Source organism: Luteibacter sp. NPDC104163 (assembly GCF_055584245.1).
In genome coordinates this window covers 576207-633877 of sequence record NZ_JBVJMK010000001.1, presented here as the reverse complement: position 1 = coordinate 633877, position 57671 = coordinate 576207, and the positions used below count along the sequence as shown (strand labels likewise).

The 57671-nt window shown below is 64.9% G+C and carries 39 protein-coding genes; 23 read left to right on the top strand and 16 right to left on the bottom strand.

Going from position 1 to position 57671, the window contains the following annotated elements:
- The first annotated feature begins 1719 nt into the window (after positions 1 to 1719).
- Positions 1720 to 1908 carry a DUF3606 domain-containing protein gene (locus ACZ6YI_RS02815; RefSeq protein ID WP_465777321.1) on the top strand — a complete coding sequence of 63 codons (189 nt, stop codon included), beginning with the start codon at positions 1720 to 1722 and terminating at the stop codon, positions 1906 to 1908.
- A 754-nt stretch (positions 1909 to 2662) separates the two neighbouring features.
- Here ACZ6YI_RS02815 and ACZ6YI_RS02810 read toward each other — a convergent pair.
- Entirely contained in the window at positions 2663 to 3454 is a 792-nt protein-coding gene (locus ACZ6YI_RS02810) for a M12 family metallopeptidase (RefSeq protein WP_465777320.1), read from the bottom strand.
- Positions 3455 to 3638: 184 nt separating this feature from the next.
- Here ACZ6YI_RS02810 and ACZ6YI_RS02805 point away from each other — a divergent pair, with 184 nt between their 5' ends.
- Complete coding sequence (locus ACZ6YI_RS02805) at positions 3639 to 9017, top strand: CHAT domain-containing protein (protein WP_465777319.1); 5379 nt, start codon at positions 3639 to 3641, stop codon at positions 9015 to 9017.
- 126 nt (positions 9018 to 9143) lie between these two features.
- Positions 9144 to 10259 (top strand): DUF2971 domain-containing protein, encoded by a 1116-nt coding sequence (locus tag ACZ6YI_RS02800; protein ID WP_465777318.1) that lies wholly within the window; start codon positions 9144 to 9146, stop codon positions 10257 to 10259.
- Positions 10260 to 10355: 96 nt separating this feature from the next.
- Here ACZ6YI_RS02800 and ACZ6YI_RS02795 read toward each other — a convergent pair whose 3' ends face one another.
- Positions 10356 to 11555 carry a lipase family protein gene (locus tag ACZ6YI_RS02795; RefSeq protein ID WP_465777317.1) on the bottom strand — a complete coding sequence of 400 codons (1200 nt, stop codon included), beginning with the start codon at positions 11553 to 11555 and terminating at the stop codon, positions 10356 to 10358.
- Positions 11556 to 11750: 195 nt separating this feature from the next.
- Between ACZ6YI_RS02795 and ACZ6YI_RS02790 the strand changes: the two genes are divergently transcribed.
- Positions 11751 to 13124, top strand: coding sequence for an epoxide hydrolase family protein (locus tag ACZ6YI_RS02790; RefSeq protein WP_465777316.1), 1374 nt, complete (start codon positions 11751 to 11753; stop codon positions 13122 to 13124).
- Here the strand turns inward: ACZ6YI_RS02790 and ACZ6YI_RS02785 are convergent.
- Positions 13105 to 14637, bottom strand: coding sequence for an FAD-dependent oxidoreductase (locus tag ACZ6YI_RS02785; RefSeq protein ID WP_465777315.1), 1533 nt, complete (start codon positions 14635 to 14637; stop codon positions 13105 to 13107). The two genes, ACZ6YI_RS02790 and ACZ6YI_RS02785, sit on opposite strands and share 20 nt — an antisense overlap.
- A gap of 113 nt (positions 14638 to 14750) precedes the next feature.
- Here ACZ6YI_RS02785 and ACZ6YI_RS02780 point away from each other — a divergent pair, with 113 nt between their 5' ends.
- From ACZ6YI_RS02780 to ku, 6 genes are all read left to right on the top strand, one after another.
- The gene (locus ACZ6YI_RS02780) at positions 14751 to 15191 is read left to right on the top strand and encodes a MarR family winged helix-turn-helix transcriptional regulator (RefSeq protein ID WP_465777314.1); all 441 of its coding nucleotides are present in this window, start codon (positions 14751 to 14753) and stop codon (positions 15189 to 15191) included.
- A 57-nt stretch (positions 15192 to 15248) separates the two neighbouring features.
- On the top strand, positions 15249 to 16124 hold the full coding sequence (locus ACZ6YI_RS02775; protein ID WP_465777313.1) for an aldo/keto reductase family oxidoreductase: 876 nt from the start codon (positions 15249 to 15251) through the stop codon (positions 16122 to 16124).
- A 38-nt stretch (positions 16125 to 16162) separates the two neighbouring features.
- Entirely contained in the window at positions 16163 to 17038 is an 876-nt protein-coding gene (locus ACZ6YI_RS02770; protein WP_465777312.1) for an EamA family transporter, read from the top strand.
- 515 nt (positions 17039 to 17553) lie between these two features.
- Positions 17554 to 17796 (top strand): hypothetical protein, encoded by a 243-nt coding sequence (locus ACZ6YI_RS02765; RefSeq protein WP_465777311.1) that lies wholly within the window; start codon positions 17554 to 17556, stop codon positions 17794 to 17796.
- A gap of 170 nt (positions 17797 to 17966) precedes the next feature.
- On the top strand, positions 17967 to 19874 hold the full coding sequence (locus ACZ6YI_RS02760; protein ID WP_465777310.1) for a CocE/NonD family hydrolase: 1908 nt from the start codon (positions 17967 to 17969) through the stop codon (positions 19872 to 19874).
- A gap of 162 nt (positions 19875 to 20036) precedes the next feature.
- Positions 20037 to 20972, top strand: coding sequence for a non-homologous end joining protein Ku (ku, locus tag ACZ6YI_RS02755; protein ID WP_465777309.1), 936 nt, complete (start codon positions 20037 to 20039; stop codon positions 20970 to 20972).
- A gap of 93 nt (positions 20973 to 21065) precedes the next feature.
- On the opposite strand, the gene ACZ6YI_RS02750 is transcribed toward ku, so the two are convergent.
- From ACZ6YI_RS02750 to ACZ6YI_RS02735, 4 genes are all read right to left on the bottom strand, one after another.
- Positions 21066 to 22283, bottom strand: coding sequence for an AGE family epimerase/isomerase (locus tag ACZ6YI_RS02750; RefSeq protein ID WP_465777308.1), 1218 nt, complete (start codon positions 22281 to 22283; stop codon positions 21066 to 21068).
- Positions 22280 to 23269: a carbohydrate kinase family protein gene (locus ACZ6YI_RS02745; protein WP_465777307.1), complete on the bottom strand. Its 990-nt coding sequence runs from the start codon at positions 23267 to 23269 to the stop codon at positions 22280 to 22282. The genes ACZ6YI_RS02750 and ACZ6YI_RS02745 overlap by 4 nt, the downstream gene beginning before the upstream one ends.
- A 73-nt stretch (positions 23270 to 23342) precedes the next feature.
- A complete protein-coding gene (gene fucP / locus ACZ6YI_RS02740) occupies positions 23343 to 24668 on the bottom strand; it encodes an L-fucose:H+ symporter permease (RefSeq protein WP_465777306.1) in 1326 nt (441 codons plus the stop codon).
- A gap of 20 nt (positions 24669 to 24688) precedes the next feature.
- The gene (locus tag ACZ6YI_RS02735) at positions 24689 to 25738 is read right to left on the bottom strand and encodes a LacI family DNA-binding transcriptional regulator (RefSeq protein ID WP_465777305.1); all 1050 of its coding nucleotides are present in this window, start codon (positions 25736 to 25738) and stop codon (positions 24689 to 24691) included.
- A 184-nt stretch (positions 25739 to 25922) separates the two neighbouring features.
- On the opposite strand from ACZ6YI_RS02735, the gene ACZ6YI_RS02730 reads away from it, so the two are divergent.
- The 5 genes from ACZ6YI_RS02730 (at position 25923) to ACZ6YI_RS02710 (ending at position 32924) form a co-directional block, all read left to right on the top strand.
- Positions 25923 to 28268 carry a GH92 family glycosyl hydrolase gene (locus tag ACZ6YI_RS02730; protein ID WP_465777304.1) on the top strand — a complete coding sequence of 782 codons (2346 nt, stop codon included), beginning with the start codon at positions 25923 to 25925 and terminating at the stop codon, positions 28266 to 28268.
- Positions 28269 to 28515: 247 nt separating this feature from the next.
- Positions 28516 to 30315 carry a sensor histidine kinase gene (locus tag ACZ6YI_RS02725; RefSeq protein WP_465777303.1) on the top strand — a complete coding sequence of 600 codons (1800 nt, stop codon included), beginning with the start codon at positions 28516 to 28518 and terminating at the stop codon, positions 30313 to 30315.
- Positions 30312 to 30758, top strand: a complete 447-nt coding sequence (locus ACZ6YI_RS02720) for a response regulator (RefSeq protein ID WP_440325080.1) — start codon at positions 30312 to 30314, stop codon at positions 30756 to 30758. Before ACZ6YI_RS02725 ends, ACZ6YI_RS02720 begins: the two co-directional genes overlap by 4 nt.
- 18 nt (positions 30759 to 30776) lie before the next feature.
- Entirely contained in the window at positions 30777 to 32339 is a 1563-nt protein-coding gene (locus tag ACZ6YI_RS02715) for an ATP-binding response regulator (protein WP_465777302.1), read from the top strand.
- Between the two features lie 204 nt (positions 32340 to 32543).
- Positions 32544 to 32924, top strand: a complete 381-nt coding sequence (locus ACZ6YI_RS02710; RefSeq protein WP_465777301.1) for a hypothetical protein — start codon at positions 32544 to 32546, stop codon at positions 32922 to 32924.
- 90 nt (positions 32925 to 33014) lie between these two features.
- Here the strand turns inward: ACZ6YI_RS02710 and ACZ6YI_RS02705 are convergent, their stop codons facing one another.
- Together ACZ6YI_RS02705 and ACZ6YI_RS02700 are read right to left on the bottom strand one after the other, a co-directional pair.
- Positions 33015 to 34439, bottom strand: coding sequence for a sigma-54-dependent transcriptional regulator (locus ACZ6YI_RS02705; protein WP_465777300.1), 1425 nt, complete (start codon positions 34437 to 34439; stop codon positions 33015 to 33017).
- A 67-nt stretch (positions 34440 to 34506) separates the two neighbouring features.
- Positions 34507 to 36129, bottom strand: coding sequence for a sensor histidine kinase (locus tag ACZ6YI_RS02700; protein ID WP_465777378.1), 1623 nt, complete (start codon positions 36127 to 36129; stop codon positions 34507 to 34509).
- Positions 36130 to 36361: 232 nt separating this feature from the next.
- Here ACZ6YI_RS02700 and sucC point away from each other — a divergent pair, with 232 nt between their 5' ends.
- Together sucC and sucD are read left to right on the top strand one after the other, a co-directional pair.
- The gene (sucC, locus tag ACZ6YI_RS02695) at positions 36362 to 37564 is read left to right on the top strand and encodes an ADP-forming succinate--CoA ligase subunit beta (protein ID WP_465777299.1); all 1203 of its coding nucleotides are present in this window, start codon (positions 36362 to 36364) and stop codon (positions 37562 to 37564) included.
- 13 nt (positions 37565 to 37577) lie between these two features.
- Positions 37578 to 38450 carry a succinate--CoA ligase subunit alpha gene (sucD, locus tag ACZ6YI_RS02690; protein ID WP_045830691.1) on the top strand — a complete coding sequence of 291 codons (873 nt, stop codon included), beginning with the start codon at positions 37578 to 37580 and terminating at the stop codon, positions 38448 to 38450.
- 79 nt (positions 38451 to 38529) lie between these two features.
- Here the strand turns inward: sucD and ACZ6YI_RS02685 are convergent, their stop codons facing one another.
- The 7 genes from ACZ6YI_RS02685 to ACZ6YI_RS02655 form a co-directional block, all read right to left on the bottom strand.
- Positions 38530 to 39576, bottom strand: a complete 1047-nt coding sequence (locus tag ACZ6YI_RS02685; protein ID WP_465777298.1) for a hypothetical protein — start codon at positions 39574 to 39576, stop codon at positions 38530 to 38532.
- A gap of 697 nt (positions 39577 to 40273) precedes the next feature.
- Entirely contained in the window at positions 40274 to 41380 is a 1107-nt protein-coding gene (locus ACZ6YI_RS02680; RefSeq protein ID WP_465777297.1) for an NAD(P)/FAD-dependent oxidoreductase, read from the bottom strand.
- Positions 41377 to 42129, bottom strand: coding sequence for a L,D-transpeptidase family protein (locus ACZ6YI_RS02675; protein ID WP_465777296.1), 753 nt, complete (start codon positions 42127 to 42129; stop codon positions 41377 to 41379). The genes ACZ6YI_RS02680 and ACZ6YI_RS02675 overlap by 4 nt, the downstream gene beginning before the upstream one ends.
- An 18-nt stretch (positions 42130 to 42147) precedes the next feature.
- Positions 42148 to 42981 (bottom strand): MurR/RpiR family transcriptional regulator, encoded by an 834-nt coding sequence (locus ACZ6YI_RS02670; protein ID WP_440328367.1) that lies wholly within the window; start codon positions 42979 to 42981, stop codon positions 42148 to 42150.
- A 14-nt stretch (positions 42982 to 42995) separates the two neighbouring features.
- A complete protein-coding gene (locus ACZ6YI_RS02665) occupies positions 42996 to 44087 on the bottom strand; it encodes a dipeptide epimerase (RefSeq protein ID WP_440328369.1) in 1092 nt (363 codons plus the stop codon).
- A 20-nt stretch (positions 44088 to 44107) separates the two neighbouring features.
- The gene (locus ACZ6YI_RS02660; protein WP_465777295.1) at positions 44108 to 45511 is read right to left on the bottom strand and encodes a C40 family peptidase; all 1404 of its coding nucleotides are present in this window, start codon (positions 45509 to 45511) and stop codon (positions 44108 to 44110) included.
- A 13-nt stretch (positions 45512 to 45524) separates the two neighbouring features.
- Positions 45525 to 46673: a DUF819 family protein gene (locus ACZ6YI_RS02655; RefSeq protein ID WP_465777294.1), complete on the bottom strand. Its 1149-nt coding sequence runs from the start codon at positions 46671 to 46673 to the stop codon at positions 45525 to 45527.
- A gap of 301 nt (positions 46674 to 46974) precedes the next feature.
- On the opposite strand from ACZ6YI_RS02655, the gene ACZ6YI_RS02650 reads away from it, so the two are divergent.
- The 6 genes from ACZ6YI_RS02650 to ACZ6YI_RS02625 all read left to right on the top strand — a co-directional run bounded on the left by ACZ6YI_RS02650 (position 46975) and on the right by ACZ6YI_RS02625 (position 57571).
- Positions 46975 to 48387 carry a transglutaminase-like domain-containing protein gene (locus tag ACZ6YI_RS02650; RefSeq protein ID WP_465777377.1) on the top strand — a complete coding sequence of 471 codons (1413 nt, stop codon included), beginning with the start codon at positions 46975 to 46977 and terminating at the stop codon, positions 48385 to 48387.
- Positions 48388 to 48429: 42 nt separating this feature from the next.
- On the top strand, positions 48430 to 51423 hold the full coding sequence (locus ACZ6YI_RS02645; protein ID WP_465777293.1) for a TonB-dependent receptor: 2994 nt from the start codon (positions 48430 to 48432) through the stop codon (positions 51421 to 51423).
- Between the two features lie 106 nt (positions 51424 to 51529).
- Positions 51530 to 54091, top strand: a complete 2562-nt coding sequence (locus tag ACZ6YI_RS02640; RefSeq protein ID WP_465777292.1) for a membrane dipeptidase — start codon at positions 51530 to 51532, stop codon at positions 54089 to 54091.
- Complete coding sequence (locus ACZ6YI_RS02635; RefSeq protein ID WP_465777291.1) at positions 54045 to 54749, top strand: M15 family metallopeptidase; 705 nt, start codon at positions 54045 to 54047, stop codon at positions 54747 to 54749. Before ACZ6YI_RS02640 ends, ACZ6YI_RS02635 begins: the two co-directional genes overlap by 47 nt.
- 2 nt (positions 54750 to 54751) lie before the next feature.
- Entirely contained in the window at positions 54752 to 55786 is a 1035-nt protein-coding gene (locus ACZ6YI_RS02630) for a serine hydrolase domain-containing protein (protein WP_465777290.1), read from the top strand.
- A gap of 168 nt (positions 55787 to 55954) precedes the next feature.
- Complete coding sequence (locus ACZ6YI_RS02625; RefSeq protein WP_465777289.1) at positions 55955 to 57571, top strand: NAD+ synthase; 1617 nt, start codon at positions 55955 to 55957, stop codon at positions 57569 to 57571.
- Positions 57572 to 57671: the final 100 nt, after the last annotated feature.

The window sequence follows — 57671 nt, the reverse complement described above, 5'->3', positions numbered from 1 at the left end:
GTCAGCGGCGGTCCGTCGGGCTGTCACGGTTGTCGGCACTAAAGCAATAGCTGTTCAAGCCGAAATTGAAGCTCACCCAGAACGGTATGGTCGCCGGAGCTGAGCTAGCGATCGCGGATTCCCCTTCCAGTCTTACTCTGCCGCGTTCTTCGCTTTTTCCCTCTCTACGGCTGCCCGGCCCTCCTCGAGCGCATACCTAAGGGCTGAGCCCGCGGGCGTGAATATCTCTGTACTCGCGAAGTCTTGGGGAACGCCTGATCTGAGCAGCGTCCGCCGCGCCTGAAACGTCTGCCCGCTCGGCTTCACCGACACCCGAAATGCGAGCATGGAATCCAAGGGAATATCCTCAAAGTGCCTGAGGGCACGCTCACGCCCTAGCACCAAAAGGTGGTGATTTTCGTTCGTGGCCGCTGCAGCCGTAGCACCCCGGGTCCTTGCAGCCTGGCACCCGATCTAGCTCTCGTCGGTTTCAAGCGCTCGAGTTGCAAAGGGGGCTGAGGCTTCGTGTGCCTCGCTCATCCAACCGCGCGGTCTAAATAGAACGTGCTCTACGTGGGCGGCAAATAGGGTGTCGATATGGCCACCATTTAACATAGACTGCAGGCGGCGCGCCGTCACGACGTCGCCGAAGAACTGCGCTTGCGCTTGCCGGGATACGAGGCCATCGTGCTCAAGCAGGTCGATGATGGCGCGTAGGTTAGCGACACGGGCGGCTTGGGTTGGCATAAGAAAACACGGATAGGTTGGCATTACCAACAGTACGTACAAGGCGCGGATATGGATGCATCGCCATCGAAAATTCCAGCTTGAGCCGTAGTCCCTCTCGCAGCGGTCTTCAGTTATGCCGCCAGATCTATATTCCTGGTATCGGACGGTGGGTGTGGTCGGCGTACCTAAACACGGCGAGCAGGGGCATGCCAAGAATTTCCGTTTACCCCCTCGCTTTGTAGGGGGGGGGGGGCTAAAGTTCTACGGCCCCCGCCAGCGGCCATTCATCCCCAAGGCCGCGCCAAACGGGTCGCCGCCATCCACTCGCGCTCCAGGGGGCGACTAAGCGCGACTACAAGGGCCAAGACCGTGGCCCTTGTAGTCGTGGTTTTCGAGTTGCCGGACCCACCGCCAGCGCTACCGCATCGACCACCAATGTACCGAGTGCTTGCCGGGCTACAAAAAGCCCCGATTCGTCCGGAGGCGCTGATGGCGTTCTACGGCCGAGGCGCCGCCCGGCGCGCCCGTGAAGTAAGCGGGATATAGAGAACACCTGGGAGGAGTGCCCGTTCCCTGGTCACGGCGGGTATAACCCGTGGCAGAAGACCCTGGGCGGCATGCACCGGGGTGTTTGCCCTAAATGCGCGGCAGCTCGATACGAGGCTGCCAAGCGTGGCTCATAGATTCCGCTCGAGCCAGCGCGAGGCCATCTTGATTGCGAAGGCCTCGTCGTTCGGGACGCGGCCTTCGATCGAGTGGTTGTGATCCCCGTCAGGGAACAGCGAGACCCTGTAGCCATCACGGGTCGCAAGCTCGCGGATGAACCCCACGCGCCGGCCGCAGGAATCCAGGGCATACCGGTGCGGGGACTCGCCGAAGAGTGTTCTATCGCGGGGAGGCCAGCCGCCGTCACTTTGGTGACGACGTAAGGTCGATTACCGCCCTTCCGCCCCGTCACAGCGTCGTAACCACGCGCCTGTCATACAAGGCATCGGCCAGAGGATCGTCCCCGTGATTGATGAATCGTACGTCGATGCCCCGGCGGACATATCTCGAGTCAACGTCTGCCTTCGCGCGGATTTGAGCTACTGGACGAGAGTCCTGAAGACGGACGAGCCTGCGTTGCGGCGGGCCGTCATGCGCGTCGGCGAAGGTTCCTGGCTGGTTCGCGCTGAAATTCGCAGGGGATTCGGAAAGTGAATCGGTGGCTGTCGGGTCAGATCTTCCGACGGGCGGCACGCGTGTAATGAAGCGACGGACGTCACCCACGAAGTCGGACGCGGGTCAGCTGTGGGTATGTAAGAAATGCGGCATGCCCGCCGCACAGCGTGTTCGCCTTATGGATGCACTCGGTGCCTACTTCCGATGCGGCGCATGTTGGCATCGCAATGCATTTCCACGAAACCCGTTGAACGTTCGGCCCCCATCTCGGTAGCCGAACTCCGGCTTGTACTGGGAAGCGATCGTTGCTAATCCTGATGCGCGATCGCGTTACGGCACGCCAGGCTGCATGCCGCTTTAGCCTTAAGTTCAAATTGCTATACCAGGCCGAATCGATCATTCGCCGCCAGGGACCCTTTAATGGGTCATCGGCTACAAACGTGTCCGAGCGCGATCAGATCGCGTTCGGAACCCTCGCCGTCCGCAATAAGCGCGGTTTGTAGCGTATCGGTCCTGTTTCTCTCAGTATCTCGACTATCTTCTCGCTCGGTGTTGAGTTAGGATTAGCTAAGTAACGGATTAGATTGGATTAAGTGCATTAAGTATGACTCTCAGGTGTGCACAACCGTTCTGATCGAATGGCGGAATAATGTCGTCTCCGGAAAGCCCCGCCTTGTGCGGGGCTTTTTCTTCGTGCGGAGGTGGAGATCAGGCCTCCTGGGCCGGCTCGGCAGATGGAACATCCATGGAGACTCCCCCGTAGGATCGCCGGGTATCTGTTCTCGGCGGGTCATCAAGCCGGATACATCTTCCCGATCATGCTCCGGTCCTTCGCTGAAAGCAGCGAATTCTCATTGGTGGCTCCCTTGCCATCCGAGAACAACTCGGCGGCGAAGGCGTAGAGCATGATTGAATCGGGATCGAAGACGGTGGCCTTGATGCCGCGTGGTGAGTACTTTTCGAGAACGTTGTTCTCGATGTCGTCCTTGTTCCAGAAGTTTGGCGCACCCTGGAAATAGCGCATGACCGCGGCCTTGTTCCATTTGCGGCTGAACGTTGGCGCCTGGTGCTCGTGGATGCATCCGAGCGCATGGCCGAACTCATGCAGGATCACCGCGCGGTCTTCCACGGCGTTCGAGTGATCGCGCACCCAGCCGAAGTTCATTGTTGGCTGGTGTGTGGGGAAGTAGGTGGTGTTCAGCGCATCGCGCCCGACTGCGGACCATGAGCCGTCGTCTGCATAGAACGAAATTCGAACTTCAGCCGCGCCGCGGCTAACGAAGCGAATTTTGACGTTTGCGTATTTCTCCCACTCCTTGCAGAGCGTTCGCACCTTTGCCTGCATCGCCGGGCTGCCATCGAGGAAGCGACAGAGAAGTACATGGCCCGGTGGCCAGCACTTGGACGCAACCAGCGCCATGCGCGTCACGTGCGCAACCTCGGATGCAGAAAGCTTTCGTCCCCGCGTCGATGCGCTCACCATCGCCGAGCTGAGCAGGCGGCGTACGTGTCTGTCGGTATCCTGCGCGTCTGGGATGATGCGTTCGAAACAAATGCGCGGTCGGCGCGCCGTGGCCTTATCCATTTCAGGGCTCCCGAAGCTCATCATGATTGCCTGCCAGCGTGGCGACACTAGGCTGGTATCGTCCGCTTCGCAATCGCCGGGGCATAAGCCGTTTGTTCTATTGAATGTGCGCGCGTCGCGGGTTGACGATGCCTGAAGGGGCCGCCCTGACTGCGGAACATATCGTCATGTCTCGGAGAAGATCATGGCTGAAGTCCTATTCAGAGGGGTCGCCGTAAGTCCCGGTACAAGGCCCAATCCGCTGATCGCAGGGTCGGGAAGGCTCCTGGCGGATACGCACCCGGGCGACACACTCTCATGGCGCGCTGCTGCGCGTGGCGGGACGGTCGATGCAATCAAGTCGATCGATACCGCTCTACCCGAGAACGCCTGTTGTGAAATCGAGCTTGAAGGCGGTGTTCTTCTGTGGATGCGTACCGCCGACCTTCCAACCTCCGGGCTCTTTCAGGCGCGACGTGACCGCGGCGATGGCGCGATTATCCTGGATCCCCTTGGGCCTTCTGAGCGCGGCGCATACGCTTCACTGGTGAAGGCGCTGAGGTTTTTTGGTTTCAGGCCGGACGCATTTCTGGCAAATGCCACACGAGGGAGCGTCGTAACGCGGATTGAAACAATTGAGCGTGAGCATGGGCTCTATGTGCTGGGACCAGAGAATGAGCCTGAATTCCGGCCGGCAAGCTTTCCTCCGGCTAATGCGTCCGACCGTGCCTATCTCTTGATGTTGCACGGCACGGCGTCGAGTGTATCGGGTAGTTTCGCCAACCTTTGGCAGCGGGGCGGCGGACGCCGCATGGCGGCATTGCGGACGTTCTATGGCGAGGGCCGAATTCTCGGATTCGAGCACCGCACGTTGAGCGAAAGTCCCATCGACAACGTCCTGGCGTTGGTAAAGCTGTTGCCGCCAGGGGCCAGACTGCACGTGTTGAGTCATTCGAGAGGTGGACTCGTAGGCGAGCTGCTCGCGCGTGGGGACACCGGCGCGGACGGTTTTCCTAGCGTCGGCGTCGAAGCGTTTCGACGCCTTGTAAAAGACGGTGGCAGTGATCCGGCTGCGAAACCGGCGGACGACGATGCTGACAAGCTTGACGAGCTCGTGCGCCGCCTGGCCGAGAAAAAATTGCACGTGGATCGCTTTGTTCGTGTTGCGTGCCCGGCACGAGGCACGACGATCGCCTCGGGCGACCTGAAGCGCTGGCTCTCGATCAGCCTGAATGTCATCGGTTATTGCGCTAAGCCTCTGGTCGACACCCTTGCACCGGCTTACAAGGTTCCGCTCAGCATGACGGGTGACCTGTTGAAGGCGGTCCTGCTTGATCTGGCCGATCTCGATGTACTACCGGGGCTGCGGGCGCAAAACCCGGCGTCGCCTTTTATCCGCGCTTTGATCAATGCCCCCGGCGCTACGACGCGCGACAGGTTGACGGTGATCTCTGGCGATACGGAGGAAACCGATCTGCTCGGGCGGCTCAAGATGCTGGCCATCGACGCATTCTTCAGTCACGACAACGACCTCGTCGTGGACACGCCATCGATGACGGGAGGCGCGACGCGCGCGCAGCGCGCTTATCGCTATTTCCAGAAGGGTAGTGGGATCAATCATTTCAATTACTTCAGCCATGAGATTACCGCTAACAGGGTGGTTGAAGGGTTGACGCTCGATAGCACCCGCTTAAACGACTTCGATGAACTGATCACCAACCAGGAGGCTCTCCGTTCCCCTGTGATCGATGCAACGCCCCGTAGTCGTTCGGGCCTGTCCAAACCGCCGATCGTTTATGTCGTGCCCGGCATCATGGGCAGCTACCTCACGGACCGCGGGAATCGCATCTGGCTCAACAAGCTCAAACTGGTCTTCGGCGGTTTCAGCAAAATGAAGGTTAGCGGGCCACCCCTCGATGTCGAGGTGATCGATGGCGATACGTACGGTTCGCTGGTCGACTACCTCGCGACGTCGCATGAGGTAAACCCATTTCCCTACGACTGGCGAGGATCGATTGAAGATGCGGGGCGACGGCTCAACGAGGCGCTGAAAGCGAAGCTGAAATCCATTGATGCCGACGTGCAACCGATACGCATCGTCGCCCATTCGATGGGTGGCCTGGTGCTTCGCGCGATGATGCTACAAAGCGATAGCGCCTGGCCCGAGGTGACGAAGCATGCCGGCGCGCGGGCGCTCATGCTCGGGACACCTAACGAGGGATCGCACGCCATTTCCCTGATTCTTACGGGCCAGGAAAAGCTGATAAGGTTGCTGGCTGATCTCGACGTTAGCCACAGTCGTGCAGAGATCGTCGCGATCGCGGCAGAGTTTCAGGGTGCGCTGGATATGCTCCCATCGCGCAGCGACCGCGACTACTACGATTCCGCCGTATGGTCGGATCTGTTGCACTACATCAAGCCTGACTGGCCCATCCCCACGCAGGCCGGGCTGGACAGGGCCAGGGCGTTTCGTGGCAAATTGAACAAGCAGATTCTCGACAGTAGCAGGGTCTTCTATGTGGCTGGCAAGAATGACCAGACGCCCATAGGAATCCAAATCGATAGTACGGGCTCCGCTCCCCGGCTCAAGTTCATGGCCACGCCGCGAGGCGATGGCAGGGTGCCATGGGAGGGCGGCATTCCTGCGGGAGTCACCTGCTGGTACGTTCCGGCTGTCCATGGCGATATTCCCGGATTCAAAGCGGGGCATGCGGGATACGTAGACATCCTCAACCGCGGTTCGACGAACCTGCTGTCACAGAGCCCGCCGTCTGTTCGCGGTGAGACAGTCGCCTACGAACTCAGGGGTGAGCAACTGGGCTACCTTCCCGATCAGAGGGATCTCGTCCGCGCCGCGATGGGTGCCGGAACGGCGCCGATATCAAGGCAGCGTCCTCCGCTGGCCCGCATTACGGTGCAGGTGGTGTGGGGCGATCTCCAGCATGCCAGTTACCCCGTCGTCGTTGGCCATTATGCCGGCGATTCCATCCTGAGCGCGGAGGGGGCACTCGATCGCGCGGTGAATGGCGCGCTCTCCGCCCGAAACGCCCTTGATCGCTACCCATCCGCCGTGGGTAGCGCGCTCGCGATATTGCCCGCGCACCGCGCGGGTTCGTTGGTCCAGGGGGCGATCGTGGTGGGGCTCGGCTTTGTTGCGGACGGCCTGGCGAGCGGCGACATTGCGGCCGCCGTACAGGCGGGCATCCTGGAGTGGGCTGCCTCGTATCTGGAGGTGCAAGATACGACGCCCGCCCATGGCAACGGGCTCTCCTTCATCCTCATCGGTACGGGCGCTGGCGGCACCGGAACGCGTGAATCGTGCAGTGCCATCCTGAATGGGGTGAAGGACGGCCTGGCACGACTTACCGACGTCCAGCGGGAAAAAATCCAACTCACCCATCTCGAAATCATCGAGATTTTCGAGGATCGTGTACACGGCGCATGGCGAGCAGTTAATGATTTGATCGGGGCGGGTGGGTTCGGCGCGCTCAAGGGCCAGTTCACGCTCGCCGATGGTGGCATACGGGCCGCCAGGGGCGGCCGTAAGCGCCTGATGATCGATGATGTCGGCGAATGGTGGCAGCCGCTTAAGATCACCATGACCGACGACACGTTGCTATACGAGAACGTCACCGACCGTGCGAGGGCTGAGCTGCGAAGCGTTGGGTTCCATCTCAGCCAGGTAAGCAAACTGGTCGCTGCAAGTATCGCGAATACGCGCCGCGACCCTGAACTGGAGATCGCGCTATTCGAGATGCTGTTGCCGAACGAACTGAAGGACTTTGCGCCCCGCCTCGATAAGCTCAGGCTCGTACTCGATACCCATACCGCAGGCTATCCGTGGGAAATGCTCGTGGATCGCGGTCACAGGCATGGCCGGGCGTCGGCTGGCGCGCCGTCCGACGAACCTCTCCTGCCCCAGGCCGTGAAGGCGGGCATGATTCGGCAACTGAGCCTGCCGAATTATCGCCCGAGGCCCAGCATGACCGAGGGAAACGATGCCCTGATCATTGCGAATCCTGTCAGTTCGATGACGGATCTGCCCGGCGCCGCCAGTGAAGGCGTGGAAGTCGCCAGGGTGCTCAGTGAGCGCGCGTTCCAGCCGACCTCGTTGGTCCACTCGGATGCGCAAAGCATTATCCGCGCGCTGTTCAATCGTGGCTACCGCATCATTCACTTCGCGGGCCATGGTACGGATGCCGTGCCGGCTGCCTATTTCTCGGAGGATGCGTCGGGCGGGACGACGGAAAGTCGCAGCGGGATGATCATAGGTGACGACGAGTACCTGACGTCGCGCAACGTCGAGCAGATGCGTGACCTACCGGACCTCGTCTTCATCAATTGCTGCCACCTCGGAGCGTTTTCGCCATGGGGCGAGGAGGGAGAGGACTTTCGCGAGCAGAACACCATGGCTGCAGGATTCGGTGAACAGTTCATTCGCATTGGGGTGAAAGTCGTCGTTGCCGCCGGATGGGCGGTCGAGGACGCCGCTGCGTCGTTGTTCGCTACGACGTTCTATGCCCGCATGCTCGCTGGCGAAGAGTTCGGTCAAGCCGTGATCGACGCTCGGCGCGCCACATTCGAGGCATTCCCCGATTCGAATACATGGGCGGCGTATCAGTGCTACGGCGACCCGTCATTCCGGTTGCGGCCGCAGGGGCGGCGGGCTGGGCAGGACCTCGCTAGTGTTCCCTACGCGTCCGCACAGCATTTCGCCGTGGAGGGCGTCGACGTTGCTGGCACGGAAGATGAGGTTGCGGTCATGCAGAAGCGCGCGGAGGAGCTCGGGTTTGGCGGTCATTCGATGGTGCGTGTTTCGTTGGGTGAGCGCTACCGACACTTCGGAAACGGGCCGTGCGCGATCGGGAGTCTAGACGGTGCACTAGTCGCCGTGGAGGGGTCGGTTCCGCTGGACGTCACCGAATCACTTGTGGATCTACGTATTCGCCTTGCTTTGCAAAGTCCGGTCTCGGAAGGCAATGCAGCTAGCCTCGCGGCGATCGAAGCGGGGCTCGCCCATCTGGGTTCGCTCTATGCGTTGCATCCCGACTGCGCGTCGCATTGGCTGGGCTTGGGCGTCATGCGGAAACGCCAGGTTCGCCTGCTAACCGGGGCCGGCCGAATCTCGGCCCTGAAACAGATGCACCAGTGCTACGACGACGCGAAGTCCCATGCGATGGGCGAGGCATTGCCTGACGCCCGGATCCTTGTGAACGCTGCCTTGAAACATGCTGCCGTGGCGTTCTCCAGGCCGCTTTCCGCAAGGGCGAAAACTCAGGCGAAAAAATTGCTGGCCGCTGCCACCGCGCGCATCGCCGCCGCGACAACGCCGTCATCAGGCGAGGTCGAGCCAATTGCCGTCATCGGCCTCCTCGTGCTCGTACGTTCTCTCGTGAGCAACAGGTTGACCGCTGCCGATCAGACGAAACTCCAGGAGGTCGCGGCGCTCAGGATGGAATCTCGAGAACTGGACGACTTCGTGGAAACCTTGAAGCTGTTCGTTGACATGGCCGCAAGCACGAACAATCCGAAACAAGCTGCCATGCTGAAGAAGTGGAGAATGCTCGCGATGAATCTTGGGTAACTATCGCTTTGATGCGTACTTATCGTGTTTCGATCGGATGTCGCCAAAATGGGCAAAAAAAGACCTGAGCGAGAAAGCGACTTCATATGTACCGAATTGGCAAGGGCGCTATTGTCGCGCGTCCTGGTGCTCCTGCAGAACTATATCGATGCCGATGGGGGCATCGGCGGCGAAGGAATCATGTTTGCATCGGATTATGCGGGATGTATTTCGCACTTCACGCGGGCCGATGTTGCGTTTCAAATCCTCCATTCACAAGATCTTTGGCTTGGTCACGTCGCATATCAAAACGACTCACGGGAGCATTGCCTGGGACTTGAGGAACTATTCCTTGGTTCGAATTGGACGCGTAAAGGCGTTGGTCCATTTATGGACTACGTCATAAGGAATTCTACATACAGCGAGAAGTGGCCGCGGGGCGTGGGTGATTGCGCCAGGCGACTCAAGAAGAAGCTGGTGGAATCTCCGGTGGACGCACATATCTGCTGTTTCTCCGCAGCCGGACCGCTCCCCGATATACTAAGTATGTGGCGCGGATACGGTGGTAACGGAAATGGTGTTGCGCTGGTCATGTCGTGGTTCGACCTGGAGAAACTACTAAGGCCTTGCGCTGGGGCTTTCATCGTCCCGACGATCTACGGACGTGCGGCACCACGGCTTCTAATGAAGTTCCTCGCGATTGCGTATGCGGAGATGTTTGAAGAGCGCCGTCGCTACCTGAAGGACACCATATATCACCAGTTCGGCCTAAGCCAAGAGGTGTCAGATCGTCATATTCATCTTGCTGCCAGCGCGGCTGTCCGCGTCTTGAGCCTGATGATCAAGGACGAGGGTTTCGTGGAAGAGCGTGAGGTTCGCGTCATATTCCTTCCGTCGTTAGCGCGCGATCCGCCAAAGCCATTTGCTGACGCGGTGGGCAGGCCGACAATGAAGCTTTCCACCATCGTGCCGGGAGCTATGAGCTTGCCTATCCTTGGTGCGTTGGTCGGGCCATGCATGGACAAAAAGGAGGCTGAGGAGCGGCTCGAGCCGGAGCTGGCGCGTCTAAATGCATGGGTTCGTCTTTCCACTATCCCATACCGAGCGGCTTCGGGGGAGGCCACGGCAAGTGCCGAGGTCGTGGAAAGGTTGGGAAGGCTCGCGCGATTCCACGAATTGCTGAGGCAGCTCAGAGGAAGGCTGGATGATCCGGTGACTCGGCCAGAGGCGGAACAGTTGCTCAGGGATGTCTTAATGGGTTGACGCGTTCGATCGGACGTACATGAGCCAGATCGTCTGACATGGTGCTTTTTTCGTCGCGGAGGCAGGCGGTCTATCCGGCGAGCGTCGCTGGATCTATCAACCCGCCAACGGACAACTCGTCGGCACCGCCACCCCGGCAAACCGATCCGCCATCCACTTCACAGCAACCGCCGCACTATCCATAGCCGCCATCCCATGATGCACACCCGGCAACTCAACATACTGCACCCGCTCTCCAGCCTTGCACCGCGCCTGCACATAAGCGCGCGTCACCGCCGGTAACACCAGCCCATCAGCGCTCCCTTGCGTAATCAACAACGGCATCCCCACGGGCGGCGTGCCCGTGGCATCGGCTGCGAGGAGAGTCTTCCACGGTTCGACCTGGCTAAGGTTCGGCACCGTCAGGAACTCCTGCCGTAGTGGACGTTGCGAGCGGGAACGCGCAAGGATGTCCGACCACGATTCGATGCATTCGTTGGAGAGCGCGTCGACGGCAGGCATCGCGGAAGGCGCGACGATGTCGGTGAGTGGCACGTGGTAGACCTGCTGCCACGACCATAAGGTCATCGCGGTGACGTTGCGCCCGCCATCGGTGTTCGCATCGTCGGAAAGCAGCTTCAGCAAATCGGTGGCGGGTGCTGCGGCCGCTACGCCGACGAGCCTCAGCTCCGGCGCATAAGAAGCACTAAGCGCGCCCGTAGCCAGCGCGGCTTGTCCACCCTGCGAGTGTCCCCAGACAGCGTAAGCGTTCCCTGCATCGGCACCGGGGAGCTGTCGGGCCGCGCGTACCGAATCGATGACCGAGCGGGCCTCGCTGCCGGCGACCAGATACGGGTGCGGACCCGCGGTGCCTAACCCGGGGTAGTCGGTGGCCGCGACGATGTACCCATCTCGGACCATATCGCGCAACCCGATGATCCGCTGGAACACATACCCCGCGACGGATGGCGCACAGATCGACGCCACGCCGGTCGTTGGATGCGCCCACGCGACGATCGGCCGCCCACCCGGGGGTGGCGCGCCCGCCGGTACGACCACCACGCCGGAGACCGCGATGGGTTCGTCATGCACGCCACGCGAGCGGTACAGCACGCGGTACGCGTTCGCGCCCAGCGGGGCGCCGGCCATGGGCTCGGCGCGGATGAGCGACCCGGGTGGGCCAGCAAGGTCCTGGGCGGTGTAGTGGTAGAACGGGCTGGCCAGGTTCTCGCTGCGCTCGGAGGCAAGCACGGCCGCGCTCAGGACCAGCGCGATCCACAGGGCTGCGGGGAGAAGCCATCGATGCATCAGGGGCATGGCACGCGCTCGTCGGGACCTGAAGTATGCGAGCGGCGCCCGGCATGTGCTTTCGGGATTGCACGACGCAATTTCGCAAGCGCACGCCGGAAACGGCAATCGCCCGCTCGGGACCGGACCTAACCTCGCCGGGACATGACCCAGGGTATTCGCGACGCCGCGATAGCCCACTCCCTGCATCCAAGGAGCCGCCCCATGTCACCACGCCTTCCTTCGCGGTCACTCTGGTCGTTGCCGGTACTACTGGCACTCGCTGGCGCAGTGATCCTCGCCCCATGGCCGACCCTGGCGGCAATGCCCGCCGTCGCCCCCCATGCCGATGCACCACAACCTGGCACCCCGGCCGCTTCGCCCGGCGGCACCGGCATGCTCTACGCCCTGGAAGACGATTCCTCGATCCGCCCGTTCCCCGGCCTGCATGTCTCCGACGATGACCTCGCCGACCTGATCCGCCGTGTGAAAGCCACCAAGTGGCCCGACAAGGAAGTCGTCGCGGATGATACGCAGGGTGTGCAGCTCGCCACCATGAAGAAGCTCGCCGAGTACTGGGGAACGAGCTACGACTGGCGGAAGTTCGAGAAGCGTCTTGACGCGATCCCGATGTTCGTCACGACCATCGATGGGGTGGATATCCAGTTCATCCACGTGAAGTCGAAAAACAAGCATGCGCTGCCGTTGATCATCACGCACGGCTGGCCGGGCTCGATCGTCGAGCAGCTAAAAGTCATCGACCCGCTGGTGAACCCGACGAAGCACGGCGGCAAGGCGTCCGATGCGTTCGACGTGGTGATTCCCTCGCTGCCGGGCTACGGCCTGTCAGGCAAACCGACGGCAATCGGCTGGGATCCGCAACACATCGCCCGTGCCTGGGTGATCCTGATGAAGCGCCTGGGCTACAAGCACTTCGTGGCGCAGGGCGGCGACTGGGGCAATGCGGTCTCCGAGCAGATGGCCGTGCAGGCGCCGCCGGAACTGCTGGGCATCAGCACCAACATGGCGGCGACCGTGCCCGACGACATCGCGAAGCTGCTTGCCGCCGGCGCACCGCCGCCGGACAACCTCTCCGCCGATGAAAAGAAGGCGTACGAACAGCTCGATGACTTTTACAAGCACGGGCTCGGCTACGCGCAGGAAATGACCGGCCGTCCGCAGACTTTGTATGCACTGGCCGACTCGCCCGTGGGTCTCGCCGCGTGGATGATCGACCACGACATCCGCAGCTACCGGCTCATCCGCCGTGTGTTCGATGGCGAGAGCGAAGGGCTCACGAAGGACGACATCATCGATAACGTGTGCTTCTACTGGTTCACCAACACCGCCGTTTCATCCGCACGCCTGTACTGGGAAAGCAAACTGCCGTTCTTCGCGCCGAAGCACATCCAGATCCCGGTGGCCGTGAGCGCGTTCCCGGACGAGATCTACCAGGCGCCGGAGAGCTGGGCGAAGCTGGCCTACCCGAAGCTCATCCATTACAAGCGCCTGGCGAAGGGCGGCCATTTCGCTGCCTGGGAGCAGCCCGATGCGTTTGTCATCGAGCTGCGTGAGTCGTTCAGGCCGCTGCGGAAGTAGCGGATACGTCGCGGCGCGGGGACAGCCCCGCGCCGTCCATGTAGGCGAGCAGGGCGTCGTGCCCGGCGGCGTTTGCAATGGCGCCGATATAGCCGTCCGGACGGATGAGGAGCCAGTCACCCGGGGAAAGCCCGTAAGCCTCGGCGAAGTGCCCGGCATGATCGCGCAGCTCCTGCCGTGGCCCGATCACGTGTATGGCGACACCCTCGCGCGGCGCGATGTCGGCGCGGTTCGTGTCCAGGCCTAGCAACGTCCAGTGCGGCCCCCGGAAAAGATCGAACAGCCGCAGCGGCTGGCCCGCTGCGCCGAGCAGTGGTGCATCCGGTGCCCGGTCGCCCGCGAACAGCAACGCAGCGTCGCGCCCATGGGCATCGAGTGCCAGCGCGCTTCCCGCATAGCCGAGATCCAGCTGCTGCGTTTCGCGTGTTCTGCGCATGCTGCCTTGCTTGAGCTGGTCGAGCATGCGCGTGGCCAGGCCGAGCATGCTGGCGGCGATGGGCCGGCGTTCTTCTTCGTAGGTATCGAGCAGGGAGGCGGGTGCCCCGTCGAGCACTGCCGCGAGCTTCCAGCCCAGGTTGTACGCATCCTGCGTGCTCGTGTTGAGGCCCTGGCCGCCGGTCGGCGGATGGACGTGCGCGGCATCGCCGACGAGGAAAACATCGCCCACGCGGTAATGGTCGGCGAGGCGCGCGCTCATCTTGTATGCCGAGGCCCAATGCACCTCGTGCACGCGGATGTCGTCGCGGCCGGTGCGTTCGCGCACGAAGGCATCGAGGCCTTCGACGGTGAGGTCGACATCGCCTTCGAGGGGAATCGGCCCTTGCAACTGGAAAAGGTCGGTGCCTGCCAGCGGGCAGACCGCCAGTTGCCGCTGCATGTCGCCATCGCCGAAGCGATGCCAGGCGTCGCGGTCCAGCCCGGTGAGGGTGACATCCGCCACGATGGCGCGTACGCCCAGGTCCTCGCCGGGGAAGCCGATGTCGAGCGTGTGGCGGATGAAGCTGCGGCCGCCGTCGGCGGCGATGAGGTAACGGGCATGCACGGTCTCTTCGCCGGCCGGTCCGGCGACGTGCGCGACCACGGCGCCGGGCGCCTGCGAGAAGCCGATGAGCGCATGGCCGTAGTCCACGTGGCCGCCGAGTTCGGTGAGCCGGTCGCGCAGGATGCCTTCGGTGAGGAACTGCGGAAGCATGACCGGCGAGCGGTAGGGCTCGGCGGCGGTGGCATCCATGGCCTCGATCGCTGCGAGATCACGTGTACTGCCATCCGCGCCATGGTGGCGGACGACAGGGTAGGGACCGCCCGTGGCGGCCATCCGGTCCACGACGCCAAGGTCGTCGAAGATCTCCAGGGTACGTGGCTGGAGGCCCTTGCCGCGCGATCCGCGGAACGGGCCAGGGGCTTGCTCGATGAGGCGGAAGCGCACGCCGCGACGGGCGAGCTCGATGCCGAGGGTCAGGCCGGAGGCGCCGGCACCGCAGATCAGGACATCACAGGACGAGGACAGGGTCATGGCGGGCTCCGAATGGGTGTAAGATGCACATATCTCGGGAGCATCCTATGCCAACCTCAAAACATGTGCAAGATGCACATATTCGTGAAAAGCTGCGAACGCTGCATGGGGCGATGATTACGCTCGTCGGCGTCATGAACCGCCCGCAGGGTGACGAAGCACTGATCAGGGAAGCGGGGATCCGGCTGGACCGGGCGCTGTTTCCGCCGCTGGTCCTCATCGAGCGGCTAGGCCCGATCGGCGTGGTGGAACTGGCCGAGCGGGTTGGGCGCGACTACACGACGGTGAGCCGCCAAGTCGCGAAACTGGAGAGCCTGGGGCTGGTCCGGCGCCAGGCCCAGCCAGGCGACCGCCGCGTGCGCGAGTCGGTGATCACCGACCAGGGCAAGGCCATGACCGGCATGATCGACGCGGCCCGTTTCCGCATGGCCGAGCAGGTCTTCGCGGACTGGAACGCGCAGGATTTCGATGATCTCGTGCGGCTCATGCCGCGCTTTGCCGCGGCGCTGGAAGCCCGCGTGGATCCGCCCGGCCCCGGATCCGGACCGGCATAACGGAAGGAATGCGCCCGTGCCCCTATAGTCACCCCAACCCAAGGAGGAGTGACGTACATGATCGACGTTTCCCGGTCCGGCCAATGGACCCTCGGTGACCGCACCGTCCATCGCATCGGCTACGGCGCCATGCAGCTCGCCGGCCCCGGCGTGTTCGGGCCGCCGAAGGATCGCACTGCCGCCATCGCCCTGCTGCGCGAAGCGGTCGAAGCCGGGGTCGACCACATCGACACGAGCGACTTCTACGGCCCGCACATCACCAATGAAATCATCCGCGAGGCGCTCGCCCCGTATCCGGACACGCTGACGATCGTGACCAAGGTCGGCGCGCTTCGTGGTCGCGAAGGCGAATGGCTGCCCGCGATGAAGCCCGCGCAACTGGTCGCCAGCGTCCACGACAACCTGCGTAACCTTGGCGTCGATGTGCTCGATGTCGTAAACCTGCGGATGATGGGTGACGTCCACGCGCCAAAGGAAGGCTCGATCGAGCGAGAGTTCACCGCGCTCGCCGAGCTCCAGCAGCAGGGGCTGATCCGTCACCTCGGCATCAGCAACGCCACGCTCACCCAGGTCCACGAAGCGCGGCGGATGGCGCCTATCGTCTGCGTGCAGAACCACTACAACCTCGTGCATCGCGTCGACGATGCGCTGATCGATGAGTTGAACGCCCTGCAGATCGCGTACGTGCCGTTCTTCCCCCTCGGCGGCTTCAGCCCGCTGCAGTCGGATCGGCTGGCGGCGGTCGCCAAGCACCTGGACGAAACACCGATGCAGGTGGCGCTCGCCTGGCTGCTGCAGCGCTCACCGAACATCCTGCTGATCCCCGGCACCTCCTCGGTGGCCCACCTGCGCCAGAACCTCGAGGCCGCCACGGTTGAGCTCCCCACCGAAGTGCTCGAAGACCTCGAAGCCATCGGCAAAACCACCGCCTGACCTGCCGCATTTGTGGGAGAGCCGGTACAGTTCACGTGATGGACGCCCACAAATCCCCCTGGCTGCCCGCGCTCGCCGTGCTCGGGTCGGTCACTTCGCTGTGCATCGGCACCTCGTTCGCCAAGAAGCTGTTCCCGCTGGTGGGCGCGGAAGGCACCTCGGCGCTGCGCGTCGGCTTCTCCGCGCTCGTGCTGCTGCTGTTCTGGCGGCCGTGGCGCTGGCCGCTGAGCCGGCGCGATGCCGGCTTCGTCATCCGTTACGGCCTCACCCTGGGTGTGATGAACCTGCTGTTCTACATGGCCCTGCGCACGATCCCGTTCGGGCTCGCCGTGGCCATCGAGTTCAGCGGCCCGCTGGCCGTGGCCATGCTGTCATCGCGGCGAGCGATGGATTTCGTCTGGCTGGCGAGCGCCATCACCGGCCTGGCCATGCTGCTCCCCCTTGGCCAGCAGAGCACCCTGGACCCGACCGGCGTGATGTTCGCGCTGGGCGCCGCCGTCTGCTGGGCGCTCTACATCCTCTTCGGCAAGCAGGCCGGGCACCTCCACGCGGGGCACTCGGTGTCACTGGGCCTGGTCGCGGCGAGCCTCGTGGTCGTGCCGTTCGGCGTGGCCCATGCCGGCGCCCGCCTGCTCGACCCGATGATCCTGGCGGCAGGGGTGGGGATCGCGATCGTGTCGAGCGCGATCCCCATGTCGCTCGAGATGATGGCGCTCAAGCGCCTGCCCAGCCAGACCTTCGGGATCATGGTGAGCCTGGAGCCGGCGGTGGCTTCGTTGCTGGCCATGCTGCTGCTGGGCGAACACCTGAGCGGGTACCAGTGGCTCGCCATCGGGTTCATCGTGCTCGCGTCCATCGGCAGCACGGTGACCGCGAAGCGGGAGCGACCAGAAGCGGTCGAGCTGGCCGGGTAGCGCTGGAACCCTCCGCAGGCGCTGTATTTGTCAACCACCACGTGTCGTCTGCTGTGACCTGTTTCATAGGAATTCAGCCGCCGTTGCCGACGGATGGCATGCAGATCAGCGCATTTCCTGCGGCATCCGCGTGATTGGCCGGAGCGACAAATGACGCGCTTTAAGGCATATCTGTTCAGCTTGCCGCCCGCGAGTGCCCCCTTCGCAGGGACCCGCGACGTATACGATGTGTCATAATGCCAACTTAGGCATGACAAGTCCGGGGGCTAACCGCGTGCGTGACGACCCGTTTATTCTGAAAATGGGCGTGAACGCGTCTGCGCTGTGTCGCCTGACAGACTCGCTTCACCATTGTCGTTGAGCCCTAGACGCGGTTATCTTCCGATAGGTACGTCCAGGGTGTTAGATCGATAAGCCTGCGAGTGCGGTGGTAGCCGTGGAGGGTTCCGCCTTACGTGGTGGGTATCAACTGCCGCACTTGCTTCATAAAAAAACATTTTGAGGAGCCACACACCATGAAGTTCGCCCCGATTGCCGCTCTCGCCCTCATCGCCGTCGCCGCCCTGTCGGGCTGCAACAAGAGCGAAGACAACGCTGCCCCGGCTTCGACCCCGGCTCCGGCCGCTGCTTCGACGGCTCCGGCTGCTGCCCCGGCCGCCCCGGCTGCCGCTTCGACCGCCGCTGCTGCTCCGGCCGCCCCGGCTGCCACGTCGACCGCTGCTGCTCCGGCTGCCGCTTCGACCGCTGCTGGCCACTAAGCCGTAGCATGGCGCGCGGCATGGCCTCCGGGCCATCCGCGTCGAAAAGACGCCGCCCCCGGGCGGCGTTTTTTTTGCCCGCGGATCCATGACCGGTGGCCATGGTGCGGATGGCGCGGATCGGGCAGGCTAGGGCGGTTATGCCGTCCCACTGCCACAGGAACCGCACCATGACGCGTCGCTTGCTGCCGTACTCGTTGCTCGCCCTTTCCCTCGCTGTAAGCGCCGGCCTCGCCGCCGCGCAGACCGCCGCCATGACGCCGGACATCCCGGCAAGCTACGACGCGCCCACGGCGGCGAACGATTTCATCAAGCGGGTGGTGGAAATCCCCATGCGCGATGGCGTCACCCTGCATACGGTCATCGTGATCCCCAAGGGCGCGAAGCATGCGCCGATCCTGCTGACCCGCACGCCGTACAACGCCGATGGCCGCGCCGCCCGCGCGGAGGCGCATACCATGCGCGACCTGCTGCCCCAGGGTGACGAGGTGTTCGTCGATGCCGGCTACATCCGCGTGTTCCAGGACGTGCGCGGCAAGTACGGTTCGAAGGGCGACTACGTGATGACCCGGCCGCTGGTGGGCCCGCTCAACGATACGAAGGTCGACCATTCCACCGACGCCTACGACACCATCGACTGGCTGGTGAAGAACCTGCCCGAGTCCAACGGCAAGGTCGGCATGCTCGGCTCCTCGTACGAAGGCTTCACCGTGGTCATGGCGCTGGTGAATCCGCACCCGGCGCTCAAGGTGGCCGCACCCGAGAGCCCGATGGTCGACGGCTGGATGGGCGACGACTGGTTCCACTACGGCGCTTTCCGCCAGACCAACTTCGATTACTTCACGGGCCAGACGACGAAGGCCGGCAAGGGCAGCTCGATCACCCGGGAAGGCTACGACGATTACGCGAACTTCCTGCGCGCCGGCTCGGCGGGCGATTACGCGAAGGCCAACGGCATCGAGTCGCTGCCGTACTGGCGCAAGGTCAGCGAGCACCCGGCCTACGACAGCTTCTGGTCGAACCAGGCGCTGGACAAGGTGATGGCGCAGCAGCCGCTGAAGGTGCCCACCATGTGGCTGCAGGGCCTGTGGGACCAGGAAGACATGTGGGGCGCGATCCACAGCTACGAGGCGGTCGAGCCGAAGGACAAGGGTAACGACAAGAACTACCTCGTGATGGGGCCGTGGCGGCACAGCCAGGTGAACTACGGCGCCGCCTCGCTGGGCGCGCTGAACTGGGATGGCGACACCGCCCTGCAGTTCCGCCGCGACGTGCTCCTGCCCTTCTTCAACCAGTACCTGGTCGATGGCGCGCCCAAGGCGAACACGCCGCCGGTCTTCATCTACAACACCGGTGAGAACCACTGGGACCGCTTCAAGTCGTGGCCGCAGGCGAAGGGCACGAAGCCGCTGTTCCTCGAAGCGAACGGCGGCCTGTCGTTCACCGCGCCGGGCGCCGGCGCGGCGAAGTACGACGAGTACGTCTCCGACCCGGCCAAGCCGGTGCCGTACGTGCCGCGTCCGGTCCACTTCGCCGACCGCCAGTCGTGGACGACCTGGCTGGTCCAGGACCAGCGCTTCGTCGACGGCCGCCCGGATGTGCTCACCTACGTGACCGAGCCGCTGAAGGCGCCGCTGCGCGTCGCCGGCGCGCCGCAGGTGAACCTGTACGCCTCCACCAGCGGCACCGACAGCGACTGGGTGGTGAAGCTGATCGACGTGTACCCGGACACCAATGCGACCGATCCGGCGATGGGCGGCTATGAGCTGTCGGTCTCGATGGATATCTTCCGCGGCCGCTACCGTGAAAGCTTCAGCGAGCCGAAGGCGCTCACCCCCAACACCCCGCTGCAGTACAAGTTCGGCCTGCCCACGGTGAACCACACCTTCCTCCCGGGCCACCGGGTGATGGTGCAGGTGCAGTCGTCGTGGTTCCCGCTGTACGACCGCAACCCGCAGACCTACGTGCCCAACATCTTCTTCGCCAAGCCCTCCGACTACGTGAAGGCCACGCAGCAGGTCTTGCACACCCCCGGCCAGGCCAGCGCCATCGAGCTGCCGGTCGTCGAAAGCAAATAACCCCCGCGCCGGGGGTTTTGTGGGAGCGCGCTTGCGCGCGATGGGGGTTGCCGCAAGCGCCCATCGCGTGCAAGCACGCTCCCACGACTGGTTTTCGGTTCCCACATTCCCTCGACAAACACCGCGCCATGCTTGGAGCCCCTCCGCCCGAGGATCGCCCCCATGGCCCGCCCGATCTGGACAGGTACGCTCACCTTCGGCCTGCTCAACGTGCCGATCCGCCTGATGACGGGTGAGCGGCGCACGGATATCCACTTCCGCATGCTCGACCAGCGCAGCAACACCCCGGTGCGCTACGAGCGGGTCAATGCCGATACCGGCGAGGAAGTGCCCTGGAAGGACATCGTCAAGGCCTTCGAGTACCAGAAGGGCAACTACGTCGTCCTCGAGGAGGAGGACATCAAGAGCGCGGCCAGCGATGCCCACGAGACCGTGGAGATCGACAGCTTCGTCGACGCCGCGGATATCGCCCCGGCCTATTTCGAGAAGCCCTACGTGCTGGCCCCGGCCAAGAAGGCCGAGAAGGGTTACGTACTGCTACGCGAGACACTGAAGAAGACCGGCAAGGTCGGGATCGCCCGCGTGGTGATCCGCACCCGCGAATACCTCGCCGCGGTGATGCCGGCCGGCGATGCGCTGCTGCTGAACATCCTGCGCTACGAGGCCGAACTGGTGGATCCGGAGGAATACGGCCTGCCGGCGAAGGAGACCTCGGCATACCGCATCACGCCAAAGGAAATCGAGATGGCCTCCGACCTGGTCAAGTCGATGGCCGGCAAGTGGAAACCCGCCGACTACCGCGACGATTTCCGCGACAAGCTGCGCAAGGCGATCGAGAAGCGCCTGAAGAGCAAGGGCGTCACCACCACGGTGAACGAGGATGACGAGCACGTGCCCGAGCATGCGACCACCAATGTGGTCGACTTCATGGAGCTGCTGAAGAAGAGCATCGGCGCGAACAAGCGCACGCCGGCGAAGAAGGCCGCCACGAAGAAGGTCGCGGCGAAAAAGGCGCCTGCAAAGAAAACGGCGGCCAGGAAGGCCGCCGTCAAGAAAACCGCAACGCGCAAGGCACCCGCCAAAAAGCGCCGCGCCTGACAACGTTGTGGGAGCGTGCTTGCACGCGATGGGTGCTCGCGGCAACTCCCATCGCGCGCAAGCGCGCTCCCACAGTCGCGTCGCAATAGCCCGTTATTTCTGCATGCGACGCAGCGAGGCCATCACCTCGTAGCACGCGCCCATGGTGTGGTAATCGGTTTTACCAGCGGGGCTCTTCTCGTCGTCGTACTTGCTGTTGTCGCGGTGCAGGATGCGGTACCACGCGCCGTACTTGTGGTCGACGAAGTGTTCCCAGCTATACGCCCAGATCCGCTGGTACCACTCGTCGTACTTCTTCTCGCCGGTGCCTTCGAACAGCAGCTGCGCGGCGGCCAGCGATTCGGCCTGCACCCAGAAGTACTTGTCGTCGTCGCACACGTCGCCTTCCGGCGCGAAGCCGTAGGCGATGCCGCCGAATTCCTTGTCCCACGCCTTGTCCAGCGCCACGTCGAACAGGTGGCTGGCGGTCGACACGAACCACGGCTTATGCCGCGCGGTGCCCTTGGTGTAGCGCTCCAGCATCATGAGCAGCTTGGCCCACTCGGTCTGGTGGCCCGGCTGGAAACCCCACGGACGGAACAGGTGCTTCGGATTATCGAGGTTGTATTCCCAGTCGATCGTCCAGTTCTCGTGGTAGTGCTCCCAGATCAGCTTCTGCGGGGTCAGGCCCGCCTGGCGCTGGGTCATGTGGTCGGCCAGCAGGACGGCGCGGTCGAGGTAGCGATCTTCCTTCGTGGCTTCCCACGCGGCGATCATGGCCTCGGTCATGTGCATGTTGGCGTTCTGGCCGCGGTAGCCGGTGAAGTTCCAGTCCTTGTCCGCCTCGTCGCGGTACAGGCCGTACTCCGGTTCCCAGTAGCGCTTTTCGAGCAGGTCCCAGATCTCGCCCTGCCAGGCACGCGCTTCGTCGAAACCGACCTTCACGCCGCACGAGTAGGCCAGCAGCATGAACGCCAGGCCGTAGCAGTGGTTCATCTGGTCATCGGGCTTGCCGTCCTTGATGGTCCATGCATAGCCGCCCGTTGCCGAGTCGCGGTGCACTTCGCGCAGGTACTTCAGGCCGTGCATGGTGAGTTCCTTGTCTTCGGGCTTGCCGAATTCCAGGAACGCCATGGCATGGTTGAACACGAAGCGGGTGCTCGAGACCAGGTGGCGATCGACCCGGTCGTACACCGAGCCATCGTCCTTGTAGTACTGGAAGAAGCCGCCGGCCTGGTCCACTTCGTTCGGCGCGTAGAACTTCATCGTGGTCGCGACGTGCTCGCGGAGCACGTTCACGTCGTGGAAATTGGGGAGGGGGACGTTCGTCATGCGTGCTTCTCCATGAAGGCCTTGACTTCGGCCTGGTCGGGGATGGCGGTGAACGAGCCTTTGCGCGTCGCCGTGATGGCGCCACACGCGGCTGCGAAGCGGATCAGGTCGGTCAGGCGGGCCTCGTCGCCGACCAGGGCGTCGAGGTCGGCGTGCGTGGTGCCAGCCGCGGCGAGGCGCGCGAGCATGCCGCCCACGAAGGCGTCGCCAGCGGCGGTGGTATCCACCGCATCGACCTTGTAGCCCGGGATCACGCCGTTGGCGTGGCGGGTGAACCAGCGCATCGGCGCGGGGCCGTCGGTGATCAGCAGCAGGCGGGCCTTGCCTTCCCACAGGCGCTTCAGCACGGCCTCGTCGGAGCCGGCGCCTTCATGCACCACGGCGAACTCTTCGGCGCTGAGCTTGATCACGTCCGCTTCGGAAAGCGTCTGCCACAGGCGGCCGAGCTGCGCATCCTGCTCATGGCCCTTCGGCCACAGCGCGGGGCGCAGGTTCATGTCGAAGCTGACCAGCGCACCGGCGGCGCGGGCGCGGCGCATGCCTTCGACCGTGGTCTCCGCGATGGCGCCTTCGGTCAGCGAGTTCGAGCAGACGTGGAAGATCGCCACGTCGTCGAAGGTTTCCTTGCGGAAGTGCTCCGGGCGGAACAGCAGGTCCGCCGCGGGCGGGCGGTAGAAGCTGAAACTCCGGTCGCCGTTTTCGTCGTGCGCCACGAAGGCGAGGGCGGTGCGCGCCTCGTCGGTACGCGCGACATCCTCCACGCCGACGCCAAGGTCGGTGAGGCTCTTGAGCAGGAAGTCGCCGAACATGTCACGGGCCAGCATGCCGGCAAAGCGGGCATGGGCGCCGAGAAGGGCGGCGGCGACGGCAACGTTGGCGGGTGCGCCGCCAGCGAAGGGAACGAAGGCGGGAGGCTGACCGGCGCCGCCCTGGGGCTGTGCGTGGAAATCGATCAGCGCCTCGCCGAAGCAGAGGATGGAAGACATGCTTACGGCCTGTCCTTGGTGCGGGTAAAAAATACGACGGCCGGTGGTGTGCCGGCCGTCGCCATGGAGGGTCTTAGCGGGCGGCGACAGGCGTGCCGCGGACCTTGGAGCCGGAAATACCGAAGAACACGATGTACAGGTAGCAGATCAGCGGGATGAAGAACGCGTGCTGCAGGCCGATCTGGTCGGCGATGACGCCCTGGATCCAGGGGATCAGCGCGCCACCGACGATGGCCATGATGAGCAGGGAGGAAGCCTTGCCCGTCAGCGGACCCATGCGCTCGATGCCCAGCGAGAAGATCGTCGGGAACATGATCGAGTTGAACAGGCCGATGGCCACGATGCTGTACGTCGCGACGAAGCCGGTGGTCATCATGGTGGTGACGACGAGCAGGCAGTTGATCACGGCGAACACGGCGAGCAGCTTGCGCGGCGAGAACGCGGCCAGCAGGGCCGAGCCGATGAAGCGGCCGACCATCGCGCCGCCCCAGTAGAACGCCACGTGGTTCGCGGCGACCGGGCCGGTCATGTTGCCGATCTCCGGCAGCTGCAGGTAGTTGATCATGAAGCTGCCGATCGACACTTCGCCGCCGACGTAGAAGAAGATGCCGAGCACGCCGAAGAACACGTGCGGGGTCTTCAGGGCGTCCATCAGCGAATGCTGGTGGTCGTCGGCCTTCTCGGTGGTTTCCTCGAGCTTCGGCAGGTTGAACAGGTACACGCCGATGGCGAGCAGCACCAGCACGACGGCCAGGCCGATGTACGGGCCCTGCACCGAGCCGGCTTCCTGCGCGCGGTAGGTGACCTGCTCGGCGGCCGACATCGCGGCGATGTCGGTGCTCGACTTCACTTCCTTCGAGAGGATCAGGATGCCGCCGAAGAACGGCGCCAGGAAGGTGCCGAACGAGTTCAGGGCCTGGGCGAGGGTGAGGCGGCTGGAGGCCGTCTTCTCGGGGCCGAGCAGCGCGACGTACGGGTTGGCCGCCACCTGCAGCACGGTGATGCCCGTGGCCAGGATGAACAGCGCACCGAGGAAGAATTCATATACGCGCATGCCGGCGGCCGGCCAGAACAGCGCGGCGCCGATGCCGGTGATGATCAGGCCGGCGACGATGCCCTTCTTGTAGCCGAGCGCGGCGACCAGCTTGCCGGCGGGCAGCGACATGATGAAGTACGCGCCGAAGAACGTGAACTGGATGAGCAGCGCCTGCGCGTAGTTCAGCTCGAACACGGCCTTCAGGTGCGGGATCAGGATGTCATTGAGGCAGGTGATGAAGCCCCACATGAAGAAGATGGTGCTCATCACGCCCAGGGCGAGCGGGAAGAAGGTGTAGCGGTTGTCGCCCGGGGCCGACGAAGTCGTCGACGAGTTGGGCAATGGCGTGGATCCGGTGGCCATGGGGCGCTCCATTGTTTGGGTCAGGGGGAGGACGGGGCGCAGCTGCTTTCGCGAACGACGAGCCGCACGGGCGCGATCGTATAAGCTGTTTCCGTCTCGGGATTGCGAAGTCTTTCCAGGATGAGTTCGGCGCTGCGCCGGCCCAGGCCGCGCGGATCCACCGCGACGGTGGTGAGGGGCGGCACGCACACCGAGGCCTCTGCGACGTCATCGAAGCCGGTGAGGGCGAAATCCTCGCCCGGGCGCCGGCCGCGCTTGGTCAGGCCAAGCATAAGCCCGAGCGCGACGGCATCGTTGTAGCAAACCGCCGCCGTGGGTGCCGGATCCCGCGCAAAAAGCGCGCCGGTCTGGCGGGCGGCTTCCAGGCGCGTCGGCGCGCTCTCGATCAGCCATGCCGGGTCGACCTTCAGGCCGGCCGCCTTCATGGCATCGGCGTAGCCGCGGCGGCGCTGTTCCACCGAGCTGGAATCGCGGTGGCCGCCGAAGAAGGCGATGCGCTGGTGGCCCAGCTCGATCAGGTGCTGCGTGGCGAGCCGCGCACCGTGCTCGTTATCCATCTCCAGCGTGTCCCAGCGGTGCGAGCCCTCGTCATCGGGCAGCTCGCGGTTGAAGACCAGCAGGGGCGTATGCATGCCCACCGCCGTCAGCACGCGCTCGCCATCACTGCCTTCGGCGGGCGAGAGGATGATGCCGGCCGGACCGTGCTCGATCATGGAGTTGAGCACCGCCTGCTGGCGCTCGGGCGATTCGCCCGTGTTGCCCAGCAGGGTGACGTAGCCGGCGCTGGCGAGGGTTTCGTCGGCCCCCGCGGCGAATTCGGCGAAGAACGGGTTGCCCAGGTCGTTGATGACCAGGCCGATGCTCGAGGAGGTCCGCCGGCGCAGGTTGGCCGCCGCACGGTTGTAGACGTACCCTTGGCGCTTCAGTTCGGCTTCCACCCGGGCCCGGGTGGCCGAGTTCACCAGGGGGCTGCCGCGCAGCACCAGCGATACGGTCGCTCGCGACACATCGCATCCCTGGGCGATGTCGGCCAACGTGACCTTGCGGCGCTGCGGGGTTGTCCTCGCCATCGTGACTCCTTCAAACGATTCAAACGATCTAAACCGCGCGATGATCGCGCGCCGGGCCATGGGATGCATCACGCACTGCAACATGCGTGCATCCGCTATCTTTGCTACGTTCGACGCGTTTGTCACGATCCAAATGATCGTGACCCCTTTTCAGACTGTTCAGTCCACTCCTGGGGAGAAACCGATGTCCCGTTCCACGCGCCTGCGCCGCGGCCTGCTGGCCGCTGCCCTGTCCCTCGCCCTGCCGGCCCTGGCCGTCGCGGCTTCCAGCGGCAAGGGCACCAGTGCCTGGTCGGCGGTGGATCCGATGATCGGTACGGGTGGCGATGGCCACACCTTCCCGGGCGCGACGGTGCCCTTCGGCATGGTCCAGCTCTCGCCGGACACGGCCATGCCGGACTTCAAGCACGCCTATAAGTGGGCCGCCGGCTACCAGTACGGCGATTCGAGCATCCTGGGCTTCTCGCATACGCACTTCTCCGGTAGCGGCCATTCCGACCTGGGCGACGTGCTCGTCATGCCCATCGCCGGCGACGTGAAGCTGGACCCCGGCTCCCCCGACCAGCCCGGTAGCGGCTATCGCTCGCGGTTCTCCCATGCGAGCGAAAAGGCCGAGGCAGGTTACTACGCGGTCACCCTCAGCGACTACGACGTTCGCGCCGAGCTGACGGCAAATGCGCGGGTCGGCTTCCACCGCTATACCTTCCCCAAGGGCAAGCCGGCCCACGTGCTGCTCGACCTGCGCCCCAGCATCTATGACTACGAGGGCAAGGTGCTCTGGGCCACGCTGCGCGTGCGCACCGACGGCACGGTGACCGGCGGCCGCACCACCCGCGGCTGGGCGCCGGGCCGCCAGCTGTACTTCGCCATGCGTTTCAACCAGCCGATGACCTCGCGCGAGCTGAAGAACCGCGAAGAGAAGATCGTCTACCGCGGCTTCGGCGGCCCGGGCAACCGCAACGACGATGTCGACGGCATCAGCGGCCGCGCCCTGGAAGGCGTCTTCGACTTCGGCAACCTGGACAAGCCGCTGGTCGCCAAGGTGGCCATCTCCACGGTGAGCGAGGACAACGCCATCGCCAACCTGGACAAGGATGGCGCGGGCTTCGACTTCGATGCCCGCCGCGCGGATGCCCGCGCGCTGTGGGAGAAGACCCTCTCGGTGGTGGACCTGCAGGCCCCGGCCGAGACCCGCAAGACGTTCTATACGGCGCTGTACCACGCGATGCTCTCGCCGACGCTCTCCATGGACGTCAACGGCCAGTACCGCGGCCCGGATAACCAGGTTCACGAGGCCAAGGGCTTCGACTTCTATTCCACCTGGTCGCTGTGGGACGTGTACCGCGCACAGCAGCCGCTGATGACCCTGCTGGAGCCGAACAAGAGCAACGATTTCGTGAGCTCGCTGATCGCGGCGCGCGAGGCCAGCCCGTTCGGGATCCTGCCCGTGTGGTCGTACGGCGGCATGGAAACCTGGTGCATGATCGGCTACCACGCGGTGCCGGTGATCGCCGATGCCTACGTCAAGGGCATCCGCGGCTACGACGCGAAGAAGGCGCTCGACGCGATGGTGGCCAGCGCCACCTACGGCCCGTACGGCGGCCTCGATGACTACATGAAGCTCGGCTTCGTGCCGATCGACCACCAGCCGGAAGCCGCCTCGAAGACCGTGGAATACGCGTTCGACGACTGGTCGCTGGCCCAGGCCGCCAAGGCGATGGGCAAGGATGACGTGGCCGCCACCTTCATGAAGCGCGCCGGCAACTGGAAGAACAGCTTCGATGCGAAGACCGGCTTCCTGCGTGCGCGCAAGGCCGATGGCAACTACCGCGAGCCGTTCGATCCGTCCTCGGCCGCGTACGGCAGCGATTACACCGAAGGCAACGCGTGGCAGTACTCGTGGTACGTGCCGCAGGACGTGGCGGCGCTGATCCAGACCCTCGGCGGCGCGGATGCGTTCGTGAAGAAGCTGGATTCCGTGTTCGACGCGAAGGTGGATCCGAAGTCGTTTGCCCATGTGGAAGACATCACCGGCCTGATCGGCTGGTATGCGCACGGCAACGAGCCGAGCCACCACGTGGCGTACCTCTACGACTACGCCGGCCAGCCCTGGAAGACCCAGGAGCGCCTGACCCAGATCATGAAGACCCAGTACACGCCGACCCCGACGGGCCTGGTGGGTAACGATGACCTTGGCCAGATGTCGGCCTGGTACGTCTTCAGCTCGCTGGGCTTCTACCCGGTGGCCCCGGGCAGCAGCCAGTACGTGATCGGCCGCCCCTTCATCGAGAAGGCCACGCTGAACCTGCAGAACGGCAAGCGCTTCACGGTCTCCACCGACCACCTCGATGCGAAGCACCCGTACGTCGGCAAGGTCACGCTCAACGGCAAGGACCTCAACCGCACGTGGGTGACCCACGAGGAGCTCACCGCGGGCGGCGAACTGCACTTCTCCATGCAGGCCGAGCCGTCGAAGTGGGGCAACGCTGCCGACGCCGCGCCGTACTCGATGAGCACCACCGAAAAGTAAACGCGAGCTAAGGCAACCGTCACGCGAGCTTCACGCTCGCGTGCCGTCCAATATCGCCCAAACCTGACGGGCGCAACGCTCCCTGGTGGTAGGTTTTCCGGGTTATTCCGGGGACTTACGGCAGCAGGGGCGGTGCGCCCGTCGTTCGTTCCACAGGGCGGGGCATGCATAAGCAGCGCGTGAAAGACCACAACGTTTACAATGCCCGTTCACTTTGGGCAGGAGTCGTCGTGGGGATGACGAACGCATGATCGCTCGTATCGGGCTGGGCTGGCGCCTCGTGGGCCTGCTGGCCGCCATGCTGGTCAGCGTGGCATTGCCTTACATCATTACCCGGTCCAGTTCGGAAGACGCGCTGAACTCGCGCGATTGGGTCACGCATACCGCCGATATCAAGGCGAGTACCTACCGGATCGACGCCATCCTGCGCAGCAGCGAGGCGGCCATCTACACGATGATCGCCGGCGGCGCCGTCGACAAGGACCTGGAGGACCGGGCGCTCTACGTGGAGACCCGGCTGCCGGGCGTCATCGCGGGCCTGCGCGAGATGGTCCGCGACAACCCGGAACAGGTGGCCCGCCTCGGTGGCCTCGAAAGCATTGCCAAGGGGCGCGGTGAGCTGACCCGCAAGGCGCTGGACAGTCTGAAGGCTGGTGATCGCGATGGCGCCTTTGCCGCCATGGAAGACGCCCGGCAGATGTTCCCGTTCCGCGACCGCGTCGTGGAGATCCTGGCCGAGGAGTCGAAGCTGCAGGATGCCCGCCGTGCGAACGCGCGTGGCACGGCCACCGATAACCGCCTGGTACTTGGCGTGGCGGCGCTGGCTCAGGTCGCCCTGCTGGTCATCGTCGTGGTGGTATCCGAGCGGCAGATCGCGATCCGGCTTGCCGCGGAATCGCGGGCGTCCGACGCGGTGCGCCGTTCGCAGCTGATCGTGCAGGCCGTGCGCGAGCCCATCGCGATGCTGGATACGGGCCTGCGCACGCTGCTGGTCAATACGGCATTCGCCGAACTCTATGGCTTCGATACCGATGACGAGCAGGCCCATGTGCCGCTGCGCGACATCGGTAACGGTGCGTGGGATGACCCCGCGCTGCTGCAGCGCCTGAACGATGTGATCGCCCGCGACCGCGAGCTGTGGGATTACGAGCTGACCCAGCGCACCGTCGACGGGATCGACCGCTTCGTCGTGATCAACGCGCGCCGCATCGAGGAACCGGATTCGCCGGATCCCGCGCTGCTGATCACGGTGAGCGACATCACCGCGCGTGCGCTGGTCGAGCAGAAGGTCAACGAGCTCAACCGCCAGCTGGAAGGCAAGGTGGAGCAGGTCTCCGATGTGAACCGCGAGCTCGAGGCCTTCAGCTATTCGGTATCGCACGACCTGCGCGCGCCGCTGCGACACATCTCCGGCTTCGCCGGCAAGCTGGAATCCCACCTGGGTGACCAGGCGGATGATCGCGTACGCCATTACATCGATGTGATCAGCAGTTCTTCCCGGCGCATGGCGCAGCTCATCGACGACCTGCTGGTGTTCTCGCGCTTGGGTCGCGGTGCGCTGAGACTGCAGCCGGTGGATATGCAATCGTTGGTCGACGAGGCGCGGGCCCTGGTTGAGACCGACGCCCGCGACCGCCATATCGAGTGGAGCGTCGCCCCGCTGCCGATCGTCGTGGGTGACGAGAACATGCTGCGCACGGTGTGGCAGAACCTTCTCGGCAATGCCGTGAAGTACACGGCCAACCGTGAGGTCGGCCGCATCGAGATCGGCGTGGAACGTACGCCCGTGGGCGATTACGAGTTCTCCGTGCGCGATAACGGCGCCGGCTTCGACATGCAGTACGCCAGCAAGCTCTTCGGCGTATTCCAGCGACTGCATCGCGCTTCCGAATTCCCCGGCAACGGCATTGGCCTTGCCAACGTACGACGCATTATCGCGCGCCATGGTGGCCGCACATGGGCCGAAGGTGAAACCGACCGCGGTGCCGTATTCCATTTCTCGTTGCCGGCCTCCGACCTACCGGGCGCCCGCATGGGTGACGCATGAACAGTCCCGATATCCGTACCATCCTTCTGGTTGAAGATTCGCCGGCCGACGCCGAAATGGCGATCGATGCCCTACGCGAGGCGAACCTCGCCAATCCCGTCGTCCACGTCGAAGACGGCGTCGACTGCATGGACTGGCTGAATCGCCGTGGCCGTTACGTGGATCGCCCCGAGAGCGATCCTGCGGTGATCCTGCTCGATATCAAGATGCCGCGGAAGGATGGCCTCGAAGTGTTGAAGGAGCTGCGCACGGACGATCGCTGGAAGCGCGTGCCGGTGGTGATCCTTTCCTCCTCGCGCGAGGAAAGCGACCTGGCCCGCAGCTGGGACCTCGGTGTGAACGCCTACGTGCTGAAGCCGGTGGATGTACAACAGTTCTTCACGGCCGTGCAGACGCTCGGCCATTTCTGGGCGGTGCTGAACCAGCGCCCGGAGAGCGAATAAGGTTCGGGCGGGCAGGCTATGAACGGGCAGACGCAGAAAGTCAGGATCCTGCAGGTCGAGGACAACGAGCTCGATGCCGAGCTGGTGATGTCCGAGCTGGAGGAAGACGGCCTCGACTACGAGGTGCGGCTCGTCGATGACGAGCAGGCCTACGTGGCCGCGCTGGAAGATTTCCGGCCGGACATCGTGCTGTCCGACCTTAGCATGCCGCACTTCAGCGGCGAGCGTGCACTGCAGATCCTGCGCGAACGCTCCAGCGATGTGCCCTTCATCTTCATCTCGGCCACGCTCGGCGAAGAAGCCGCGATCGAGGCACTGCGCAGCGGTGCCACCGATTACATCCTGAAGCAGAACACGGCGCGCCTGGCCTCGGCCGTGCGCCGTGCCCTGCGCGAGGCGGATGAACTCAAGGCGCGCATGCGTGCCGAACAGGAACTGATCCGCGCGCAGCGTTTCGAGAGCCTGGCGCTGCTCGCGGGCGGCCTGTCGCACGACCTGCGCAACCTGCTCCAGCCGCTGTTGCTGGCCGGCGATACGCTGGAAGACTATGCCGACGACCCGCGCCTTGCGCGCCTCGGCACGCTGGTGCGCGATTGTGGGCGCCGTGGCCTCGAGATGGTCTCGTCCATGCTCTCCTTCGCCCGTGGCGCGCGGCGCGCCGAGCAGGTGAAGCTGGGTGCGCTGACCGATGCGCTGAAACTGCTGATGCAGGGCAGCGTGCCGCGCTCGGTGCAAATGAGCGTCGATGTCTACGATCCCGATGTCGCATTCGAGGGCAACCACACCGAGCTGCAGCAGTGCATGCTCAACCTCTGCCTCAATGCGATCCAGGCCATGCCGGAAGGCGGCAAGCTGCGCATCGAGACCGCCCAGGTCACGCTGGCCGAGGACTTCTTCAGCGACGACGAGACCACCGTCGCCGGGCGTTACCTGCGCATCTCCGTCATCGATACGGGTGCGGGCATGCCGCCCGAGGTCTTGCAGCGCCTGTTCGAGCCGTTCTTCACCACCAAGGAATCCGGTACTGGCCTGGGCCTGCTTTCGTGCAAGCGCATCGTCGCCAGCCACGGCGGCCTGATGCGCGTGCGCAGCCGCGTGGGTGAAGGCACCGAGTTCCATCTCTACCTTCCGCTCGGCGTGGAAGAGAGCGACCTTGGCGAGCTGCCGGTCATCGAGCCCTACCTGCAGGGCGAAGCCGAGCGCGTGCTCGTGGTCGTCGAGGAAGCCATGCAGCTCTCGCTGCTTGCCGACACGCTGGATACCTACGGCTACCAGGCTGGCGCGAGCCAGAGCGGTACCGCGGCGCTGCAGTGGATCGAAGCCCACGGTGTGCCCGACCTCGTGGTGATGGATGCGGACATGAACCTGTTCACCGGCGTCCGCACGCTCGCCGCGCTGCTCGACCACGGCTACACCGGTGCCGTGCTCCTGCTCGCGCGCCCCGACGCGCCGCCGAACCTCGACGAACTCCCCGACATCAAACACCTCTACCTGATCGACAAGCCCATCCAGTCCCGCGCACTGCTGAAGAAAGTCCGCGAAGCCCTGGAAGCCAGCCAGCCAAGCCTGCCGACCGCCTGAGGCCGGTACCTGTGGGAGCGCGCTTGCGCGCGATAGGGCTTACCGTGCCCTCCGTCGCGCGCAAGCGCGCTCCCACAGGAGCTCCGCCGAATCGGCGCATCATCCGCCGCATTTTTCAGAATCCTTCCATATCTTTCCCCGCACCCGCCTGCCTACGCTTCCCCGCCCTGCATGACGCAGGAGCAACCGAAGGGTGGGAGTGGCATGAGGAAGTGGGATCCGGAAGCGATGCGCGTGGCGGGGATGTGGAAGATGCGCGCGTCGATCTTCGTGGGGGCGTGCATGGCACACACGATGGCTGCGGCGCTGGTGCTCGCCGCGCAGACGTCGTGCCTGGACGTGCCGTGTTTTGATTCGTGGTTGTTCGATACGTTGCGCGGGGTGTTGATGTTCCCGCTGTTCCTGACGCCGTGGCTGGATTTTCCGCCGCAGGATGTGCCTTATGTGCAGGATCTTCCGCTGGTGGCTTGGTTTGTTCCCAATGCGGTCGCGGCGTGTGTACTTTCTATCGTGGCGTGGGTTGCCGGGAGGTGCGCGCGGGCGTGGTGGGTGGCTCGGCGGGCTTTGAAGAAGGCTGTTGTGTAGCTCATCGCTAAAAGCCATCGCGCGCAAGCGCGCTCCCACAGTGGCCCCGTGACCTTGTGGGAGCGCGCTTGCGCGCGATGCTTTACGGCATCAATCGATGCCGAGCTTCTTCAGCTTGTAGCGCAGCGCGCGGAAGGTGATGCCGAGCTTCTTGGCGGTGGCGGTCTTGTTGTAGCGGGACTCTTCCAGGGCCTTGATGATCGTGTCGCGCTCGATGTTGGTGATGTAATCCTCGAGCGAACCATCGGCGGCGGGGTTGCGCGGTGCGGGCGCACCGGCGGCCGCCGCGGCAGCTGCGGCGGGTGGCTGCGGTGCGCCGGCCGGCGCACCTGCCGTATCCGTGCCCGGCAGCGACGTGCGCTGCGGCAGCATCAGGTCATCCGCTTCGATCGTGTCGCCTTCGCACATGGCCATGGCGCGTTCGAGGATGTTCTCCAGTTCGCGCACGTTGCCCGGGAACTGGTAGGCCTCGAGCGCGGCAAGCGCTTCCGGCTTCAGCTTGCCGGGCGGGCCACCGGATTCGGTCGCCAGCTGGCGCAGGATGAAGTCGGCGAGGCGTGGCACGTCACCGCGGCGTTCGCGCAGCGGCGGCACGCGCAGCTCGATCACGTTGATGCGATAGAACAGATCCTGGCGGAACTGGCCCTGCTCGACGAGCGCGGCAAGGTTCTTGTGGGTGGCCGAGAGGATGCGCACGTCCACCGGCACCTCATCGCGGCCGCCGATCGGGCGCACGGCCTTTTCCTGGATGGCGCGGAGCAGCTTCACCTGCATGTGCAGGGGCAGTTCGGCGACCTCGTCGAGGAACAGCGTGCCGCCATGGGCTGCCTGGAACAGGCCTTCCTTGTCCGCGTGGGCGCCGGTGAAGCTGCCCTTGCGGTGGCCGAAGAACTCGCTTTCCATCAGCTCGGACGGGATGGCGCCGCAGTTCACCGGCACGAAGGTGCCCGTGGCGCGCGGCCCCAGTTCGTGGATGAGCCGGGCGACCAGCTCCTTGCCCACGCCGGATTCGCCGGCGATGTACACCGGGGCCTGGTTGCGGGCCAGCTTGGCAATCTTGCCGCGCACTTCGGTCATCACCGGGGATTCGCCGATCAGGCGATCCGCGCCCGGCGCGGCCTTGCTGCCGGCATCGCCCTTGCGCTCTTCGGAGAGGCGCAGGGCCGTTTTCACGAGACGGCGGAGCAGGTGGATATCCACCGGCTTGGAGACGAAATCGAACGCGCCCGCCTTCAGGGCGTTCACGGCCGCGTCCACGTTGCCGTAGGCGGTGATCATGGCCACCGGCATGTCGGGGTAGGTGGCCGAGATCAGCTCGATGATCTCCTGGCCACTGCCGTCAGGCAGCCGCATGTCGGTGAAACACAGGTCGTATCGGCGAGACGTGAGGGCATTCCGGGCCTCACTGACGCTCCCCACGGCGTCGACGTCGAGTTCCATTCGACCGAGTGTGATGGTCAACAACTCACGGATGTCCCGCTCGTCATCGATCACCAGGACTGTCTGCTTGCTCATCGGGTCCGGACGCTTCGGTGAATGTTCCAAATGTAACCGGCTGGGGCCTTCACGCAAAGGGCACCGATCATGCGCGGGCTGCGATCGGCGCCACGGCGGGGGTTCGCGCAGGCGGGGTCAGGCTGATCCGGAAGCAGCTGCCGCCACCGGCCACGCGCACGTATTCCAGCGCGGCCTGGTTGGCTTCGGTCATCTGCCGGGCCAGGTACAGGCCCAGGCCGGTGCCGTACTCGTGCGTGGTGAAGAACGGCTCGAAGATCTGCGCGGCCACTTTCGGCGGGATGCCCGGGCCGCGGTCAATCACCTCGAGGATCGGGATCCCGGCCTCGGAATGGCGGGCGACGACCATCACCCGCGCCGGCTCGCTGGGCATGCGCCCGTAGCGCAGCGCGTTCTGCACCAGGTTCCACACCACCTGCTGCAGGTGCTGCGGGTCGGCGACCGCCGCCACCGGCTCGGAGCCCGACACGGCGCGGAGCACATCCGCGCCCAGGTCGTTGCCCTGGCGGTATTCGCCGACGAAATCGTGCACCCAGCGGCTAAGGTCCAGTGTTTCCGGGCGCGAGCGCTCGCGGCGGGAGAGCTGCAGGATGTTCTCGATGATCTCGTTGAGGCGCGAACAATGGTTGTTGATGATCTCGACCATGCGCAGGTCGGTATCGGCCAGGTCGGTGGATTCGGCGAGCAGCTGGGCGGAATAGTGGATCGCGGCCAGCGGGTTGCGGATCTCATGGGCGATCGACGCGGAGAGCCGGCCCAGCGAGCTCAGGGTCAGTTCCTCGGCCCGGCGCGAGACCAGCGAGGTATCGTCCAGGAAGATCAGGACGTGGGAATCATCATTGGGCGCCAGGCGCGAGAAGCGCGGCACCACCTCGGGCGTGCCATCGGCCAGCATGGTGGCGCTCTCGTCCAGCTTGCCCGAGGTGCGCCAGTGGTACAGCCGGCGGGAGAGCTCCGGGGCGATCGAGCCCAGGTCGCGCTGGTCGGCCGAGGGGTTGCCCATGAGCATCCAGGCCGATTCGTTGAGCTGGTGGATCCGGTTGCCCTCGTCGACCAGCAGCACGCCGGTCTTCATGCGCCGGATGATCAGCTCGTTGACCTGGGACAGGTTGGCCAGGTCGATGCCGCGCTGCTCAGCCAGGGCCTCGGAGGCGCGGATGTTCCGGCCCAGCACATAACAGAGTGAGGCGCAGGCGAAGTAAGCCGCGCCGAACAGGCCGTATTCCACCACCTCGCGGTCCGAGGCGCCGGGCTGGTCCACGTCGAACAGGGAATGGCCCAGCATGCACAGGGTGGCCAGGGCGGCGAAGAACATGGAGAGCCGCAGGGGCAGCAGCAGGGCGCCCGTGGCGATGTTCACCGCCAGCATCATGGCCACGCCCATGCGGACGTCGTGCATGAGGATCAGGGCCAGCACGGCCACGGCAATATCGAGGGTCAGGCCGACCGAGACGACCAGCACCGGGCGGTGGAGCAGGGGCCGGGTGCGGGCGACCATGACCAGGGCCGCGAACAGGTAGGCCAGGGCCATGACCCGGGCCAGCACCGGCTCGGGCAGCAGCGGCCAGGCCATGTGCTCCGGGCGGAACGCCAGGGCGGTGTAAACCGCGGCCTGGCCCAGCCGGAAGTAATTGAAAAAGAAGAGTTCGTGGCGGGCCGTGGCCTGGTTTGCCCGGGCGATCGCGGTCATGGTCGGCACGGGCGTGGACACGTCTTTGGCTCTCCGCCGGGCGGCCCCGGGGGCCTGGGATGACGGCCAGTATAGGGCCCCCCTGATGCACGGCAACACGCGCGTACGGCAGGTGTGAACCAGGCCGCCCCTTTCCTTTGGGGGCGCCATCGTCGAAAATACGTGGCCGTATTGCGCCGTTTTGCGTAGTTCGCGTGTTATCCCCCATCCCCGCACCGGTCGCCCGCGGCCTGTGCGTGTTCACTCGCTTTTCTCCGTTCGCTCGAGGTATCGAATGAATTTCCACGAGTACCAGGCCAAAGAACTGTTCGCGAAGTACGGCATTGCCGTGCCCCCGGGCAAGGTTGCCAACTCTCCCGACGCCGCTGTCGATGCCGCCAAGCACCTTGGTGGTTCGCAGTGGATGGTCAAGGCCCAGATCCATGCCGGTGGTCGCGGCAAGGCCGGTGGCGTCAAGTTCTGCCGCAGCCTCGACGCTGTCCGTGATGCCGCCAAGGGCATGCTCGGCACCAACATGGAAACGTACCAGTCGGCTGGCCGCGCGCTGCCGGTGAACCTGGTGCTGGTGACCGACGCGACCGACATCGCGAAGGAACTCTACCTGTCGATCCTCACCGATCGTGACACGAAGGCCATCTCGTTCATCGCCTCCAAGCACGGCGGCGTCGACATCGAGCAGGTCGCCCACGACACGCCGGAAGACATCCACACGCTCGTGGTGGATTTCGTCGAAGGCCTGCAGCCGTACCAGGCGCGTGAACTCGCGTTCAAGATGGACCTGGAAGGCAAGCAGATCGGCCAGTTCGTCAAGATCATGCTTGGCCTGTACAAGCTGTTCAACGAGAAGGACCTGGCCCTGGTCGAGCTGAACCCGCTCGCCATCCTCGAAGACGGCAACCTCGCCGCCCTCGACGGCAAGGTCAACTCCGACGACAACGCCGAATTCCGTCACCCGGACCTGGCCGCCATGCGCGACCTGACCCAGGAAGACGCGGCCGAAGCGGCTGCCGTGCAGCACAACCTCAACTACGTCACGATGGACGGCACCATCGGTTGCATGGTCAACGGCGCAGGCCTGGCCATGGCGACCATGGACGTCATCAAGCTGGCGGGCGGCGAGCCGGCCAACTTCCTTGACGTCGGCGGCGGCGCCACCAAGGAGCGCGTGACCGAGGCGTTCAAGCTCATCCTCTCGTCGGACAAGGTGAAGGCCATCCTGGTCAACATCTTCGGCGGCATCGTGCGTTGCGACCTGATCGCCGAAGGCATCATCGCCGCGGTGAAGGAAGTGGGCCTGAAGATCCCCGTGATCGTCCGCCTGCAGGGCACCAACGTCGACCAGGGCCGCGAGCTCCTGGCCAACTCGGGCCTGGCGATCACGCCGGCCGACGATCTCAACGATGCGGCCCAGAAGGCCGTGGCCGCAGCGGCCTGAGGAGCGAAGTAACATGAGCGTCCTGATCAACAAGAACACCAAGGTCCTCGTCCAGGGCTTTACCGGCCAGCAGGGCACGTTCCACGCCCAGCAGGCCCTCGATTACGGTACCCAGGTCGTGGGTGGCGTGACCCCGGGCAAGGGTGGTTCCGAGCACATCGGCCTGCCGGTGTTCAACACCGTGCGCCAGGCTGTCGACCAGACCAAGGCTGATGCCTCGGTCATCTTCGTTCCGCCCCCGTTCGCCGCCGATTCGATCCTCGAAGCCATCGATAGCGGCATCAAGGTCATCGTCGCGATCACCGAAGGCATCCCGGTCCTCGACATGATGCGCGTGAAGAACGTGCTGAAGTCGAACCCGGACGTCGTGCTCGTCGGTCCGAACTGCCCGGGTGTCATCACCCCGGGTGAGTGCAAGATCGGCATCATGCCGGGCCACATCCACAAGCCGGGCAAGGTCGGCATCGTTTCGCGTTCGGGCACCCTGACGTACGAAGCGGTCTTCCAGACCACCAACGAAGGCCTCGGCCAGTCGACCTGCATCGGTATCGGTGGCGATCCGATCAACGGCCTGAACTTCATCGACTGCCTGAAGCTCTTCCAGGACGATCCGCAGACCGAAGGCATCATCATGGTCGGCGAAATCGGCGGCAGCGCGGAAGAAGACGCGGCTGAGTTCATCAGCCAGTACGTTAAGAAGCCGGTCGTGTCGTTCATCGCTGGCGCCTCGGCTCCCCCGGGCAAGCGCATGGGCCACGCCGGTGCGATCATCTCGGGCGGCAAGGGCACGGCGGAAGCCAAGTTCGCAGCTCTCGAGAAGGCGGGCGTCACCACGGTGAAGTCGCCGGCCGACCTCGGCAAGACCCTCGCGGGTCTGATGAAGTAATACCGCTTCGCTTCGGCGGAACGACTAAAGGGCCCCGCTTTGGCGGGGCCTTTTTTTTGGGCGGTGACGCACCGTGCGATCAATCCTCGATCGGCGGCCCTTTGTGCGGGTCCCATGCCGCGTCCGGGACCTCGATGGCGTACCGCCGTATGCGGCGCTCGTTTTCCGCCGAATAGCGATAGCAGTTCGAGCGGAACACGGAGGTCGTCGCGAGCATGTTGCTCTCGCACCACCAGCCACCGCGGTACTGCACCTCGGCCGCAGCGTGCGTGGCGCCGAACATGTGGCCCAGTTCATGGGCGAGGATGCGATACCGGCCAGCGATGCTTGCCACGGCGGCGTTGCCACCCTGCCAGGCCACGCCACCCACGCCTGGCGCGGGCGGTGCCAACGTGACCAGGACGTACTTGCGCAGGTGGCTGTCGTCCAGGTCCTCATCGCCTGCCCATTGCTCGACGACAGTCATCCAGTCAAGCAGCACGTGACCGTGCATGTAGGGCACGTCCGACAGGCCCTGGATGGGTGGGTGGTAGCGAACGTCTACGCGTGCGAACGGCAGGATGCGGAGCGCGTCTGAGAGCCACCACGCCACGTAGCCGGCGTGGACCGCCTCGCGCGTCATGAGGTTGGTGACATCGTGGTGCACGAACATGTGGATATCCACCGTCTGCGCCTCGCCGTCTTCAACTGCGCTGCGCCTGACACGCTCGCCGACGGAGTTCCCACGCGACGCAGCCAGCGGTGGGGAAACCGGGTGGACCGGAGCGTCATCGTCGCCCGCCTCGAATACTCGCGTTTCCACGTCTTCACCATCGGCCAGGGTGATGTCGAGCCTGCGGCCACCGCGAGTCAGCACGGCCGGTCGCCCATCGAGCGTGGCGCGGTACATGCGGGCCGGCGGCGCATCGCCGAAATAGACCGACGCGGGGATGCTCTCGTTGACCGATAGCTGCTCTTCACCCGTGGCGCCATCGTCCTGCGGGCCGGTGGCCGGCAGCGCGATGATCGCAGGAAGCCCGGCGGCGACGCCCCGGTCGAAATCCCGGATGACGGCGTTGTCGACCGTGGCAGAGGCCGGGGTGGCGATGATGAGGGCGAGCAGGAAGATGCCAATCCGTTGGCGCATGGGTGTTCCTCTTGGTTGGTGGCGTAGCTTAGGCGACGCGCAGCGCCGTCCGGCGCCGAACCGCAGCACGCGAGTCCGAGGACTACACGCGTTTGGGAAAACGTCGCGTGCGCATCGCGGCGTGCGCTATCCACAGGTTGTGTGGATACCCTCTGCACAAGCGTGTGCATAAGTCGCGCCCGGGCTTTGGCGACAACGACTTGCGTTGCGCTGGTCAATCCGTGCGCAGCGGGGCGCGTGGATGCGTGCGCCGATATCCACAGGGAATGTGGGTATCCGATGCATAACAGTGTGGATAAGTCGCGTCTCACATGCTGAGACAACGACTTGCGTCGGCGTGGTTAGTGCGTGACCACATGGCGAGCCAGGCCATCGCGCGCAAGCGCGCTCCCACAGTGACGAGCCACTGCCAGGTCGAACCTACCCCTGTGGGAGCGCGCTCGCGCGCGATGGGTGCTCGCGAAAGCGCCCCGATATCCACAGCCCATGTGGACAGCACCTGCATAAGCATGTGCATAACTCGCAACGCGCCTTCACCGACAACCACTTGCATTGCACTGGTCAATCTCTGCCCAGATGGAGGTGCGCAAGTGCGTCGATATCCACAGGGTGTGTGGGTATCAACTGCATAACAGTGTGGATAACCCGCATCTCATATGCTGCGACAACGACTTGCGTTGTGCTGGTTAATGCGTGCTCAGCGCGGCGCGAGCATCGTCGCGGTGATGCCCGTGTCGGCGAGGTGCGCGGGCATGGCCTGGCCAAGGATGATCGAGGCACACGCTTCCGCCATCGCCGCGCTGGTCTGGATGCCGTAGCCGCCTTGTGCCGCGAGCCAGAAGAAGCCGGGTGCGTCGTGCGCGAAGCCGCCGACGAGGTCGCCGTCGGGAACGAAGCTGCGCAGGCCCGCCCAGGTGCGCGTGGGCCGGCGGATGCTCATCGTGGTGGCTTCTTCGATCCGGTGGATGCCGAGCGCGATGTCGTATTCCTCGGGCTGGACGTCGTGCGGGTGCGTCGGGTCGGCGTTCGCCGCCGAGCCGAGCAACAGGCCGGCATCGGGCTTGAAGTAGAAGCTTTCGTCGAGGTCGACGACGAAGGGCCAGTCCTGGCTCGCCGTGCCTTCCGGTGGTTCGAACAGGAAAGCCGAGCGGCGGCGTGGCTCCAGGCCGATCGACGCGACGCCTGCGAGGCTGGCGATGACGTCGGCCCAGGCACCCGCCGCGTTGACGACGATCGGTGCCTGCAGGCTGCCGTTGATGCACCAGCCACCGGCTTCCCGGGTCACGCTGCGCACATCGGTATCCAGCTGTACCGTGGCGCCGCGTGCCTTCGCGCCACGCAGGAAGGCCTGGTGCAACTCGTTGACATCGATGTCCGCCGCGTCCGGTTCCCAGATTGCCGCGTGCGCGGCCTTCCTGCGAAGTACCGGGACCGCATCGTGTACGGCGTCGCCATCGAACCACGCCAGGCTGCTGGTACCGGCGCGCATCAGTTCGAAATCGGCGCGCAGGACGTCCTCCTGCTCTGCGCGCGCGACGACCAGCGAGCCGCGCGTGTGCAGGATGGGATGATGGGCGAAGCCAGCAGGCGGACGTTCCAGGAACGGCCGCGTCGCCCGCGAGAGGGCACGGACCTGGGCGGATCCATAGGTCTCGCTGAAATGCGCCGCGGAGCGCCCCGTGGTGTGCATGCCGGCGAAGACTTCGCGCTCGAGCATGAGGACGCGCGCGTGCGGCGCGAGGAACCAGGCCACCGAGGCGCCCGCGATGCCGGCGCCGACCACGATGATGTCGTAGGAACTCATGGCGCGGGCAGGTTCCAGGTATCGCGCAGGCGGGCGTACTCGGCCTTCGGCAGCAGCACGAACACGGGCTTCTTCGAAGGGTCGAGCCAGGCGAGCAGGCGTTCCATGACATCGTCCGCCATGGCCGTGCAGCCTGCGGTCCCCGATGTCGGCGTTTTCCACAGGTGCGCGAAGATGCAGCTGCCCGCGCCCTTCTTCCCATCGGGGTTGTGCTCGATGACGAAGCCGATGCGGTAGGCGTGGTCGCCCTGGAAATGGATGTCGCGGCGCATGGCTTCGGTGGCTCCGGCCACGGCCTTCTCGCCGACCTTCTTCTCGTCGACGAGCTGGTTGTAGTACGGCGAACCGTCGACATCGACGCAGTAGTCGGAGGCCGTGAGTCCCACGTAGGGAAGCGCGGTCGGATTCGACTCGGCATAACCGAAGGCCTTGCCGATGCGGAACACACCCGCAGGGCTGCGCCCGTCACCCTCGTGCTTCTGCGGGCCATCGGCCTGCGCTGGCGAGAGGCCGACGCCCCAGGCACTCCCGGTCTTGCCGATGACCACGGGCGAGGCGTTGCCGACTGCCTTCCATTTGCCACCTTCGCGCACATACGTGCGCAGCGTGCCCTGCTTCGCATCCCAGCCATCGGTGGTGACGACCACCATCTGCCGGGACACGGACCATGCGACCGGTGCTTCGAAGGCGCTGGCGGCGAGGGGGAGCGAGAAGGCGATCAATCCGGCGAGCCGGGGCAGGAGGGCCATGGTGGGCTCCGCGAAGGGCTAGGGTTCCAGCAGTTGCTGGGTGCGGTCGAGGTTTTCCACCAGATGAAGGTGGCGCTGTTCGTCGCCTTCGCACAGGTGGATGAAGAGCGTATCGACCAGGTGCTGCACGGTCGTCTGGTAGATCAGGGCCTGCACGTACGAGGCGTCATCGTGCGCGGCGACCACGAGCGACAGGTCGGCCATCGTACGCAGCGGGTTGGCGGTGTGCCGGGTCACCGTCACCACGCGGCCGCGCCGCTCGCGCACGAAGCGGGCGATCTTGGAAAGCGCCGGATGGCGGCCGTGCTCGGAGAACACCATCAGCACGTCGCCAGCCGTGACCATGCCGACCTGCGCGGCCATGCGGCCCACGTCGGCGTGGCGGATGGCGGGGATGCCCAGCAGCGAAAGGCGCATGGCGAACGCGCGTACCTGCAGGTCATCCTCGCCCAGCCCGATCAGGAACACCTTGCCCGCGCGGCCCAGGGCGGCCACCACGGCGGCCATGGTTTCTGGCGTGTTGATCGCGTGCGTAGCTTCCTCGGCCTGCGTCTTGCGGGCCCATAGCTCGGCGCCCACGGTATCGCCGGAGCGCTGCGCTTCCGGGGCGTCGTCGTCGCTGACCCGGCCGATCACTTCGCCCACCGCGTACTTCAGGTCCGGGTAGCCGCGGAAGCCGAGCTTCTGGGTGAACTTGACGACGCTGGACTGGCTGATGCCCAGCGCGTTCGCGAGTTGTTGCGACGAGTAATCGCGCAACAGGTGCGCGTTCTCAAGGATGAAATCGGCGATGCGCCGCTCCACCGCGCTCATGCGGTCGCGTTCGGAGCGGATTTTCACCAGGGGTGACATGCCGTCGGGTGCCCTCAAAGCGCTTCCAGGCCGCGGATCTCGCGGATGCCAAGGCCGGGGGCGTCCGTGATCGAGATTTCCGATTCGTTGAACGTGACCCCGCCGTCGACCGGATCGTAGGCGCATAGCGAAGGCCCGTCGAGGTCGACCTTGGTGATCACATCGGACTTGGCCACGGCCACGTGGACGGCCGCGGCCACGCTGATGCTGGATTCGAGCATGCAGCCGATCATGCACTCGATGCCGTAGAGGCCGGCGATGTCGGCGATCTTGATGGCGTTGGAGATGCCGCCGGTCTTCATGAGCTTGATGTTGATGATGTCGGCCGCGCGCATGCGGATCAGCTCCATCACTTCCATGGGGCCGAAGACGCTTTCATCGGCCATGACCGGCGTGTGTACGCGCTCGGTCACGTAGCGCATGCCCTCGAGGTCGCGCGCCTTTACCGGCTGTTCCACGAGTTCGAGGCGCACGCCGGCATCTTCCAGCGCGTGCAGCGCGTAGACCGCTTCCTTCGCCGTCCAGCCCTGGTTGGCATCCAGGCGGAGCAGGGCGCGGTTCTCCACGGCGGCATGGATGGCGCGGACGCGCTCGATATCCACGCCGATATCCTTGCCGACCTTGATCTTCAGCGACTCGAAGCCGCGCTCCACGGCGGAGACGGAATCCGCGACCATCTTGTCGATGTAATCGACGCTGATGGTGATGTCGGTGGTGATGACCGGATCGCCACCGCCCAGCAGCTTGTACAGCGGCGCGTTGTACAGCTGGCCCCACAGGTCGTGCACCGCGATCTCCACGGCGGCCTTGGCGCTGGTGTTGCGCTCCATGGCGCCCTGGATGAGCCGGGTGATCCGGTTGAGGTCGGCGATGTCCTCGCCGATGAGGCGCGGCGCGATGTAGTGGCGGATGGCATCGACGATGGAGCCATGGGTGTCACCGGTGATGACGGCGGTGGCCGGCGCTTCGCCGTAGCCTACGCGGCCGTCGTCGGTATGTACCATGACGACGATATCCTCCACGCTCTCGACGGTGCGCAGCGCGGTCTTGAAGGCCGTTTTGAGCGGCACGCGCAGCATGCCGAAGCGGATGTCCGTGATCTTCATAAAGTCCTGTCGTTCGGCGGTTAGCGGATGCGCACGATGCTGGTCATGCGATCGACGAAGGTCTGCGTGTCGTTGAACATCATCGGAAGCAGGGGCGTGACGGAGACGGCGTTGAGCTTCACGCGGCGCATGCTCCCGTCAGCCTGCCGGTAGCTCATGCCGCCCACGTCGTGGATCACGTAGGGCTGGCCGTCGAGCTTGCCGATCACCATCATCACGTGGCCCGGGATATAGACCAGGTCACCGACCTCCAGCGCCATCGCGGCTTTCACGCGCGCATCGTGGCTGTCCTTGTCGGTGTACTGGGTGTGGTCCAGGCCGGGGCTCTTCGCCTGGTCGCCGGTGTTGCGCGGCATCTGCACGCCCATGCTGCGATACACATCGGAGACGAACCCGCTGCAGTCACGGCCGTCATAGGCGTGGCCCCAGCCGTATCGCTCACCCAGGAACTTGAACGCCTGGCGGATGATGTTCGCGCGGGTCAGCGGGAGGTAATCCGCGGCGGAATCCTGGTTGCGCTGGAGCAGCGCGGGGTGGAACGACAGCGTGCCGTCCGCGCCGCGCAACGGCAGGCTCAGCGTCCACGACGTGTACGCCGTCTGCCCATTTACCGGCTGGTCGGCGGCCACGCTGGTGTCCAGCGGCACGCGCGTGCCCATGTCCAGCTGCAGTTCGGACAAGGCAGGTACCTCCGGGGTGTAAACCGTATCCGGCTTCGCACCCGTGATCACGCGGTAGGGCGTGGCGTCCACGTGCGCGAAGATCGCCTGTGCATCGCCCAGCGCGATGTCGTCCGCGTGCATCCACGCGGCATAGCGCGGGCTCACGACGAAAGCCCACTTCCCATCCTGGCTGGTGTGCACGACGACCAGCGGATCGCCGGGGAACAGCGTGCTCTCCTGGAAGCGGTCGATATCGGTGTCGCCAGCGTGGCTGAAGACGCGCAGGTCGGTGGGGAAGCCACGCAGCGCACTGCGTCGCACGGCCATGCCGTAGTGCGGGGTCACGCTCGCGGGAATGCCTTCGATACCGGCGTTGGCCATTACCGCATCGATCGTCGCGGCCGGTACCGCCTTGCCTTCCACGTCGTATAGCGTCTTCGATGGCTTGCTGGTCAGTTTGGTGACCCAGCCTTTCACCTGGTCGCGCGGCAGCGTCGCGCCGAGGTGGCGGATATCGTGCATGGAAGGATCGAGCCGCATCACCTTGTCGTTGATCGCGGCGATGGCACGGGTATCGAGCACCACGCTATCCGCTGCGCCGGCGCGGGAGACCCAGAACGCAGGATCGAGCTGCGCATCGGTGATGCCGAGGACTCCCGAGGGCGGAGCGACCAGTGCCTGCGGTTCCGCAGCGCGGGCCGCGGTGGCGCCGACGGCCACGGCAAGCATCGCGGCAAGGAGGGTATGGCGGAGGGTGTTCATGCCGAGGTCCATGTCAGGAAGCCAGCGCGGAAAGGACGGAAGCGACGACCAGGCCGTAGCCCGTCCCGAGGATATAACCGAGCAGCGCGAGCAGGATGCCCACCGGCACGAGCGAGCGCGAATAGGTCGCCGCGAGCACCGGCGTCGCGGCCACGCCGCCGATATGGGCCAGCGAGGAAATGCCGCACAGGTACAGGTCGAAATGGAACAGCCGGGCGAAGCCGCAAAGGAACACGGCGTGCAGCGCGATGACGGTTACGCCGCAGAGCAGGTACAGCGGCGCGGCGGCGATGCCTGCGAAGCTGCTCTGCGAAGCCAGGACCGCCACGACCGAGATAAGCATCGCGCTGGACACCGACTGCGCACCGGGCAGGCGGGCCAGCGGCGTGTGCGCGGCGACCAGTCCGGCGAAGGTGGCGATGAGGATGGTCCAGGTGGTCGACGACACCATGCTGCCGACCGGCAGGCGCTCGCCGAGCACCGTGGCCAGCGCGGCCACGCCAATGGCCAGGCCCAGCCATAGCAGCACGCTGTCGACCGTTGCCGGGGTGCGTGCCGCCGTCTCGGCGACCGCCATGTCGGCACTGGAGCGCGCGCGGGCCCAGCGGTTGAAGGCGGGCGCGAGGCGGGCGACCGAGAACAGCACCACCACCCACATCGAGTAGCAGAGCGCGTCGGTGAGCAAGGTCGTGGCCAGCGAGGTATCGGACATGCCGATGGCCTGCTTCACCGCGATCATGTTGGCCGTGCCACCCACCCAGCTGCCTGAGAGCGAGGCCAGGGGCTTCCACCCATCGCCCGGCATCCAGTGGCGGAAGAGGAGGAAGGCGAGGACGAACGCGGCGAACAGGCTGATCGACGTGCAGGCGAACACGCCCAGCACGCGCGGCCCCAGCCGGAGGATGGCGCGCAGGTCGCAGCTGATCATCAGCAGGAAGAGCAGGGCGGGCACCAGCCGCTTCACCAGCAGCTCCTGGGCACCCTGGATCTCCGCGGAGTGGGTCCAAAGGCCGCCCACCGAAAGCGCGGTGACCGTGAGGTAGGTGAGCACGATGGGCGGGAGGATTTCGAACACCTTCCAGCCGAAATGCCGTTCGATGGCCGGCCAGAAGCCAGCGGCCAGGAGCATCACGGCCAGGTAAGGCCAAACCGACTCGATCACGCATCCCCTCCCAAGGGTGGTACCGCACGGCGTCGTGGAATATCTATTCCTGACGATCTAGGCGGCAGCATAAATTATTGACCGGCGTTTGCAAGCATGTTACACAGCCAAGACGCACGACCCATCCACCACGGTGCAACGGGGATACCGAACGGTGCAAGCGGCTCTACGACATGTGATCGTCTGCCACGCGCTGGCCGCCTGCCTGGTGGCCGCGGGAGCATCGCGCGCAAGCGCGCTCCCACACGCGACGTGTAAGCCCCCCAGCTCTTGTGGGAGCGCGCTCGCGCGCGATACCAGCCTGCCCCAGCCTCCCCAACCAGGCACCCCCGCCGCCACCGCCAGCCAGCAAATCGACACCGGCCACTTCAAGGCCGCCGAATCGACCATCGCAGCGGCCCTGGCCCAACCGAACCTCGACACCGCGCAACAACAGACGCTGTTGTTCCAGCGCGAACGCATGCGCCGCATCCTGCTCGACTTCAAGCTCGACACCGACGCCACCAAGGCGCGCGTGCGCAAGCAGATCCCCGACCTCACCGACGCGGAGTTCGCGAAGTGGGACAACGCGGGCCTGCTCGAGAAACAGGTGATCGACGGCCGCACGCTCTATTTCAACCGCGCGCCCGGCAACCTGTTCCGCCTTAGCGCCGAGGCACGCGCACGTCGCAAGGACCCGGTGCCGTTCAACGATGGCCCGAACGAAGTATTGAACGACCACCACCGCGCCATCCGCGCGGCGGCGATCAGCACCGGTAGCACCAGCGTGTTGCCGATGCGCGAGGAGGTGACCCAGACCCTCACGGTGAACGCCGACGCGGTCCCCGCAGGTGAAACACTGCGCGCATGGCTGCCGTTCCCGCGCGAGATCAAGGGCCAGCAGGAGGATGTGCAGCTCGTTGCCCATGCACCCGCCGCCTTCGCCGCGAAGCCCAGTGACGCCATGCAGCGCACGGTCTATCTGGAACAGAAGGCTGTCGCGGGCAAGCCCACGGTGTTCTCGGTGACCTGGCAGGCGACCCTGTACGGCCGCGATTTCAACATCGATCCATCGAAAGTCGTCCGTAGCCCTATCACGCCAGCGCTGCAACCCTTCGTCGAGGAACGCGCACCGCACGTGGTCTTCACCGACGCCATACGCGCGTATTCGAAGAAGGTGGTGGGCGACGAGACCAACCCTTATCGCGTCGCGCAGAAACTGTTCGCTGCCGTGGATACGATCCCATGGGCTGGCGCGCGCGAATACTCCACCCTTTCGAACATCGGCGACTACACGCTGCACGCAGGTCACGGCGATTGCGGTGAGCAGACCTTGCTGCTCATCACCTTGCTGCGCATGAACGGGATCCCCGCGCGCTGGCAATCGGGCTGGATGTTCTCCGATGGCAAGTACAACAACATCCATGACTGGGGCCAGGTGTACCTGGCGCCGTATGGCTGGGTGCCGGTGGACGTGACCTTCGGCCGGTTGAATGGCGACGCGAAGCTCGAGTACTTCTATCTCGGTGGGCTCGACGCGTATCGCGTCGCCTTCAACGATGACTACGCGCAGCCCTTCGTCCCCGCGAAAACGTTCCCCCGTTCCGAGACGGTGGATTCGCAGCGTGGCGAGGTGGAGTGGAAGGGCGGCAACCTGTACTTCGATCAGTGGGATTACGACTTCAGCTGGCACCGGGTCGGCGCGTCGCGAGGGGACGCCACGGCACACCGGTAACCTGTTCGACAACCCGATACATCATCTTATGGGAGTGGGGAGATGGGGGATACCAAGACGAACCGGCGCGTGCTGCGCCATGGCGCCTTGTGCCTTGCGATAGGCGTTGGCCTGCTCGCGGCATCCGGTGCACAGGCCGCCAACACCGATGGTTCGATCGTCGGCCGCACGAAACCCGGGGCGACGGTGACCGTACGCGACCCGTCCACGGGCCTGACCCGTACGGTGACGGCGGATCGCGACGGCAGCTACCGCTTCCCCTTCCTCCCGGTGGGCCACTACAGGCTCGACAGCAGCCTGGACGGCACGCCGGTGGGGCAGACCGCCGAGGTGAATGTCAGCCTGGGTAATGCCACCACGGTGAACCTGGTCGAACGTGCGAAGGCGACGACTGACCTGGAAGGCGTGCAGGTGAGCGCGCCGATCGTGATCTCCGCGGTCGACGTGAGTTCGACCGAAACGGCGACGAACGTGAGCCGTGAAGAGATTCGCCGCCTGCCGGTGGACCAGAACGTACAGGCCGTGGCGTTGCTCGCACCGGGCGTCAACAAGGGCAACGCCGGCTTCGGCGGCATCTCCTTCGGTGGCTCGTCGGTGGCCGAGAACTCGTTCTATGTGAACGGCCTCAACGTCACGGACTTCTACAACCGAAACGGCTTCTCGGAAGCACCGTTCGCCTTCTACCAGGAGTTCCAGGTCAAGACCGGCGGCTATTCCGTCGAGTTCGGCCGAACGACGGGTGGCGTGGTGAACGCGGTGACCCGCTCGGGCACGAACGAATTCAAGGCTGGCGCCGAGATGACCTTCGAGCCGAGTGACTGGCAGGCGCAGGCGAAGAACCGCTACTGGGATGGCGAGCGCTACATCACCTCCTCCGAGGACCACTACACGCGCACCAAGATGAACGTGTACGCGTCCGGCCCGATCGTGAAGGACAAGCTGTTCTTCTTCGCCATGTACGAGGCGCGCGGCTACACGCCGCAGAACACCAACAACGACGGCACCGTCCTTACCCAGAACGATACCGATTCGGGCTTCTGGGGCGCCAAGGTCGACTGGCACATCAACGACAAGAACCTGCTCGAGTTCATGGCCTTCTCGGACAAGGACAAGAACGTCGGTTCGGTCTACGAGTACGACTATCCGACCCAGACGAAGGGGGTCAAGCAGGACGAGATCTACAGCGATACCGGCGGCAAGAACTGGAACGGAACCTTCACGAGCTATCTCGTCGACAACCTGTCGATGAAGCTGATGTACGGCAAGAACAACCGCGAAGACTTCACCCGCGGCCTCTCCGATGAAGAGTGCAACCCGGTCGCCCGTGTGAACGCGGTGCCCTCGCCGGGCGTGCCGCTCGGTTGTAGCACCAGCACGGCGGTGGAGAAGCGCAACGACACGCGCAAGCAGGGCCGTGCGGACTTCGAGTGGACGCTGGGCGACCATGTGCTGCGCTTCGGTTATGACCACGAGGTGGATACATCGCAGTATTCGCGGCACTACCCGGGCCCGGGCGCGTATTACTATAACATCTACAACACGACGCCCGGTGCGACCATCGAGAACGGTGGCGTCGTGCCAGCGGGTTACACGGCTTATGTGCGCGCCCGTCGCTATGAGATCGACGGTACCTTCGAGACCGACAACAACGCTTACTACATCGAGGATAACTGGAACATCACGCCGGACTTCCTGCTCAATGCCGGCCTGCGTCGCGATGCCTTCGACAACAAAACCGGCGAAGGCAAGAGCTACATCAAGATGGACAACATGATCGCGCCGCGCCTGGGCTTCTCGTGGGACCTGAAGGGTGACGGCACGACCAAGGTCTTCGGGAACCTCGGCCGCTATTACCTGCCGGTCGCGAACGTGATCAACATCAAGCAGGCGGGTGGCCTGCTCGACCAGCGCACCTACTACGGCTTCAACGGCTACCAGATCCTCGAGCGTAACGGTGGCGAGTACGCGGTTCCCATCCTCGGCCCCCAGATCGGGCCGGTGGATGATTCCCAGGGCAACGGTACCGTGGGTGACCTGCGTGCCGAAGTCGACAAGCACATGGATTCGGTCTACCAGGACGAAGCCATCCTCGGCTTCCAGCAGGCTCTCGACGAGAAATGGTCGTGGGGCGTGAGCGGCACGTACCGCAAGCTGCACAACGCGATCGACGACATGGAGATCAGCGCGACGCCGCAGTGCGGCGGTGACGGGTACATCGGCTACGTGATGGGTAACCCCGGCCGCAAGACCACCGTGTACGGCGACACCAACTGCGACGGTACGCCGGACGGTTACATCACCATCGATACGTCGAAGGAAGGCTGGGCGATGTACGACGCCGACGGCAACTACCTCGGCCAGCGCGGCTGGAAGAAGCCACGTCGTACGTTCGGTTCGCTGGAGTTCCAGCTGGACCGCGCGTGGGACGAGAAGTGGATGTTCAACGCCTCGTACGTGCTCTCGTGGAGCCGCGGCAACGCCGAGGGTCCGGTGAACTCGGATACCAATTTCGATGACACCGGCCGTACCGAGAACTTCGACGATCCGTGGGTGAACCTCAACGGCGGCTACCTGCCGAACGACCACCGCCACCAGATCAAGCTGCGCGGGACCTATGCGATCAGCAAGCAGTGGCAGGTCGGTGCGGACGTCACGGCGCTCTCGGGCAGCCCGATCACCGGCTATGGCGTGGGCAATCCGTACGACGCCACCGTCTACCACAGCTATTTCATCTGCGTGGACAACTGCGCCGACCCGGTCTCCGAGAACCGCGTGTACCAGCGCTCGCCGCGCGGTGACCGCCGGACTCCCTGGACCTTCAACCTCAATGCGAGCATCACCTACCTCCTGCCGATCGACGAGAAGAACAACCTGCGCGTGAAGTTCGCGGTGTACAACGTGCTCAACCAGCAGCGCACGCTGGGCGTGGACCAGGACCTGCAAACCAGCGTCGGCGGCCTCAACCCGACCTTCCTGCAACCGCAACGCTTCCAGTCACCCCGCTTCGGCCAGCTGACCGTCTCCATCGATTTCTGACGAAACACCAGCCCTTGTGGGAGCGTGCTTGCACGCGATGGGGTGTGCCGCCAGCACCCATCGCGCGCAAGCGCGCTCCCACAACCGCATTCACCGAGGAGGGGTGATGAAACGACTGCTCATGCTTGCGCTCGCCGCCACAGGGGTGCATGCCCAGGACCATCCCCTCACGATCGATACCCATGTCGACATCCCCCTGTCGTACATGGCCGATCCCAAGTTCGACGCCGGCAGGGATGGCCCCCTCAAGGTCGACCTGCCGAAGATGCGCCGGGGCGGACTGGATGCCGCCTTCTTTGTGATCTACGTGGCCCAGGGCCCGCTCACCGAGGCAGGCTACGCGAACGCGGTGGCGCAGGCGACCCGCAAGTACGACGCCATCGACCGGATGCTGAAGCAGTACCCCGGGCAGATCCGGGCTGCCCGCACGCCGGCGGACGTCCGTGCGAACAAGGCTGCCGGTGTGCTTTCGGCCATGATCGGCATCGAGAACAGCTACTCGCTCGGCCACGACATCCGCCGCGTGGACACCGCGTATGCGCGCGGCGCCCGGTACATCGGGCTCGCCCATGTCGGCAACAACGATCTGTGTGGAAGCTCGCTACCCGACAAGGACCTGGGCGACAAGCCGGACAGCAACCTCGGCATCACGGCGTTCGGCCGCCAGGTCGTGGCGCGGGCGAACGCCCTGGGCATGATGGTGGATATCTCGCACGCCTCCGACGCCTGCGTGCGCGACGTGCTGGCGCTGTCGAAGGCGCCCATCATCGCGTCGCATTCCTCCTCGCGCGCGCTGACCAACCACCCGCGCAACCTGTCGGACGAGCTGCTGCGCGCGATCGCCGCCAAGGGTGGCGTCGTCCAGGCCGTGGCCTATAAGGAGTTCCTGAAGATCGACCCGGCACGCGAGGCGGCGGAGAAAGCCTTGCAGCAACGGGTCGCGAAGGAAGCAGGCGACAAGGCCTACGACAGCGAGAAGCACGATTACCTGCCGGCGTACGCCGAGGGCATGGCGCAGATCCAGCGCGAGCATCCGCTGTCGACGCTGGACGACTTCCTCAACCACATCCAGCATATGGTCCAGGTGGCGGGTATCGACCACGTCGGGATCGCGTCGGATTTCGATGGCGGCGGGGAGATTACCGGTTGGATGGATGCCTCCGAGACCCGCAATGTCACCGCCGGGCTGAAGGCGCGCGGCTTCTCCGATGCCGATATCGCCAAACTGTGGGGAGGCAACCTGCTGCGCGTATGGGCGGATGACGAGAAGGTGGCGACGGCGAAGCCTGTGGTCGCCTCGTACGATCAACTGATCGACGAAGCGATGGCCCGTTACAAGGTGGCCGGCATGGCCGTCGGCGTCATCGACGAGGGGAGGGTGGTGTACACGCGAGCCGTCGGCGATGTGCTCGATGCGAAGGGCAGCAAGGTTGATGCGGCTACGCGGTTCAAGATCGCATCGAACAGCAAGGCGATGACGACCGCGCTGCTGGCCAGGCTCGTGGCGCAGGGCAAGCTGCGCTGGGACGATCCGGTCACGAAGTACCTGCCGGATTTCAGGATGCACGATCCCTGGGTCACGGCGCAGATGCAGGTGCGTGACCTGCTTATCCACAACACGGGCCTGCGCGAGGGCGCCGGCGACCTGATGCTCTGGCCCGAGCCCAATACCTTCACACGAAAGGACATCTTGCACGGGCTCGCTTACCTGCAGCCCGCGCACAGCTTCCGCTCGACGTATGCCTACGACAATCTGATGTACGTCGTGGCGGGCGAGGTCGCCGCCGCGGCTGGGGGTGCGCCGTACGACGTGCTGATGCACCGTGAGGTGTTCGACCCGCTGGGCCTGCACAGCTGCGAGGTGCTCGATATCACTTCGGCCGCGGCAGGCGGCATCCGTTGCGACCTGGACGACATGCTGCGCTGGGCGGGTAACTGGCTATCGCCGGATGAGGCACAGTACGCATGGCTTGACGCGATGGCGCGCGCGCCGCTATGGACGATCCAGAATCCCATGCCGGTGGGTGAACGCCGCGCTGCCTGGAACGACACGCACCTTTATGGCTACGGTTACGGCTGGCGCCTCGCCGATGTGGATGGGCAATGGAGCGTGTCGCACACAGGCACGCTATCGGGCTACTACTCCACCGTAAGCCTGTTGCCGGAGCGGCGAAGTGGATTTGTCATCCTGATCAACGGCGGCAGCGAGGACGCACGGGACACGCTCGCCGAGGCGATGCTGAAGCGGTTCACGGCGCCGTCGGAAGCGCACACGGTCGGTGAGTACGCGGACCGGATCGCGGCCGCCGCCTCGGCTGCACCTGCCGCGGCGCGTGCGCCGGATACGTCCGGCCGCGTGGCCACCTCGGCGAAGGAAGCGATGGCCTTCCTTGGCGTCTGGAAGGATCCGTGGTTCGGTGAAGTGAGCGTCTGCCCCGGCAAGGGCGGTGTTCGCTTCGAGTCCACGCGCTCACCGGCGATGAAAGGCACGCTGAAGCGCGTCGGTGCGCGATACCTCGTACAGTGGGATGGCACGCGGATGGATGCCGAGCCCTGGCTCGAACTCGCCGCACCGGACCAGCTGCGTCTCTCCAAGGTCGATCCCGATGCCGACTTCAGCAATGATTTTGAAGACCTCGCTTTTACTCGCGTCCGCGCTTGCCCTTGAGGCGGTGGCGGCTGAGCGGCCGCCCGCGCTGTCGCCAGCGCGCACGATGGCCGAAGCGGGGATGGTGGATGTGCGGACGCTGTCGCCCAGGCTTGCCGAGGACATGAAGTACGCCGGCAGCGACAACTTTACGGGTGCCGTGGTGGATGGCTATCGCGCGCCGAAGTGCTTCCTGCGCAGGCAGGCTGCGGAAGCCCTTGCCCGCGTGGAGGCCACGTTGCATGGCCAGGGTTACGCGCTGCGCGTGTGGGACTGCTATCGGCCGGCACGTGCCGTCGCGGCCTTCGTGCGCTGGGCGAGCGACCTTTCGGATACATCCACCAAGGCCGCGCATTACCCAAGCCTTGGCAAGGACGCGCTGTTGGGTGAATACATCGCACCCGTCTCCGGGCACAGCCGCGGCGCCACGGTGGATCTCACCCTGATGCATTGCGCATCGGGCCCGTGCGAGCCGCTCGACATGGGTACGGGCTTCGACTTCTTCGATCCGCTCGCGCACACGGCGGATCCGCGTATCACGGCCGCGCAGAAGGCGAACCGCGAGCGCCTGCTGAAAGCCATGGCCGCCGAAGGGTTCACGAACTACCCGCAGGAATGGTGGCACTTCTCGCTGCCCGCGGCCGCACCGCCCGTAATTTACGACGTCCCCGTGGAGTAAGCATGCGCTGCATTGCCGTGATCCTGTCGTGCCTGGCCTTCACCGTCGCGGCCCACGCTCGTGACGATGCGCGCCTGGATGCGCTGATGCAGCGCTACCAGGGCGATGTGCCCGGCGCCTCGTTGCTGGTCCTGAAGGATGGCAAGCCGATCGTTTCGAAGGGCTATGGCTTTTCCGACATGGAGGCGCACGTCGCGGCGGGGCCTTCGACCGATTACCGCCTGGCTTCCGTGAGCAAGCAGTTCACCGCGACGGCCATCCTGCTGCTCGCGCAGGACGGCAAGCTGAGCCTCGATGACCATGCGCGAAAGTGGCTGCCGGAACTTCCGGCCGTCGCTGCGCCGATCACGATCCGGCAGCTTCTGAGCCACCAGGGTGGCCTGGTCGATTACGAGGACATCATGCCGGCGGACACGTCGGTGCCACTGCGCGACAAGGACGTGCTCGCGCTGCTCGCGAAGACCGATCACCTGTATTTCCCGCCGGGTAGTTCGTACCGCTACAGCAACGGCGGTTACGCGATGCTCGCGCTCATCGTGGAGAAGGCGTCGAGCATGCCGTTCCAGGCATTCCTGAAAACACGCATCTTCGAGCCGCTCGGGATGAAACACACGCTCGCTTTCGTGAAAGAGGGCGCTCCCGTGCCGAACCGCGCCTTCGGTTACAGCGAAGAGGGCAGCCACTGGGTCCGCACCGACCAGAGCATGACCAGCTCCGTACTCGGCGATGGCGGCATCTATTCGAACATCGAGGACCTGGCGCGCTGGGACGCCGCGCTCTACGACAGCCGCCTGCTCAGCGATGCCTCGCGCAAGGCCGCCTTCACCGGCTGGACCGCCACCGACGACCCGACCATCCGCTACGGCTACGGCTGGCGCATCACCGGCGAAACCCTGTGGCACTCCGGCGAGACCATCGGCTTCCGCAACGTGATCGTCCGCTACCCGAAGCAGCACCTCACCGTGGTGCTCCTGACCAACCGCAATGACCCCGAGCCCTACAAGACGGCCCTGAAAGTAGCGGCGCTCTACCTCTAGGAACGCGCCGTGCAGGCTGTTGTGGGAGCGCGCTTGCGCGCGATGGGTGCTAGCGCCACCCCCCCCCCATCGCGCGCAAGCGCGCTCCCACAACAGCTCCTGCCTCAGCGCGCCCCCACAAGGCGAGTGGATTATCATGGGCGATCCCCGCGATTCCACGGATCCCCCATGTCCACCTTTCGCTTCGCCCTGGCCCAGCACGATTTCCCCGTCGGCGCGACCGCCGGCAACGCGCGCCGGGTACGGGCCCTTGCCGCCGAGGCGCGCGACCGCCTCGGGGCCAAACTCATCGCATTCCCCGAGCTGACCCTCTCCGGCTACCCGCCGGAAGACCTGCTCCAGCGGCCGAGCTTCCTGCAGGCCTGCGGCCGTGAGCTCGAGGCGCTGGCGCCCGACCTGAAGGGCATCGCCGCGATCGTGGGCTACCCGGATAGCCAGGGCGAGGTCTACAACGCTGCCTCGCTGATCCGCGATGGCAAGGTCGAATGGACCTACCACAAGCAGGCGCTGCCCAATTACACGGTGTTCGACGAGAAGCGCTATTTCCGCGCGGGCGAGCAGACCCACGTCTTCAACATCGAAGGCGTGCGCGTCGGCATGCTGGTGTGCGAGGACATCTGGGAAGCCGAGCCGGCGGCGCACGCGGCGGACGCCGGGGCGGAGCTGATCCTCGTCATCAACGCCTCGCCCTACGACCAGCGCCAGGCCGCCACCCGCGAGGCGCTGTTGCAGCAGCGCGCGACGGAAAACGGCGTGGCCATCGCCTACGTGAACCTCGTCGGTGGCCAGGATGACCTGCTGTTCGACGGCCACTCGCTGCTGGTCCAGCCGGATGGCAGCATCGCCGCCCGCGCCCCGTTCTTCGAAGACCTGCTGCTGGGCGTGGAATACGACAGCGCCACGAAGCAGCTGAAGGCTCTCGACTGGCCCGCGCCCGATACCCGTAGCGCAGAGGCCGTGATGTACGACGGCATCGTCCGTGGCATCCGCGATTACGTGGGCAAGAACCACTTCGAAGGCGTGCTGCTGGGCCTTTCCGGTGGTATCGACTCGGCGCTGACCCTCGTGATGGCGGTCGATGCGCTGGGCAAGGACAAGGTCACGGCGGTGATGATGCCGACCAAGTACACGTCGGATCTTTCGCTACGCGAGGCCAAGGCCCAGGCGGAGCACCTAGGCGTCGAATACCACATCGTCCCGATCGAGGGGATTTACGATTCCCTGACCGGCGCGCTCGCCCCGGTCTTCGGTGACCGCAAGCCGGATATCACGGAAGAAAACCTGCAGTCGCGCACGCGCGGCGTGCTGCTCATGGCCATGTCGAACAAGTTTGGCCGGCTGCTGCTTTCCACCGGCAACAAGAGCGAGATGGCGGTGGGCTACGCCACGCTGTACGGCGACATGTGCGGTGCGTACGCGCCGCTCAAGGATGTCTACAAGACGGTGGTGTACAACCTCTCGCGCTACCGCGCGGCGATCGATGGCGGTATTCCCGAAGCCGTGATCGAGCGCCCGCCTTCAGCCGAGCTGCGCCACGACCAGACCGACCAGGATTCGCTGCCGCCGTACGATGAGCTGGACGCGATCCTCCAGCACTTCATCGAGGGCGAGGCTTCCGCGGAAGACATCATCGCTGCGGGCTACGACGACGCCACGGTCCGCCGGGTCATCCGCCTCGTCTACATCAACGAGTTCAAGCGCCGCCAGGCCGCGCCCGGCCCTCGCGTCACGACCAAGGCCTTCGGCCGCGAACGCCGCTACCCCATCACCTCATGCTGGCGCTAAACCCCAACCCAGCCCTTGTGGGAGCGGGGGTGGGGGCGGGGGGGGGGGGGCGCCCCCCCCCACTGCGGGCCCGGCGCCGGCACTGTGGCACCTCGCGTGG

Coding starts and splice junctions, on each gene's coding strand:
- ACZ6YI_RS02745 (WP_465777307.1), bottom strand. CDS start 23,269: ATGTCTTCCATCCTCTGCTTCGGCGAGGCGCTGATCGATTTCCACGCA.
- ACZ6YI_RS02700 (WP_465777378.1), bottom strand. CDS start 36,129: ATGACCGCGATCGCCCGGGCAAACCAGGCCACGGCCCGCCACGAACTC.
- ACZ6YI_RS02760 (WP_465777310.1), top strand. CDS start 17,967: ATGACGCGTCGCTTGCTGCCGTACTCGTTGCTCGCCCTTTCCCTCGCT.
- ACZ6YI_RS02705 (WP_465777300.1), bottom strand. CDS start 34,439: ATGAGCAAGCAGACAGTCCTGGTGATCGATGACGAGCGGGACATCCGT.
- ACZ6YI_RS02785 (WP_465777315.1), bottom strand. CDS start 14,637: ATGACCCTGTCCTCGTCCTGTGATGTCCTGATCTGCGGTGCCGGCGCC.
- ACZ6YI_RS02660 (WP_465777295.1), bottom strand. CDS start 45,511: ATGAACACCCTCCGCCATACCCTCCTTGCCGCGATGCTTGCCGTGGCC.
- ACZ6YI_RS02750 (WP_465777308.1), bottom strand. CDS start 22,283: ATGACGAACGTCCCCCTCCCCAATTTCCACGACGTGAACGTGCTCCGC.
- ACZ6YI_RS02775 (WP_465777313.1), top strand. CDS start 15,249: ATGATCGACGTTTCCCGGTCCGGCCAATGGACCCTCGGTGACCGCACC.
- ACZ6YI_RS02805 (WP_465777319.1), top strand. CDS start 3,639: ATGGCTGAAGTCCTATTCAGAGGGGTCGCCGTAAGTCCCGGTACAAGG.
- ACZ6YI_RS02680 (WP_465777297.1), bottom strand. CDS start 41,380: ATGAGTTCCTACGACATCATCGTGGTCGGCGCCGGCATCGCGGGCGCC.
- ACZ6YI_RS02645 (WP_465777293.1), top strand. CDS start 48,430: ATGGGGGATACCAAGACGAACCGGCGCGTGCTGCGCCATGGCGCCTTG.
- ACZ6YI_RS02795 (WP_465777317.1), bottom strand. CDS start 11,555: ATGCCCCTGATGCATCGATGGCTTCTCCCCGCAGCCCTGTGGATCGCG.
- fucP (WP_465777306.1), bottom strand. CDS start 24,668: ATGGCCACCGGATCCACGCCATTGCCCAACTCGTCGACGACTTCGTCG.
- ACZ6YI_RS02630 (WP_465777290.1), top strand. CDS start 54,752: ATGCGCTGCATTGCCGTGATCCTGTCGTGCCTGGCCTTCACCGTCGCG.
- ACZ6YI_RS02635 (WP_465777291.1), top strand. CDS start 54,045: ATGATTTTGAAGACCTCGCTTTTACTCGCGTCCGCGCTTGCCCTTGAG.
- ACZ6YI_RS02640 (WP_465777292.1), top strand. CDS start 51,530: ATGAAACGACTGCTCATGCTTGCGCTCGCCGCCACAGGGGTGCATGCC.
- ACZ6YI_RS02715 (WP_465777302.1), top strand. CDS start 30,777: ATGAACGGGCAGACGCAGAAAGTCAGGATCCTGCAGGTCGAGGACAAC.
- ACZ6YI_RS02735 (WP_465777305.1), bottom strand. CDS start 25,738: ATGGCGAGGACAACCCCGCAGCGCCGCAAGGTCACGTTGGCCGACATC.
- ACZ6YI_RS02725 (WP_465777303.1), top strand. CDS start 28,516: ATGATCGCTCGTATCGGGCTGGGCTGGCGCCTCGTGGGCCTGCTGGCC.
- ACZ6YI_RS02685 (WP_465777298.1), bottom strand. CDS start 39,576: ATGCGCCAACGGATTGGCATCTTCCTGCTCGCCCTCATCATCGCCACC.
- ACZ6YI_RS02710 (WP_465777301.1), top strand. CDS start 32,544: ATGAGGAAGTGGGATCCGGAAGCGATGCGCGTGGCGGGGATGTGGAAG.
- ACZ6YI_RS02790 (WP_465777316.1), top strand. CDS start 11,751: ATGTCACCACGCCTTCCTTCGCGGTCACTCTGGTCGTTGCCGGTACTA.
- ACZ6YI_RS02780 (WP_465777314.1), top strand. CDS start 14,751: ATGATTACGCTCGTCGGCGTCATGAACCGCCCGCAGGGTGACGAAGCA.
- ACZ6YI_RS02720 (WP_440325080.1), top strand. CDS start 30,312: ATGAACAGTCCCGATATCCGTACCATCCTTCTGGTTGAAGATTCGCCG.
- ACZ6YI_RS02670 (WP_440328367.1), bottom strand. CDS start 42,981: ATGTCACCCCTGGTGAAAATCCGCTCCGAACGCGACCGCATGAGCGCG.
- ku (WP_465777309.1), top strand. CDS start 20,037: ATGGCCCGCCCGATCTGGACAGGTACGCTCACCTTCGGCCTGCTCAAC.
- ACZ6YI_RS02770 (WP_465777312.1), top strand. CDS start 16,163: ATGGACGCCCACAAATCCCCCTGGCTGCCCGCGCTCGCCGTGCTCGGG.
- ACZ6YI_RS02625 (WP_465777289.1), top strand. CDS start 55,955: ATGTCCACCTTTCGCTTCGCCCTGGCCCAGCACGATTTCCCCGTCGGC.
- ACZ6YI_RS02675 (WP_465777296.1), bottom strand. CDS start 42,129: ATGGCCCTCCTGCCCCGGCTCGCCGGATTGATCGCCTTCTCGCTCCCC.
- sucD (WP_045830691.1), top strand. CDS start 37,578: ATGAGCGTCCTGATCAACAAGAACACCAAGGTCCTCGTCCAGGGCTTT.
- ACZ6YI_RS02730 (WP_465777304.1), top strand. CDS start 25,923: ATGTCCCGTTCCACGCGCCTGCGCCGCGGCCTGCTGGCCGCTGCCCTG.
- ACZ6YI_RS02765 (WP_465777311.1), top strand. CDS start 17,554: ATGAAGTTCGCCCCGATTGCCGCTCTCGCCCTCATCGCCGTCGCCGCC.
- ACZ6YI_RS02665 (WP_440328369.1), bottom strand. CDS start 44,087: ATGAAGATCACGGACATCCGCTTCGGCATGCTGCGCGTGCCGCTCAAA.
- ACZ6YI_RS02810 (WP_465777320.1), bottom strand. CDS start 3,454: ATGGATAAGGCCACGGCGCGCCGACCGCGCATTTGTTTCGAACGCATC.